Source organism: Gemmobacter nanjingensis, from assembly GCF_014652195.1.
Lineage (GTDB): Bacteria > Pseudomonadota > Alphaproteobacteria > Rhodobacterales > Rhodobacteraceae > Gemmobacter > Gemmobacter caeni.
The window spans coordinates 1-54,950 of sequence record NZ_BMYI01000002.1 but is presented as its reverse complement, the minus strand read 5'-3'; the positions used below and the strand labels follow the sequence as shown (position 1 = coordinate 54,950).

57 protein-coding genes (1 of these 57 running past the window's edge) are annotated in these 54,950 nt (G+C 64.8%); 33 read left to right on the top strand and 24 right to left on the bottom strand.

Annotated features, from left to right (window positions below; all coding sequences use genetic code 11):
- On the bottom strand, positions 1-890 hold the 5' portion of the coding sequence (gene proS, locus IE126_RS05290; RefSeq protein ID WP_189380385.1) for a proline--tRNA ligase. 448 nt of this gene lie to the left of the window's left edge; the window shows 890 of its 1,338 coding nt (coding positions 1-890); it begins with the start codon at positions 888-890; the stop codon falls past the left edge of the window.
- A gap of 163 nt (positions 891-1,053) precedes the next feature.
- On the opposite strand from proS, the gene IE126_RS05285 reads away from it, so the two are divergent.
- Positions 1,054-1,866 carry an NYN domain-containing protein gene (locus IE126_RS05285; RefSeq protein ID WP_054301145.1) on the top strand — a complete coding sequence of 271 codons (813 nt, stop codon included), beginning with the start codon at positions 1,054-1,056 and terminating at the stop codon, positions 1,864-1,866.
- Positions 1,867-1,869: 3 nt separating this feature from the next.
- Here IE126_RS05285 and IE126_RS05280 read toward each other — a convergent pair whose 3' ends face one another.
- Positions 1,870-2,166 carry an alkylphosphonate utilization protein gene (locus IE126_RS05280; RefSeq protein ID WP_054301144.1) on the bottom strand — a complete coding sequence of 99 codons (297 nt, stop codon included), beginning with the start codon at positions 2,164-2,166 and terminating at the stop codon, positions 1,870-1,872.
- Between the two features lie 142 nt (positions 2,167-2,308).
- Here IE126_RS05280 and IE126_RS05275 point away from each other — a divergent pair, with 142 nt between their 5' ends.
- The 9 genes from IE126_RS05275 to IE126_RS05235 all read left to right on the top strand — a co-directional run bounded on the left by IE126_RS05275 (position 2,309) and on the right by IE126_RS05235 (position 11,110).
- Complete coding sequence (locus IE126_RS05275; protein WP_189380384.1) at positions 2,309-3,391, top strand: AI-2E family transporter; 1,083 nt, start codon at positions 2,309-2,311, stop codon at positions 3,389-3,391.
- Entirely contained in the window at positions 3,388-4,053 is a 666-nt protein-coding gene (locus IE126_RS05270) for an AAA family ATPase (protein ID WP_189380383.1), read from the top strand. The genes IE126_RS05275 and IE126_RS05270 overlap by 4 nt, the downstream gene beginning before the upstream one ends.
- A 54-nt stretch (positions 4,054-4,107) precedes the next feature.
- Positions 4,108-6,294, top strand: a complete 2,187-nt coding sequence (locus tag IE126_RS05265; RefSeq protein WP_108127311.1) for an RNA degradosome polyphosphate kinase — start codon at positions 4,108-4,110, stop codon at positions 6,292-6,294.
- A gap of 72 nt (positions 6,295-6,366) precedes the next feature.
- Positions 6,367-7,914, top strand: coding sequence for a Ppx/GppA family phosphatase (locus tag IE126_RS05260; RefSeq protein WP_229825265.1), 1,548 nt, complete (start codon positions 6,367-6,369; stop codon positions 7,912-7,914).
- A gap of 2 nt (positions 7,915-7,916) precedes the next feature.
- Positions 7,917-8,528, top strand: a complete 612-nt coding sequence (locus IE126_RS05255) for a VOC family protein (RefSeq protein WP_189380382.1) — start codon at positions 7,917-7,919, stop codon at positions 8,526-8,528.
- The gene (locus tag IE126_RS05250) at positions 8,525-9,013 is read left to right on the top strand and encodes a GNAT family N-acetyltransferase (protein WP_189380381.1); all 489 of its coding nucleotides are present in this window, start codon (positions 8,525-8,527) and stop codon (positions 9,011-9,013) included. The genes IE126_RS05255 and IE126_RS05250 overlap by 4 nt, the downstream gene beginning before the upstream one ends.
- A 31-nt stretch (positions 9,014-9,044) precedes the next feature.
- Positions 9,045-9,740, top strand: a complete 696-nt coding sequence (locus tag IE126_RS05245; RefSeq protein WP_054301171.1) for a molecular chaperone DjiA — start codon at positions 9,045-9,047, stop codon at positions 9,738-9,740.
- Entirely contained in the window at positions 9,737-10,750 is a 1,014-nt protein-coding gene (locus tag IE126_RS05240; RefSeq protein WP_108127317.1) for an endonuclease/exonuclease/phosphatase family protein, read from the top strand. The genes IE126_RS05245 and IE126_RS05240 overlap by 4 nt, the downstream gene beginning before the upstream one ends.
- 30 nt (positions 10,751-10,780) lie before the next feature.
- The gene (locus IE126_RS05235) at positions 10,781-11,110 is read left to right on the top strand and encodes an AAA+ family ATPase (protein ID WP_108127319.1); all 330 of its coding nucleotides are present in this window, start codon (positions 10,781-10,783) and stop codon (positions 11,108-11,110) included.
- A 98-nt stretch (positions 11,111-11,208) separates the two neighbouring features.
- Here IE126_RS05235 and scpA read toward each other — a convergent pair whose 3' ends face one another.
- From scpA to IE126_RS05190, 9 genes are all read right to left on the bottom strand, one after another.
- A complete protein-coding gene (gene scpA, locus IE126_RS05230) occupies positions 11,209-13,338 on the bottom strand; it encodes a methylmalonyl-CoA mutase (protein ID WP_054304504.1) in 2,130 nt (709 codons plus the stop codon).
- A 99-nt stretch (positions 13,339-13,437) separates the two neighbouring features.
- Positions 13,438-14,661 (bottom strand): Y-family DNA polymerase, encoded by a 1,224-nt coding sequence (locus IE126_RS05225; protein ID WP_189380380.1) that lies wholly within the window; start codon positions 14,659-14,661, stop codon positions 13,438-13,440.
- A 98-nt stretch (positions 14,662-14,759) separates the two neighbouring features.
- The gene (locus IE126_RS05220; protein WP_054304506.1) at positions 14,760-16,763 is read right to left on the bottom strand and encodes an acetyl-CoA carboxylase biotin carboxylase subunit; all 2,004 of its coding nucleotides are present in this window, start codon (positions 16,761-16,763) and stop codon (positions 14,760-14,762) included.
- 125 nt (positions 16,764-16,888) lie between these two features.
- Positions 16,889-17,146 carry a hypothetical protein gene (locus tag IE126_RS05215; RefSeq protein WP_054304507.1) on the bottom strand — a complete coding sequence of 86 codons (258 nt, stop codon included), beginning with the start codon at positions 17,144-17,146 and terminating at the stop codon, positions 16,889-16,891.
- Between the two features lie 337 nt (positions 17,147-17,483).
- The gene (locus IE126_RS05210) at positions 17,484-17,879 is read right to left on the bottom strand and encodes a hypothetical protein (protein ID WP_054304508.1); all 396 of its coding nucleotides are present in this window, start codon (positions 17,877-17,879) and stop codon (positions 17,484-17,486) included.
- Between the two features lie 63 nt (positions 17,880-17,942).
- On the bottom strand, positions 17,943-18,083 hold the full coding sequence (locus IE126_RS05205) for a hypothetical protein (protein ID WP_170120522.1): 141 nt from the start codon (positions 18,081-18,083) through the stop codon (positions 17,943-17,945).
- A 211-nt stretch (positions 18,084-18,294) separates the two neighbouring features.
- Entirely contained in the window at positions 18,295-18,702 is a 408-nt protein-coding gene (locus IE126_RS05200) for a DUF6497 family protein (RefSeq protein WP_229825263.1), read from the bottom strand.
- Positions 18,689-19,459, bottom strand: a complete 771-nt coding sequence (locus IE126_RS05195) for a class I SAM-dependent methyltransferase (protein ID WP_189380379.1) — start codon at positions 19,457-19,459, stop codon at positions 18,689-18,691. The genes IE126_RS05200 and IE126_RS05195 overlap by 14 nt, the downstream gene beginning before the upstream one ends.
- 18 nt (positions 19,460-19,477) lie before the next feature.
- Positions 19,478-21,010: an acyl-CoA carboxylase subunit beta gene (locus IE126_RS05190; protein ID WP_054304510.1), complete on the bottom strand. Its 1,533-nt coding sequence runs from the start codon at positions 21,008-21,010 to the stop codon at positions 19,478-19,480.
- Between the two features lie 233 nt (positions 21,011-21,243).
- On the opposite strand from IE126_RS05190, the gene IE126_RS05185 reads away from it, so the two are divergent.
- From IE126_RS05185 to IE126_RS05175, 3 genes are all read left to right on the top strand, one after another.
- Positions 21,244-21,594, top strand: coding sequence for a DMT family protein (locus tag IE126_RS05185; RefSeq protein WP_108127325.1), 351 nt, complete (start codon positions 21,244-21,246; stop codon positions 21,592-21,594).
- Between the two features lie 71 nt (positions 21,595-21,665).
- On the top strand, positions 21,666-22,883 hold the full coding sequence (locus IE126_RS05180) for a multidrug effflux MFS transporter (protein WP_189380378.1): 1,218 nt from the start codon (positions 21,666-21,668) through the stop codon (positions 22,881-22,883).
- 67 nt (positions 22,884-22,950) lie between these two features.
- A complete protein-coding gene (locus tag IE126_RS05175) occupies positions 22,951-24,348 on the top strand; it encodes a helix-turn-helix domain-containing protein (protein ID WP_108127327.1) in 1,398 nt (465 codons plus the stop codon).
- Positions 24,349-24,402: 54 nt separating this feature from the next.
- On the opposite strand, the gene IE126_RS05170 is transcribed toward IE126_RS05175, so the two are convergent.
- From IE126_RS05170 to betI, 4 genes are all read right to left on the bottom strand, one after another.
- Positions 24,403-24,639: a YdcH family protein gene (locus IE126_RS05170; protein ID WP_054304514.1), complete on the bottom strand. Its 237-nt coding sequence runs from the start codon at positions 24,637-24,639 to the stop codon at positions 24,403-24,405.
- Positions 24,640-24,736: 97 nt separating this feature from the next.
- Entirely contained in the window at positions 24,737-26,389 is a 1,653-nt protein-coding gene (gene betA / locus IE126_RS05165) for a choline dehydrogenase (protein ID WP_189380377.1), read from the bottom strand.
- Between the two features lie 7 nt (positions 26,390-26,396).
- Entirely contained in the window at positions 26,397-27,851 is a 1,455-nt protein-coding gene (betB, locus tag IE126_RS05160; RefSeq protein WP_189380376.1) for a betaine-aldehyde dehydrogenase, read from the bottom strand.
- A gap of 15 nt (positions 27,852-27,866) precedes the next feature.
- Entirely contained in the window at positions 27,867-28,433 is a 567-nt protein-coding gene (gene betI, locus IE126_RS05155) for a choline-binding transcriptional repressor BetI (RefSeq protein WP_189380375.1), read from the bottom strand.
- 116 nt (positions 28,434-28,549) lie between these two features.
- Here betI and IE126_RS05150 point away from each other — a divergent pair, with 116 nt between their 5' ends.
- The 3 genes from IE126_RS05150 to choV all read left to right on the top strand — a co-directional run bounded on the left by IE126_RS05150 (position 28,550) and on the right by choV (position 31,424).
- A complete protein-coding gene (locus tag IE126_RS05150; RefSeq protein ID WP_189380374.1) occupies positions 28,550-29,485 on the top strand; it encodes a choline ABC transporter substrate-binding protein in 936 nt (311 codons plus the stop codon).
- Positions 29,486-29,565: 80 nt separating this feature from the next.
- Entirely contained in the window at positions 29,566-30,402 is an 837-nt protein-coding gene (choW, locus tag IE126_RS05145) for a choline ABC transporter permease subunit (protein ID WP_054304519.1), read from the top strand.
- Positions 30,399-31,424, top strand: a complete 1,026-nt coding sequence (gene choV, locus IE126_RS05140) for a choline ABC transporter ATP-binding protein (RefSeq protein ID WP_108127333.1) — start codon at positions 30,399-30,401, stop codon at positions 31,422-31,424. The genes choW and choV overlap by 4 nt, the downstream gene beginning before the upstream one ends.
- Before the next feature lie 49 nt (positions 31,425-31,473).
- Here the strand turns inward: choV and topA are convergent, their stop codons facing one another.
- Positions 31,474-34,194, bottom strand: a complete 2,721-nt coding sequence (gene topA / locus IE126_RS05135) for a type I DNA topoisomerase (RefSeq protein ID WP_189380373.1) — start codon at positions 34,192-34,194, stop codon at positions 31,474-31,476.
- Positions 34,195-34,355: 161 nt separating this feature from the next.
- On the opposite strand from topA, the gene IE126_RS05130 reads away from it, so the two are divergent.
- The gene (locus tag IE126_RS05130) at positions 34,356-34,784 is read left to right on the top strand and encodes a hypothetical protein (RefSeq protein ID WP_189380372.1); all 429 of its coding nucleotides are present in this window, start codon (positions 34,356-34,358) and stop codon (positions 34,782-34,784) included.
- A gap of 7 nt (positions 34,785-34,791) precedes the next feature.
- Here IE126_RS05130 and dprA read toward each other — a convergent pair whose 3' ends face one another.
- Entirely contained in the window at positions 34,792-35,943 is a 1,152-nt protein-coding gene (dprA, locus tag IE126_RS05125) for a DNA-processing protein DprA (protein WP_054304523.1), read from the bottom strand.
- Between the two features lie 106 nt (positions 35,944-36,049).
- Between dprA and IE126_RS05120 the strand changes: the two genes are divergently transcribed.
- Positions 36,050-37,072 carry a GlxA family transcriptional regulator gene (locus IE126_RS05120; protein WP_189380371.1) on the top strand — a complete coding sequence of 341 codons (1,023 nt, stop codon included), beginning with the start codon at positions 36,050-36,052 and terminating at the stop codon, positions 37,070-37,072.
- Positions 37,073-37,078: 6 nt separating this feature from the next.
- Here the strand turns inward: IE126_RS05120 and IE126_RS05115 are convergent, their stop codons facing one another.
- The gene (locus IE126_RS05115; RefSeq protein ID WP_189380370.1) at positions 37,079-38,056 is read right to left on the bottom strand and encodes a formylglycine-generating enzyme family protein; all 978 of its coding nucleotides are present in this window, start codon (positions 38,054-38,056) and stop codon (positions 37,079-37,081) included.
- Between the two features lie 147 nt (positions 38,057-38,203).
- On the opposite strand from IE126_RS05115, the gene IE126_RS05110 reads away from it, so the two are divergent.
- From IE126_RS05110 to IE126_RS05095, 4 genes are all read left to right on the top strand, one after another.
- Complete coding sequence (locus IE126_RS05110) at positions 38,204-39,481, top strand: 4-aminobutyrate--2-oxoglutarate transaminase (protein WP_054304526.1); 1,278 nt, start codon at positions 38,204-38,206, stop codon at positions 39,479-39,481.
- Positions 39,482-39,625: 144 nt separating this feature from the next.
- Positions 39,626-40,345, top strand: coding sequence for an energy-coupling factor ABC transporter ATP-binding protein (locus IE126_RS05105; protein ID WP_189380369.1), 720 nt, complete (start codon positions 39,626-39,628; stop codon positions 40,343-40,345).
- Positions 40,320-40,916, top strand: coding sequence for an energy-coupling factor transporter transmembrane component T (locus IE126_RS05100; protein ID WP_108127345.1), 597 nt, complete (start codon positions 40,320-40,322; stop codon positions 40,914-40,916). The genes IE126_RS05105 and IE126_RS05100 overlap by 26 nt, the downstream gene beginning before the upstream one ends.
- Positions 40,917-40,929: 13 nt before the next feature.
- Positions 40,930-41,472, top strand: coding sequence for a biotin transporter BioY (locus tag IE126_RS05095; protein ID WP_189380368.1), 543 nt, complete (start codon positions 40,930-40,932; stop codon positions 41,470-41,472).
- A gap of 146 nt (positions 41,473-41,618) precedes the next feature.
- On the opposite strand, the gene IE126_RS05090 is transcribed toward IE126_RS05095, so the two are convergent.
- From IE126_RS05090 to aroQ, 3 genes are read right to left on the bottom strand one after another with little or no spacing between them, the layout of a single operon-like run.
- Entirely contained in the window at positions 41,619-42,704 is a 1,086-nt protein-coding gene (locus IE126_RS05090; protein WP_189380367.1) for a thiolase family protein, read from the bottom strand.
- Positions 42,697-43,851, bottom strand: coding sequence for an AMP-binding protein (locus IE126_RS05085; protein ID WP_189380366.1), 1,155 nt, complete (start codon positions 43,849-43,851; stop codon positions 42,697-42,699). The genes IE126_RS05090 and IE126_RS05085 overlap by 8 nt, the downstream gene beginning before the upstream one ends.
- A gap of 5 nt (positions 43,852-43,856) precedes the next feature.
- Complete coding sequence (gene aroQ, locus IE126_RS05080) at positions 43,857-44,297, bottom strand: type II 3-dehydroquinate dehydratase (protein ID WP_054304532.1); 441 nt, start codon at positions 44,295-44,297, stop codon at positions 43,857-43,859.
- Positions 44,298-44,407: 110 nt separating this feature from the next.
- On the opposite strand from aroQ, the gene IE126_RS05075 reads away from it, so the two are divergent.
- From IE126_RS05075 to msrQ, 3 genes are read left to right on the top strand one after another with little or no spacing between them, the layout of a single operon-like run.
- Complete coding sequence (locus tag IE126_RS05075; RefSeq protein WP_189380365.1) at positions 44,408-45,292, top strand: asparaginase domain-containing protein; 885 nt, start codon at positions 44,408-44,410, stop codon at positions 45,290-45,292.
- 60 nt (positions 45,293-45,352) lie between these two features.
- On the top strand, positions 45,353-46,261 hold the full coding sequence (gene msrP, locus IE126_RS05070; RefSeq protein WP_189380364.1) for a protein-methionine-sulfoxide reductase catalytic subunit MsrP: 909 nt from the start codon (positions 45,353-45,355) through the stop codon (positions 46,259-46,261).
- Entirely contained in the window at positions 46,261-46,875 is a 615-nt protein-coding gene (msrQ, locus tag IE126_RS05065; protein ID WP_108127355.1) for a protein-methionine-sulfoxide reductase heme-binding subunit MsrQ, read from the top strand. Before msrP ends, msrQ begins: the two co-directional genes overlap by 1 nt.
- A 52-nt stretch (positions 46,876-46,927) precedes the next feature.
- Here the strand turns inward: msrQ and metF are convergent, their stop codons facing one another.
- Complete coding sequence (metF, locus tag IE126_RS05060; RefSeq protein WP_189380363.1) at positions 46,928-47,794, bottom strand: methylenetetrahydrofolate reductase [NAD(P)H]; 867 nt, start codon at positions 47,792-47,794, stop codon at positions 46,928-46,930.
- A gap of 91 nt (positions 47,795-47,885) precedes the next feature.
- Here metF and IE126_RS05055 point away from each other — a divergent pair, with 91 nt between their 5' ends.
- Positions 47,886-48,788, top strand: coding sequence for a LysR family transcriptional regulator (locus IE126_RS05055; RefSeq protein WP_054304536.1), 903 nt, complete (start codon positions 47,886-47,888; stop codon positions 48,786-48,788).
- Positions 48,789-48,861: 73 nt separating this feature from the next.
- Positions 48,862-49,803 carry a calcium-binding protein gene (locus IE126_RS05050; protein ID WP_054304537.1) on the top strand — a complete coding sequence of 314 codons (942 nt, stop codon included), beginning with the start codon at positions 48,862-48,864 and terminating at the stop codon, positions 49,801-49,803.
- Between the two features lie 3 nt (positions 49,804-49,806).
- Here IE126_RS05050 and ppk2 read toward each other — a convergent pair whose 3' ends face one another.
- Positions 49,807-50,724 carry a polyphosphate kinase 2 gene (gene ppk2 / locus IE126_RS05045; protein ID WP_054304538.1) on the bottom strand — a complete coding sequence of 306 codons (918 nt, stop codon included), beginning with the start codon at positions 50,722-50,724 and terminating at the stop codon, positions 49,807-49,809.
- A 200-nt stretch (positions 50,725-50,924) separates the two neighbouring features.
- Between ppk2 and IE126_RS05040 the strand changes: the two genes are divergently transcribed.
- Complete coding sequence (locus tag IE126_RS05040) at positions 50,925-51,713, top strand: inositol monophosphatase family protein (RefSeq protein ID WP_054304539.1); 789 nt, start codon at positions 50,925-50,927, stop codon at positions 51,711-51,713.
- Here IE126_RS05040 and IE126_RS05035 read toward each other — a convergent pair whose 3' ends face one another.
- The gene (locus IE126_RS05035) at positions 51,714-52,463 is read right to left on the bottom strand and encodes a rhomboid family intramembrane serine protease (protein WP_054304540.1); all 750 of its coding nucleotides are present in this window, start codon (positions 52,461-52,463) and stop codon (positions 51,714-51,716) included.
- Positions 52,464-52,747: 284 nt separating this feature from the next.
- On the opposite strand from IE126_RS05035, the gene IE126_RS05030 reads away from it, so the two are divergent.
- The 5 genes from IE126_RS05030 to IE126_RS05010 all read left to right on the top strand — a co-directional run bounded on the left by IE126_RS05030 (position 52,748) and on the right by IE126_RS05010 (position 54,874).
- Positions 52,748-53,170: a DUF4156 domain-containing protein gene (locus IE126_RS05030; RefSeq protein WP_189380362.1), complete on the top strand. Its 423-nt coding sequence runs from the start codon at positions 52,748-52,750 to the stop codon at positions 53,168-53,170.
- A 243-nt stretch (positions 53,171-53,413) separates the two neighbouring features.
- Positions 53,414-53,929, top strand: a complete 516-nt coding sequence (locus IE126_RS05025; protein WP_189380361.1) for a hypothetical protein — start codon at positions 53,414-53,416, stop codon at positions 53,927-53,929.
- Positions 53,926-54,183 (top strand): hypothetical protein, encoded by a 258-nt coding sequence (locus tag IE126_RS05020; RefSeq protein WP_189380360.1) that lies wholly within the window; start codon positions 53,926-53,928, stop codon positions 54,181-54,183. Before IE126_RS05025 ends, IE126_RS05020 begins: the two co-directional genes overlap by 4 nt.
- A gap of 2 nt (positions 54,184-54,185) precedes the next feature.
- A complete protein-coding gene (locus IE126_RS05015; protein ID WP_189380359.1) occupies positions 54,186-54,704 on the top strand; it encodes a hypothetical protein in 519 nt (172 codons plus the stop codon).
- 2 nt (positions 54,705-54,706) lie between these two features.
- Positions 54,707-54,874 (top strand): hypothetical protein, encoded by a 168-nt coding sequence (locus IE126_RS05010; protein ID WP_189380358.1) that lies wholly within the window; start codon positions 54,707-54,709, stop codon positions 54,872-54,874.
- The last annotated feature ends 76 nt before the right edge of the window (positions 54,875-54,950 follow it).

The following is a 54,950-nucleotide window of genomic DNA, read 5'->3' as shown; positions in this document are numbered from 1 at the left end:
GGTTCGGAATATTTGGTGCCGAAGTAGAAGATCTGCCCGACCTCGATACCGCGCCCGACCTTGCGATGCGCCTCGGGAACAGCGTTGAACGCTGCCTCGTCATGGGTTTCATCCGTGCGCGCGTAAAGCGAGGTGAATTCCTCGCAGATACCCAGAACCTCGGCCCGGTTATCAAAATCGACCTCGCGGTCGCCCAGCTTCAGCGCGGTCACGCGGTCGTCGTAGAACACTTCCGACTCGCCGGTGGAGGCCAGAACGAGGAATTCATGGGTATTGTCGCCGCCGATCGGGCCGGAGGCGGCGCGCATCGGAATCGCGGTCAGGCCCATGCGTTCATAGGTGCGCAGGTAGCTGACCATGTGGCGGTTGTAGGCGTGCAGCGCGTCCTCTTTGGTGAGGTCGAAGTTGTAGCCGTCCTTCATCAGGAACTCGCGGCCCCGCATCACACCGAAGCGCGGGCGCACCTCGTCACGGAACTTCCACTGGATGTGGTAAAGCGTCAGCGGCAGATCCTTGTAGCTGTTCACATGGCTGCGGAAGATGTCGGTGATCATCTCCTCGTTGGTCGGACCATAGAGCATGTCGCGTTCGTGGCGGTCCTTGATGCGAAGCATCTCGGCACCGTAATCGTCATAGCGGCCGCTTTCGCGCCACAGGTCGGCCGGTTGCAGCGTCGGCATCAGCAGCGGGATGTGCCCGGCGCGGATCTGTTCCTCATGCACGATCTGCTCGATGCGTTTCAGCACCTTGAAGCCCATCGGCAGCCAGGAATAAATCCCCGCCGCCTGTTGCTTGATCATGCCGGCACGCAGCATGTAGCGGTGTGAGACGATCTGCGCCTCGGCGGGGTTTTCCTTCAGGACGGGCAGGAAGTAGCGCGACAGACGCATGGGGTGGCCTCTTGGCAAAAGCTTTCGGCGGTTTTCCTAGCGGGTTCGCGGCCTGCGGGCAAGTTCCGCGCCGCAGAAGCCCCGGGGTCAGGCCCCTTGCCCGCAGGATGTGGGCGTGCGACCAAGGCATATTGCAACCCTGAATTGCCAAGGCCCGTTTCAGATGACCTATTTTGATACAGCCCTGCTGGCCCTGTTGCTGCTGACCCTGCTGGGGCTCGGCGCCGCACTCTGGCCAGGCCGCCGCGCCGCGCCCCGACCGGACCCCAGGGCCCGCGCCGCGTTGCGCCAGAAGGCCGAGACGCTGGCCCTGCGTGGCCGCATCCTTGCCATCACGCCCGAGACCAGCCTGCCCGACCTGACCCTGACCCCGCTGGGCGAGGTCTGGCTCAGCCGTCCGAAGGGGGTTTCCGCCGAAGGGGCGCTGGCCGTGAAGGCGGCGGCGCGCTTTCCGCTGGCGCGCGCGCTGACCGGGTTGCGGCAGCGCCCGAAAGGCGGGCGCGTCGAATGGTCTGCTACCGCCTGTGCCGCCAGCCCGCGCCATGGCACCGAACAGCCCCGCACGCCACGCCCGCAGGCAACAGTGCTGGTCGACGGCTCCAACGTTGTGATGTGGGAAAAGAACTCGGGCCTGACGGACAAGGCGCAGCTTGCCACGCTGCAATCCGTGATCGACCTGCTGCTGGCGGAAGGGCGCGCGGTCAAGGTCATCTTCGATGCCAATATCGCCTATACGCTGTTCGGGCGCGGCATGTCGGTGGAAGAACTGACCCGCCGCATCGCCCGCCCCGCCGCCGACATCGAGATGACCGCCAAGGGCCAGATCGCCGACGCATGGCTGATCGACAGCGCCTTCACCACCGGCGCCACCATCGTCAGCAACGATCTTTACCGCGACCATCCCCGCGCGCGGTTTCTGTCCATGCGGCGCGGGTTTTCGCACGGCGGCGTGGCAGAGCTGTTGCCGCCGCGCTGATCCTCAGCCGCGCTTGCGCACGAATTCGGTGCGCAGCACCAGACCCTTGATCGTGTCGTGGCGGCAGTCAATTTCCTCGGGGTTGTCAGTCAGCCGGATCGAGCGGATGACGGTGCCCTGTTTCAAGGTGGTGCCAGCGCCCTTGACCTTGAGGTCTTTCACCAGAACCACCTGATCGCCGTCGGCCAGCACATTGCCCGCCGCATCCTTCACCACGACCGCCGCTTCGGCCCGCACCTCGGAGGCCGGACGCCATTCACCGCTGGCTTCATCATAGACATATTCGTCGTCGTCACTCATTCCGCTCTCCTGCGCCGGACATGGGGCAGCCCTCGCATGAAATTGCCTGTCGTTACAAGGCCAAGGCAGGCTTTGCGCGGCCGCCCCTTGAAACCGGCGCCCCGATGCGCAATCTGGAGGAAAGGTAGTCTGGCGGGGTCCGATGTCGCTTCCGGTGCGCGAACAGGTGAAATACTGGGGCCTTGCCGCATTGCTGTTCGTAGCAGTGCTGTGGTTTCTGGGGGCGGTGATCCTGCCCTTCCTCGTGGGCGGGGCCATCGCCTATTTCATGGACCCTCTGGCCGACCGGCTGGAACGCGCGGGCCTCAGCCGGGCCGCCGCGACGGGTGTTATCTCCATAGCGGCCCTGCTGCTGACGGTGTTGCTGTTCCTTGCCGTGCTACCCGTGCTGTTCAACCAGCTGACCGCGCTGGTGAACGAGGCGCCGGTGATGTTCCGGCGGCTGCAAGCTTTCATGCTGGAACGCTTTCCCGATCTTCAGGACCAGACCTCGACCATGCGTCAGACGCTGGAGAATATCGGCAAGCTGATCCAGTCGAAGGGGGGCGAGCTGGCGCAGTCGCTGATCGGTTCGGCCATGGGGGTCATCAACGCGGTGGTCTTCATCGTCGTCGTGCCGGTGGTCGCCTTTTACATGCTGCTGGACTGGGACCGCATGGTGGCCCGCGTCGATGAGATCCTGCCGCGCGATCATGCCCCGACCGTGCGCCATCTCGCACGCGAGATCGACCGGGTTCTGGCCGCCTTCGTGCGCGGGCAAATCTCGGTCTGCCTGCTTCTCGGCACCTTCTACGCCGTGGCGCTGATGCTGGCGGGGCTGAATTACGGGATCGTCGTCGGTGCGATTGCCGGGGCCGTAACCTTCATCCCTTACGTCGGCGCCATCATCGGCGGCGCACTGGCCATGGGTCTGGCCCTGTTCCAGTTCTGGGGCGACTGGCTGCAGATCGGCATCGTCGCCGGGATCTTCGCGCTGGGGCAGTTTCTGGAAGGCAATGTCATCACGCCGAAACTGGTGGGCAATTCGGTCGGGCTGCATCCGGTGTGGCTTCTGTTCGCGCTGTCGGCCTTCGGCTCGGTCTTCGGCTTCGTCGGGATGCTGGTGGCGGTGCCGGTGGCGGCGGCACTGGGGGTTCTGGCGCGCTTTGCCATAGACCAGTACAAGCAGAGCCGCCTTTACCTCGGCCTTGGCCCCACAGCACGACGCGACGACAATACCCCGTGACCGCCCAGCTTGCCTTCGACCTGCCCGCGCGTGCCTCGCTGCGCCGCGAGGATTTCTTTGCCTCGCCCGCCAATGCCATGGCGCTGGCGACCCTGGAAGCCGGGGGCTGGCCGCTGGACAAGCTTTTGCTGATCGGCCCTCCCGGATCGGGCAAGACCCATCTGGCGCATATCTGGGCGGCACGGGCAGGCGCGACACTGCTGGAGGCGGCCGCGCTGGGACAGACCGATGTGGACGCCCGCGCCACCGGCCCCGTGGTGCTGGAGGATGCCGCAACAGTGGCAGGCGATGCGCGCGCCGAAACCGCGCTCTTTCACCTGCACAACCGGCTGGCCGAACGCCGCCTGCCCCTCCTGATGACCGCCGCAACCCCACCGCGCGACTGGGGCATCCGCCTGCCCGACCTGCTGAGCCGGATGCAGGGCACCGCCCTGACCCGGATCGAGCCGCCCGATGATGCGCTGCTGTCTGCAGTGCTGGTCAAGCAGTTCAGCGACCGCCAGATCGCCGTGCCGCCCGCGCTGATCCCCTGGCTCGTCGCGCGCATGGGGCGCAGTCTGGCCGAAGCGCGTAACCTTGTGGCCGATCTGGACGCACTGGCACTGGCGCGCGGCGTGCCGATCAGCCGCCCCCTTGCAGCCGAGGTGCTGGACAGCGCCTGAACCTGCACCGATATTGGGCGTAACCCCATGCCCGCCAAGACATAAAGCAAGCAGATGACACAGGCAGATTTTCTCAAGTCCCCTTTTGAAACCCCGGTCGAGCTTTGCGAGGCCGAAACCACTGGCCCGCGCCGTTTTTTCAATCGCGAACTCAGCTGGCTCGCCTTCAACTGGCGCGTGCTGGAGGAAGCGGCAAATCCGCTGGTGCCGCTGCTGGAACGGCTGCGCTTCCTGTCGATCTCGGCCACCAACCTTGATGAATTCTATACCGTCCGCGTGGCCGGTCTGCGCGCCATGGTGCGCAACGGCACCCCCACCCTGTCGGAAGACGGTCGCACCCCGACTGAACAGTTGCGGCTGATCAATGACGATGCGCGGCGTCTGATGAAGATGCAGCAGATCACCTACAAGAAACTGAAGCGCGAGATGGAAGCGGCGGGGATCGAGATTCTGACCCGCTCCAAACTGACGGCGCGCGATCACAAGCTGCTGGAGGATCATTTCCTCCACAAGGTATTTCCGGTGTTGTCGCCCTTGGCTATCGACCCGGCGCACCCCTTCCCCTTCATTCCGAACACCGGCTTCTGCCTTGCACTGCAACTGGAACGCGCGACCGACCGGCGGGCCTTGCAGGCGCTGCTGCCGATCCCGCAACAGGTGGCGCGTTTCGTTTCGCTGCCGGGGCGCGAGGGCGAAAGCCGATTCCTGCCGCTGGAGGAACTGCTGCTGCTGCATCTCGACATGCTGTTCCCCGGCTATGTCGACCGCGGCCATTGCGCCTTCCGCGTGCTGCGCGACAGTGATCTGGAGGTGGAGGACGAGGCCGAGGATCTGGTACGCAGCTTCGAGACCGCGCTGAAACGCCGTCGCCGGGGCGAGGTGATCCGCATGAAGATCAGCGCCGGTGCCCCGCCGGAACTGAAATCGCTGATCATGGATGAACTCCACGTCATTCCCGATGAGGTGGTGGAGGTGCGCGGCCTGCTGGGCGTGGCCGATCTGAAGGAACTGGTGCTGTCCTCGCGCCCCGATCTGCTGTGGCCCTCTTTCACGCCGCGCGTGCCGGAACGGGTGCAGGATCACGAGGGCGACATGTTTGCCGCGATCCGGCAGAAGGACATGCTGCTGCATCACCCTTACGAAACCTTCGACATGGTGATCCGTTTTCTGGAACAGGCGGCGCGGGATCCCAATGTTCTGGCGATCAAGCAGACGCTTTACCGCACCAGTTGGGACAGCCCGATCGTGTCGGCCCTGTGCGAGGCGGCGGAGGCCGGGAAATCGGTCACCGCGCTGGTCGAGTTGAAAGCCCGCTTCGACGAGGCGGCGAACATCCGGCAGTCGCGCCGTCTGGAGCGCGCGGGCGCGCATGTGGTCTACGGATTCATGCATCTGAAAACCCATGCGAAAATCAGCACCGTCGTGCGGCGTGAGGGAGAAAATCTGGTGACCTATACCCATTACGGCACCGGCAATTATCACCCGATCACCGCCCGGATCTATACCGACCTTTCGTTCTTCACCTGTGATGCGGCCTTGGGGCGTGATGCAACCAAGGTGTTCAATTACCTGTCGGGCTATGTGCAGCCGCAGGGGCTGGAAAACATCGCCATCGCCCCGATGACTCTGAAACCCCGCCTGCTGGAGATGATCCGCGCCGAGGCCGAACATGCCAGCGCAGGCCGACCGGCCGAAATCTGGATCAAGCTCAACAGCCTGATCGAACCCGAGGTCATCGACGCGCTTTATGCCGCAAGTCAGGCCGGGGTGCGGATCAGCCTCGTCGTGCGCGGCATCTGCGGCCTGCGCCCCGGCGTGAAGGGCCTGTCGGAAAACATCCGCGTCAAATCGGTGGTCGGCCGCTTCCTTGAACACAGCCGGATCGTCTGTTTCGGCAATGGCGGCAGCCTGCCCTCGAAACAGGCGCGGGTGTTCCTGTCCTCGGCCGACTGGATGGGCCGCAATCTCAGCCGCCGGGTCGAGACGCTGGTCGAGACCACGAACCCCACGGTGAAAAATCAGATCATGGGGCAGATCATGGCCGCCAATCTGGCAGATGAGGCGCAAAGCTGGGTGCTGCATGGCGATGGCCATTACAGCCGGCAACTGACGACGGCGGATGATAACCTGTTCAGTTGTCACAAATTCTTCATGGAAAACCCGTCTCTGTCCGGGCGGGGCACCGCCGGGGCCAAGGATGTGCCGCGGCTGGCCCGGCCCCGCGACGAAACGCCCGCCTGAGCGGCGTGGCAAGCCTTGACCTGACCGCCGCCTTGGCGGCAAGGTCTGGCGCAGACCGAGGAAGGGACGCCCATGGCAGCAGACGCCAAAACCGCCGACATGGCCGAAGACGGCCGACTGTTTGACCGCCCGCTGTTCAACGATCCATCGGCGCGGGCGGTCAGTCGGGTCGGGGTGGTCGATGTCGGATCGAACTCGGTCCGGATGGTGGTGTTTGACGGGGCCGCCCGCAGCCCCGCCTATTTCTACAATGAAAAGGTGATGGCGGGCCTGGGCAAGGCGCTGGCCGAAACCGGCAAGCTGAACCCCGAGGGCGCCAAGCGTGCCCTTGCCGCGCTGAAACGCTTTGCCCTTCTCGCCGAAGGCATGAAGATCGCCCCCCTGACCGTGGTGGCCACCGCCGCCATGCGCGAGGCCGAGGACGGTCCCGCCTTCCGCGAGTTGGTGGAGCGCGAGACTGGCCTGCATATCCATGTCATCGACGGGTCGGAAGAGGCGCGGCTGTCGGCGCAGGGCGTGCTTCTGGGCTGGCCCGGCGCCCAGGGGATCGTCTGCGACATCGGCGGCAACTCGATGGAACTGGCGCGGATCGGTGGCGGCACGGTCGGCAAACGCATGACCTCGCCCCTTGGCCCGTTCCGCCTGCAACAGGTCGAGGGCGGGCCGAAGAAGCGGCGCGAGCATATCCAGAAAGTCCTGCGCCGCATGCAGGGCGAGTTGGACAGCAAGAACGAACGGATCTATCTGGTCGGCGGATCATGGCGGGTCATCGCGCGGTTGGACATGGAACGCCGCAACTACCCGCTGACCGTGCTGCACGAATATCGCATGACCCCCGCCTCGGTCATCGACACGCTGGACTGGATCGCGGCGTCCGACCTCAATCTGCTGCGCGCCCATACCGGCACCAGCGCCGAACGGATGGAACTGCTGCCGCTGGCCTGCGAGGTTCTGCGCGAACTGGTCACGGTGTTCCGGCCCTCGGAGATCGACATTTCCTCTTACGGCATCCGTGAGGGGCTGCTGTATGAACAGATGCCCGCGCGCCTGCGCGCCCGCGACCCGCTGATCGAGGCCGCCCGCGCCGCCGAGGCGACTCAGGCCCGCATCCCCGGCTTCGGCAAGAAGCTTTACAATTTCATCCTGCCGATCTTCCGCGAAGCCAGCGACGAACGGCAGCGCCTGATCAAGGCCGCCTGTCTGCTGCATGACACCACATGGCGCGCGCATCCTGACTACCGGGCGGAAGCCTGTTTCGACAATGCCACCCGCGCCAACCTGGGCGGGCTGGATCATCCGGGCCGGGTGTTTCTGGGGCTCGCGCTGCTCCACCGCTACAAGAACAGCCGTACCGGCAGCCGGATGGAGCCGCTGTTCCGCCTGCTGACCGACGAGGAGATCATCGAGGCCGAGGTTCTGGGCAAAGCGATGCGCTTTGGCGCCATGTTCTCGACCGACCGCCCCGAAGAAGCCGGCAGCCTGCACTGGTCGCCGCGCAAGAAGGTGCTGGAACTGAAGCTGACTGAACGCGGTGTCGGCCTGATGGGCGAGGTGGCGCAGGCGCGCTTCAACGCGCTGGTGGTGGCGCTGAAAGCCAAACCCAAGATCACGCTGGCGTAAACATGCTGACCTTCGATCACATCGCCCTCGCGACAGAGACGCTGGAAGCGGGCGTGGCCCATGTCGAGGCTGCGCTGGGGGTGCCACTCGCCGGTGGGGGGCAGCATCCGCTGATGGCGACGCATAACCGGCTGCTCGGGCTGGGGGATCTGTATTTCGAGGTTATCGCCATCGACCCCGCTGCACCGGCGCCCGCCTTCCCGCGCTGGTTCGACCTCGACCGTTTCGCAGGCCGCCCGCGCCTGACCAACTGGATCTGCCGCACCGATGATCTGGAGGCCGCACTGGCCGCCTGCCCGCCGGGCACCGGCACGCCCGTCGCACTGGCGCGCGGCGATCTGCGCTGGCGCATGGCCGTGCCGGAAACCGGCATCCTGCCCTTCACCAATGCCTTTCCTGCGCTGATCGAATGGCAGGGCAGCCTGCATCCGGTGCAACGCCTGCCCGACAGCGGCCTTCGCTTGCGCCGGCTTGAAATCGCCAGCCCCGACGCACCGGCCCTGACTGCGGCATTGGCTCCGCTGATCAACGACCCGCGCGTTGTTATCGTGCCAGGCGAACCGGCGATGCGCGCCAGCTTCGACACCCCCTCTGGCCTGCGCGTGCTGGAATGATCCGCCCGACCTGCGCTGCCGATCTGGAGCCGATTCGCGCCTTCTGGAACCCGCTGATCCGCGACACAGCCGTTACCTTCTCGTCCGAGGAGAAGACCGAGACCGCGATGCGCGAGTATCACGCCACCCGCATCGCCGCCGGTCACGGCTTCTTTACCGCACTGGCCGAGGGCCGCCCCGTTGGCTTTGCCACCTACGGCCAGTTCCGGGGCGGCAACGGTTACGCCCGCAGCATGGAACATACCGTCATCCTGTCGGATACCGCACGCGGCCACGGTTTTGGTCGCGCCCTGATGCAGGAAGTAGAAGATCACGCCCGCGCCGCCGGTCATCATATCATGGTGGCAGGCGTTTCCAGCGGCAATCCGGCGGGGCGCGATTTCCATGCGGCACTCGGCTACCGCCTTGTCGGCACCGTGTCCGAGGCAGGCTGGAAATTCGGCCGCTACTGGGATCTGTGGCTCATGCAAAAAATCTTGACCTGACAGCTTGGGTTTTCACCGCTATCCTGCCGCCATGTCGATCTGGACCCGGATATACGAGGCAATAGCCGCACTGGCGCAGGGCGAGGGCCTTGGCACCGTCTTCGACCGCCTGCGCCACCCGCCCGAAGCCTGCCCCGAACGTACGGTGGCCTTCACCATCGCGGTGATCGCGCTTGGCGCCAAGATGGCCAAGGCCGATGGCGAGGTGACACGCAACGAGGTCGCGGCCTTCCGGCAGGTCTTTCACGTCCCGCCGGGGGAAGAGCCGCATGCCGCGCGGGTGTTCAACCTCGCCCGGCAGGATGTCGCCGGATATGACATTTACGCCCGCAAGATCGCCGCCATGTTCGAGGGTGATCGCAAGGTGCTGGTGGATCTGATGGAAGGGTTGTTCCACATCTCGGTCGCTGACGGCCACTATCACCCGCGCGAAGATGAATTTCTTGCCGATGTCGCCCGTATCTTCGGTCTGGGCGAGGCCTGTTTCCGCGCCATCCGCGCCCGCTATGTACCCGAGGCACCGCGCGACCCCTATGACGTACTGGGCCTGCCCGCCAATGCCACGCTGGACGAGGCGCGCAGCGCGTGGAAAACCGCCGTGCGCGACAGCCACCCCGACCGCCTGATGGCCCGTGGTGTTCCGGAAGAGGCGGTAAAGATGGCCGAACGCCGCCTGATTGCCGTCAACGCCGCATGGGAGGAAATCGCGGCGCGCGAGGCGGCATGAGCCATCCGCGCCGACCCTTCCGCCTGGCGACCTATAATGTCGAATGGTTCAATGCGCTGTTCGATGATACCGGCCGCCCGCTGGAAGACAGTGAACCCGCGCACCGCTATGGCGTGACGCGGGGCGACCAGCTGGCCGCGCTGGGGATCGTGTTCTCCGCACTGGATGCCGACGGCATCATGGTGATCGAGGCGCCCGATACCAACGGCCACCGCAGTTCCACCCGCGCGCTGGAACGCTTTGCCGCGCTCTACGGGCTGCGCGCCCGACGTGCCGTCACCGGCTTCAAATCCGAGACGGAACAGGAAATCAGCTTCCTCTTCGATCCCGACCGCCTGACCGCACGCCACGATCCGCAAGGCAACCCCACCTTCGATGGCACCTTTCGCCGTGATCTGGATGGCGACGGCGTGGCCGAACCGATCCGCCCCTCGAAGCCACCGCTGGAACTTGCCGTCACCGTCGGGCGGCACAGACTGCGGCTGATCGGCGTGCATGTGAAATCCAAGGCCCCGCATGGCGCCCGCCATCTGGACGAGGCGCGCCGCATCGCCATTGAAAACCGCCGCAAGCAATTGGCCGAATGTATCTGGCTGCGCGAAAGAGTCGACGAACATCTGGATCGCCACGACGATCTGATCGTGCTGGGCGATTTCAACGATGGCCCCGGTCTTGACGAATATGAAAAGCTCTTCGGCACCTCCGGCGTCGAGGTGGTGATGGGCGTGGGCTGCCCGCGCGACCGGCAAATGCGCGACCTGCATGCGCAGATGGCGGTGGAAAGCCGGCTGCATCCCACGACCGCGCGGTTCTACAGCACTGAACACGAACGCTATTTCGAGGCGCTGCTGGATTTCATCATGGTCTCGCCCGGCCTCACCGCACGCCAGCCCCACTGGCGAATCTGGCATCCGCTGAACGATCCGAAATGCTGGGCGGTGCCGGAATTGCGCGACGCGCTGCTGACCGCCTCCGATCATTTTCCGGTCACGCTCGACCTGCCTCTTTGAGCCTTGGCCGCACTGCCCTATATTCAGGGCATGACCCGTTGGCTCGCCCCCCTGTTCCTCGTCCTCGCGCTTGGCCCTGCCCAGGCCCAGGAGACGGAAGAAACCGACCCCGGCCTGATGAAGCGCGGGGCCGAGCTGTTTCTGCGTGGCCTGATGAACGAGATCGGACCCGAACTGAACCAGATGCAGGACAGCCTGCGCGACCTGCAACCCGAATTGCAGAAGCTGGTCGAGCTGATGGGCGATTTCCGCAATTACGAAATGCCGGAAAAGCTGCCGAACGGCGACATCCTCATCCGCCGCAAACCCGACCTGCCCAAGCCCCCGACCCTGCCCGAAGGCCCCGAAATCGAACTCTGAGCCTGAAACGGCCCCGATTTCATCTTGGCCCAAATATCCTCGGGGGGTGAATTGGCCGCAAGGCCAAGAGGGGGGCAGACAGCCCCCCTCCTCTCGTATCAGCCGCGCGCTTCGCCGATCAGCTTCAGGATATCGCGCGCCGCGTTGGGGATGTTGGTGCCAGGGCCAAAGATCGCCTTCACGCCGCTCTTGTACAGGAAATCATAGTCCTGCTGCGGAATGACGCCACCGCAGATCACGATGATGTCGCCCGCACCCTTGGCCTTCAGCGCCTCGACCAGCTTCGGTGCCAGCGTCTTGTGGCCCGCCGCCTGGCTGGAGATGCCGACGATATGCACGTCATTGTCCACGGCATCCTGCGCCGCCTCTTCCGGGGTCTGGAACAGCGGCCCCACATCAACGTCAAAGCCGATATCGGCAAAGGCGGTGGCAATGACCTTGGCGCCCCGGTCGTGACCGTCCTGCCCCATCTTCACCACCAGCATGCGCGGGCGGCGGCCCTCGGCCTCGGCGAAGGCGTCAACATCCTTCTGGATCTGGGCAAAGCCGTCGTCGCCCTCATAGGCGGCACCGTAGACCCCGGCGAGGGTTTTCACTTCCGCGCGGTGGCGGCCGAACACTTTTTCCATGGCGTCGCTGATCTCCCCTACCGATGCACGGGCGCGGGCGGCCTCGACCGCGGCTTCCAGAAGGTTGCCGCCCTCGGCGGCGCGGCGGCCAAGCTCGGCCAGCGCGGCCTGTGCCTTCGCCTCGTCCCGCGCAGCGCGGGTGGCTTTCAGCCGTGCGATCTGCGCCTCGCGCACCGCGATATTGTCGATGTCGAGAATGTCGATCGGCTCTTCCTTGTCCTTGCGGTACTTGTTGACGCCGACGATGACCTCTTCGCCCCGGTCGATCATGGCCTGACGCCGCGCCGCCGATTCCTCGATGCGCAGCTTGGGCATGCCCGAAGCCACGGCCTTGGTCATGCCGCCCATCGCCTCGACTTCCTCGATCAGCGCCCAGGCTTTTTCCGCCAGTTCCGCCGTCAGGCTTTCGACATAGTAAGATCCCGCCAGCGGATCGACGACATGGGTGATGCCGGTTTCCTCCTGCAGGATCAGCTGGGTATTCCGCGCGATGCGGGCAGAAAATTCGGTCGGCAGGGCAATCGCCTCGTCCAGCGCATTGGTATGGAGCGACTGTGTCCCCCCCAGCGCCGCCGCCATCGCCTCATAGGCGGTGCGGATGACGTTATTGTAGGGGTCTTGCTCCTGCAAGGACACGCCCGAGGTCTGACAATGGGTGCGCAGCATCAGGCTACCCGATTTCTTCGGCTCGAATTCCGCCATGATGCGGTGCCACAGCAGACGCGCGGCGCGCAGCTTCGCGGCCTCCATGAAGAAATTCATGCCGATGGCAAAGAAGAACGACAGCCGCCCGGCGAAATCATCGACATTCATGCCGCGCGCCAGCGCCGCGCGCACATATTCGCGCCCGTCGGCCAGCGTATAGGCCAGTTCCTGCACGAGGTTCGCGCCCGCCTCCTGCATGTGATAGCCGGAGATCGAGATGGAGTTGAACTTCGGCATCTCTTTCGACGTGTATTCGATGATGTCGGCGATGATCCGCATCGAGGGTTCGGGCGGATAGACATAGGTGTTCCGAACCATGAACTCTTTCAGGATATCGTTCTGGATCGTGCCCGACAGCAGGCTGCGGTCCACGCCCTGTTCCTCGCCCGTCACGATGAAATTGGCGAGGATCGGGATGACCGCGCCGTTCATCGTCATGGAAACGCTGATCTTTTCCAGCGGGATGCCATTGAACAGGATCTTCATGTCCTCGACCGAGTCGATGGCCACGCCCGCCTTGCCCACATCGCCCACCACGCGCGGGTGATCGCTGTCATAGCCGCGATGGGTGGCGAGGTCGAAGGCGACCGAGACGCCCTGCTGCCCGGCGGCCAGCGCCTTGCGGTAGAAGGCATTCGATTCCTCGGCGGTAGAGAAGCCCGCATATTGCCGGATCGTCCAGGGACGTCCCGCATACATCGTCGCCCGCACGCCGCGGGTGAAGGGGGCGCTGCCCGGCAGCGTGCCCATATGCGGCAGGTTTGCCGTGTCTTCCGCCGTGTAAAGCGGCTTGACGGTAATTCCTTCCAGCGTCTGCCAGTTCAGGCTGTCCGGGCTTTTGCCCTTGAGTTCCTTCTCGGCGACCTTGCGCCAGGTTTCGATCGGGTCAGTCATGGCTCTCGTCCTTGGCTTCTGCCGGATGGGCACCGGCACAGGGAGTTGCGGCGCGTGCGAACGCACCGATGCAAAATGGCTGCCGGTCAGGGCCAGCGCCTATTCCAGAAAATCCTCGGCGGTGGGGATGCGCCCGAAGGCGATCTTGGCGCCGGTATAGGGCACATGATGCGGCGGCAGCTGGCCATAGCGCACGGTATCCTGCCCGAAGCGCTGGTTCAGACGATCCACCACCGCGCAAAGCGCGCGCCGGTCCTGCGCCGGGGCGAACAGATCCGCCGAAACCCCGGCATCCGGCACCAGACCGCCCAGCGTGACCGAAACCGACAGCGGCCGGTGTGGTGGCAGCGCCGTCCAGTAGCGGCCCAGCACCTCCAGCAGGAAAAATGTATCCTGCGTCGCGCGGATGTCGCCGCCATGGCCGATATAGCCCGCCTCGGCGCATTTCACGCTCAGATGCAGGCTGCGGGCATGGAAACCTTCGCGCCTCAGCCGCGCCGCAGCCTTCACCAGCAGGCGCCGCGCCACCAGACGCGCGCCCTCGGGCGTCTTGTTGCCCGCGGTCAGCACCTGGCCATGGCCGATCATGCCGCGATGGGTTTCCGGCCAGACCACGGTTTCGCCGCGCAATTCGCGCAGAAACCGTTCGCCCGCCACATTGCCCCAGATCGCCCGTGCGCGCTTCGGGTCCAGATTGTAAAGTGCGGGCACATCCGTGATCCCTGCCGCCTCCAGCCGCGCCTTCATCCGCCAGGACACACCCGGCAGATCGTCCAGCGCCAGATGCGCCAGCCGGTCGGGCAGCACATGCGGCAACAGCCAGTGCAACCCGCCCGGCTTTTCCAACCCGGCGGCCAGTTTCGCCAGCAATCGCGTCGGCGCCAACCCGACAGAGCAGCGCAGCGCCGGGCTGACCCGATCCAGCACCGCCTGTTGCAGATCGCGCCCGATCTGCATGGCCCGCGACAGTTCCTGCTGCGAGCCTGTCAGAAGGCACGAACATTCGTCGATCGACCAGACCCGATGGATCGGCAGCACCGTTTCCACCGCTTGCAGGATGGCATGGTGATACCGCACGCAGACATCGTGCTTCACCGGGCGAAAGACGATGCCGGGGCAAAGCCTGCGCGCCTCGTCCTGCCGTGTGCCCATGCCGACGCCCCGGCGCTTGGCGTCGATGCTGGCCGCGATACAGGCCGCGCCCGGCGCATCCGTCGTCAGAACACCCACCGGGCGCCCCATCAGCGCCGGCTCCTCGGCCTGCGCGACCGAGGCGTAGAAACTGTTCATGTCGAAGAACAGGGTAGAAACGCGCAGCGTCATGGCAGGACGACCCGGACAGGAGTTGAGGCCCCACTATAGAACAAAATGGGAACTCAATTCCAGCCCGAAGCCGGTATGCCATGACGCCGCGCGCCACCTTATTCGAACTCCATGATCACATCATCGACCTTGAGGCTGGCCCCGGCGGCGGCATTGATCTTCTTCACCACGCCCCGGCGTTCGGCCTTGAGGATGTTTTCCATCTTCATCGCCTCGACCGTGGCCAGCGCCTGCCCTTCCTGCACTTCCTGGCCTTCCTCGACGCTGATCTTCACCACCAGACCCGGCATCGGGCACAGCAGGAATTTCGAGGTATCCGGCGGCAGTTTTTCCGGCATCAGCAGGGCCAGATCGTGCTGGCGCGGGCTGCGCACATGGACTTTCAGATCGGCACCGCGCACCCGGATGCGGAAGCCCATCGGGATCTTGCCGACCTTCAGCACCAGCGGCGCGCCCTCGACCGTCAGGCGGGCCAGCGGCTGCCCCGGCGTCCAGTCGCTTTCGACGCGCATGGCATGGCCATCCTCGAAGGTCACGGTCGAACCGGCCTTGTCAGCCGCGATCTGCACCGGGAAGGCCGTGCCTTGCAGGCTGACCACCCAGTCGTCGCCGACGCGGCGTTCGTGGTTGTCCATCGTGCCGGAAATCTTGGTGCGGCGAATCTCGGCCACGCGGTTCATCGCCGCCGTCGCCGCCACGACACGGCGCAGCATGGCCTCATCCAGCGTCACCCCGTTGAAACCTTCGGGATATTCCTCGGCGATGAAAGCGGTGGTGATATTGCCGCTGGTGAAGCGCGGGTGATCCATCACCGCCGAGCAGAACGGCAGGTTATGGCCGATGCCTTCCACCTCGAACGTGTCCAGTGCCAGCCGCATTTCCTCGATGGCGGCCTCGCGCGTCGGCCCCCAGGAACAGAGCTTGGCGATCATCGGGTCGTAATACATGCTGATCTCGCCGCCTTCAAAGACGCCGGTATCATTGCGCACGATGCCGCCGCGCGCGGTTTCACCCTCAACCGGCGGACGGTAGCGGGTCAGCCGCCCGATGGAGGGCAGGAAGTTGCGATAGGGATCTTCGGCATAGAGGCGGCTTTCCATCGCCCAGCCGTTGATCTTCAGATCTTCCTGCCTGAACGGCAGCGGCTCGCCATTCGCGACGCGGATCATCTGTTCCACCAGATCGACCCCGGTGATCAGTTCCGTCACCGGATGTTCCACCTGAAGGCGGGTGTTCATCTCGAGGAAATAGAAGTTGCGGTTGCCGTCCACGATGAACTCGACGGTGCCCGCGCTGGTATAGCCCACGGCCTTCGCCAGCGCGACCGCCTGTTCGCCCATGGCCTTGCGGGTGGCCTCATCAAGGAAAGGCGACGGCGCTTCCTCAATCACCTTCTGGTTCCGCCGCTGGATCGAGCATTCGCGTTCGTGCAGGTAGACCGCATTGCCATGCTTGTCGGCCAGCACCTGAATTTCGATGTGGCGCGGCTGGGTCACGAATTTCTCGATGAAGATACGGTCGTCGCCAAAGCTGTTGGCCGCCTCATTCTTCGAGGACTCGAAGCCTTCGCGCGCTTCCTGATCATTCCACGCGATGCGCATGCCCTTGCCACCGCCGCCCGCGCTGGCCTTGATCATCACCGGATAGCCGATCTCGCTGGAAATCTTCACCGCCTCGTCGGGATCGGCGATCAGGCCCATGTACCCCGGAACGGTGTTCACGCCCGCCTCCATGGCGATCTTCTTCGAGGTGATCTTGTCGCCCATCGCCTCGATGGCCGGGCTCGGCGGGCCGACGAAGATCACGCCCTCGGCTTCCAGCGCCGCGGCGAAATCCATGCGTTCGGACAGGAAGCCATAGCCCGGATGCACCGCCTCGGCCCCGGTCTGGCGAATGGCGTCCATGATCTTGTCGATCACGATGTAAGACTGGTTGGCGGGCGGCGGGCCGATATGCACCGCCTCGTCGGCCATCTTGACATGCAGTGCGTTGCGGTCGGCGTCCGAATAGACGGCAACCGTCTTAATACCCATCTTGCGGGCGGTCTTGATCACGCGGCAGGCGATCTCGCCCCGGTTGGCGATCAGGATCTTCTTGAACATTCGGCTTCCTTCCCTCAACGGCACGCGGGCCAGCGTGCGCGGCAGCTCAAAAACGAAGGGCCAGCCGGGGGATACCCCGACTGGCCCTGGTGACAGGTTCAGACGCCGCGAAAGCGGCAGTCAGATCAGTAGCAGGCCGGCAGCCCGGCAACGCCGCAGGATGCGCCACCGGCCAGCGCGCCAAGCGCAGCCCCGGCAACCATGTTTTCATCGGTCGCATCGGCAATGGCGGCACCGACGACTGCGCCTGCGACGGCGCGGCCGCCCTGGGTTTGCAGCGGGTTGGACGGCTGGCCGTAGTAGCCATTCGACGGCTGCGACTGCACGCAGCCGGCGACGACAAGAACCAGCGCGCCGCTGGCGAGAAGGGAAGTGATACGCATTTTGCTCGGCCTCCATGAGCGGTCTCGTTATGGAGTAAGTCTAGCGCAACCGTGAACGGCGACCAGTCGGGAAATGCGCGAACGGCCGCGCCGCAGGCAAAGCCTTGCCGATGTCCTGCGACAAAAAGAGACCGCCCGCCCCACGCGGGAACGGACGGCCGAGATGGGGAAGGGTCACACTCCTGGCGCAAGGCCCGGATGCCGACATGGCCGGGGACAGCCACATCGGCAGGCAGAAGATGCGGCAGCCCATGGCCACAGGCAAAGGCAAAAGCGCCCTCCACCTCCGCTTGCGCGGAGATTTGCCGGAAAACCATGGGGTTGCGCGAAATCATGCTCAATCGTCCTCTTCGTCCCAGTCGTCGAGATCATAGGGCTCAGCCTCGGGGGCAAAGATCTCGGGGAACGAGGCCTGGGCACGCTGCACGTCGATCCGCAGCAAGGCGTCATAGGAGGAGGGATCGAAGGGGTCTTCGGCAGGAACCACCTCGCGCCCGAACAGCCAGCTCAGGCGGCCGGCGTCCAGATTGCCACGTTCAAAGGGTTCTTCGCCGAAATAGGCCCAGAGGGCCGCCATGAAGGCGCTGTCCGCCGCCCGGTCAAGGTTCTTCCGGTCCTTGAACCGCTCGCGCCGGATGATTTTGGTCGCGCCTTCCTTCATGTTGGCGCGGCGGATGGTGAACTGGAAGTCCGTCCCGGTCATACGACCGGGGAAACCACGATGTTTCAGCATGTTGCGCCTCCCAGACCGGAGGCGCCGAAGGGGGCGGACCGCAGCCCGCCCCGCGCCGGGGTCTTACTTGTACTTGCCGGTGTAGACCGGCTCGGTGGTGAGCTGAGGCTCAGCCGAATAGACGACTTCTTCTTGCTTGCCAGCGCAGGCCGCGACGAAGGCGACAGTGCAAAGCGCGAAGGCGATACGGGCAGTGCTCGACATTCTCTTCTCCATTCTTGCGGGACGACCGCGACAGAGAAATCCGCAGCGGCCCCCCGATACAGGGTTGGAAACGCTGATGCGCGTTTCCCCGCAATCATAACCCTTTCCCGCAAGACAGGACATCCGCGCCCGGCGAAAGCGGGCTGCTGTGTCCGGGCTACATCATTCCGGGCAGTGGATGAAGAACATACCGCAAGATGTTGTGGATACATCAGAACATCTCCCATATGCAGGCCCCGTCGCGAATGGCGAAGGCTTCGAAGAATTGCGTGGCTTCCGGCGCACTTTCCCCGAAAGGCACCGCCGTATCCGACAGCGAGATGATGACCTGTTGCGGCACAGGCCCAAAATCGCTGATCCGCGGCAGGGCAAAACTTTCGCACAGCGCGTGGATATCAGCGGTCGCCGTGTCGACATCGACACTGCCACCCAGGCGCGCGATCTGCGGCGCCAGAAAGCGGAACCGCAGGGTCAGGCCGTCGGGCCCGGTCTCGTTCCAGATCACGTCCAGCAGCGTGACCGGCTGGCCGGAAGGCACGGCAACGGGGTTGGCATCCCCGACCAGCACCACCTCGCCCGGTTCCTGCATGGGGTCGGGGGTCTGGTCAGGCAGCGTCATGCCCCACCCCCTTGCGCATCATCACCCGCAGGTACTTCGGCTGCTCCGACAGCACCTCGACCGCGCCGCGCGACCGAAGCTTTGCAAGCTGCGTCTCGGCGCGACCGGCGCGCAGGTCGAACAGCGCCGCACCATCCGGGGCAAGCGCCTTGTCCAGGAAGGGCAGATAGGGGTCCAGCGGATAATGGAAGCCACAGGACAGGAAGGAGGCCGCACAATCGACCGGCCCCGCCTCTTCCGGCGCGCGGTCGCGCGGGTTCAGCAGCTCGATCCGCCCTGCCGCGATACCGTTTGCAAGCAGCATCGCCCGTGCGGTCGCAAGACTGGAATAGGCGGCCCCGTCCTTTGCAAAGCCGAAGTGCCGCCGCTCGTTGCTTTCCAGGTCGATCAGCAGCAGGTCACAGCCGGTCTCGCGCGCCAGAAACAGATCGAACAGCGCATAGCCGCAACCGATATCGGCGAAGCGCTTCGGCGCCAGCTTTTGCAAAACCGGCGCAAGCAAAGTGTACTCTGCAAATATGACGCCCGCCGCCCGATAGGCGATCTCGATGCCCAGCTTCTCTACCGCCTCGGCAATGGGCGCCTCGTCCCCGGCGTTCCATGCCTTGATCACCTGGCCGGGCTGAGGCCAGTCAAACAGCACCTCAGACCGTTGCAGGATCAGGTTGAGCAGATCCTGCGGTCCGAATGCCGTCAGGTCCAGCGACCGGATTTCCGGTCGCTGAGCCTCGGCCCCTATGTCGATATCAAGCTGCATGGCACCCCCTGCTTGCGATTACAGGGGGATATTATCGTGCTTCTTCCACGGGTTTGCCAGCTTCTTGCCCCGCAGCGAGGCGAAGGCGCGGGCCACGCGGCGACGGGTCGAATGCGGCATGATCACCTCGTCGATGAAACCACGCTCGGCCGCGACGAAGGGATTGGCGAAACGGTCCTCGTAATCCCTGGTCCGCGCCGCGATCTTCTCCTTGTCGCCCAGCTCGCTGCGATAGAGGATCTCGGTCGCGCCCTTGGCGCCCATCACCGCGATTTCCGCCGTGGGCCAGGCATAGTTGAAATCGCCGCGCAGGTGTTTCGAGGCCATCACGTCATACGCGCCGCCATAGGCCTTGCGGGTGATCACCGTGACCTTTGGCACCGTCGCCTCGCCATAGGCGAACAGCAGTTTCGCACCATGCTTGATGACGCCACCATATTCCTGGCCCGTTCCCGGCAGGAAGCCCGGCACGTCGACCAGGGTCAGGATCGGAATTTCAAAGGCGTCACAGAAGCGCACGAAACGCGCGGCCTTGCGACTGGAATCGATATCCAGACAGCCTGCCAGCACCATGGGCTGATTGGCGACCACACCCACGGTCTGCCCTTCGATCCGCACGAAACCGGTGATGATATTCGCCGCATAATCCTTCTGGATCTCGTAAAAATCGCCCTCGTCCGCGATTTTCTGGATCAGCTCTTTCATATCATAAGGCTGGTTCGGATTGTCAGGGATCAGCGTATCAAGGCTGTTTTCCACCCGCGACGGATCATCGAAGAACGGGCGCACCGGCGCCTTTTCCCGGTTGTTGAGCGGCAGGAAATCGACCAGACGCCGCACCTCGGCCAGCGCCTCGACATCATTTTCGAACGCGCCATCAACCACGCCCGATTTCCGGGCATGGGTCGAGGCTCCGCCCAGTTCCTCGGCTGTCACCACCTCGTTGGTGACCGTTTTCACCACATCGGGGCCAGTCACGAACATGTAGGACGTGTCCTTCACCATGAAGATGAAGTCGGTCATCGCAGGGCTGTAGACCGCGCCACCGGCGCAGGGGCCCATGATGACGCTGATCTGCGGCACCACACCCGAGGCCATGATATTGCGCTGGAACACCTCGGCATAACCCGCCAGCGAGGCCACGCCCTCCTGGATGCGCGCACCGCCGGAATCGTTCAGACCAATGACAGGGGCGCCGTTCTGCACCGCCATATCCATGATCTTGCAGATCTTCTGCGCATGGGTTTCCGAAAGCGATCCGCCGAAAACCGTGAAATCCTGGCTGAAGACATAGACCTGACGGCCATTGACCGTACCCCAGCCCGTCACCACGCCATCGCCCGCCGGACGGTCGGCCTCCATGCCGAAATCGGTGCAGCGGTGGCGGACGAACATGTCGAATTCCTCGAACGAGCCTTCGTCCAGCAGCAGTTCAATCCGTTCGCGCGCAGTCAGCTTGCCCTTGGCATGCTGCGCCTCGACCCGGCGCACCCCACCCCCGGCACGCGCAGCGTCACGGCGGGTTTCAAGCTCTTGCAGGATGTCTTTCATGGCGGTCCTCTCCCCGGGAATCGGCTGCAACATAATCTTGCGTGACAGCCGCGTGAAACGAAATTGCGAAAATTTGCAAATTATTGGCAAGGCCATTTGTGCAAATTGCAAATTCCGTTCAGATCCCGCACACCCCCTTCGCAGCAAGTTGAGAACTCAGGCCGGCGTTAGCGATACCAACTCTGGCCCGGCCGCATTAGGATCGCGCGCAGATCAACCCGTCCGGAGCCATCATGCCCGCCCTGCCCGTTCCGCTTGTTACCATCGGATTGCTTGTCGCCTCCAATGTTTTCATGACCTTCGCCTGGTATGGCCACCTGAAATTCAAAGAGGCGGCGATCCCCATGGTGATCCTCACCTCCTGGGGAATCGCCCTGTTCGAATACATGCTGATGGTGCCAGCGAACCGCATCGGCTACGGCTATTTCTCCGCAGCCGAGCTGAAGACGATCCAGGAGGTCATTACCCTTGTGATCTTCGGCATCTTTTCGACGCTGTTCCTGAAAGAGCCACTGAGCTGGAACCACTTTGTCGGCTTTTCGCTGATTGCGGGCGGCGCCTTCTTCATCTTCCACCGCTGGTAACCGGCCTGCCGCACAGCGGCCTGTGCATTCTTGCGATGGACAGAGCCGCCGCGCGCGCGTAGCCCTTGCATATGCAACTACCGCCCTCACGCTTTCTCGATCCGACGACCCCGCCGAAGATCGTCACGCTGACCCTGCTGGCCGGGGTCTCTGCGCTGACCATGAACATCTTCCTGCCCTCGCTTCCGGGCATGGCAGAGTGGTTTGGCACGTCTTACGGGTTGATGCAGCTTTCCGTCGCGCTGTATCTGGCGCTTTCTGCCGTGCTGCAAATCGCCATCGGCCCGATTTCAGACCGTTATGGCCGCCGCCGCGTCGTGCTGGGGGCGCTTCTGCTGTTCCTTCTGGCCACGGTCGGCACCTTGCTTGCCCCTAATGCGACGGCCTTCCTGATCTTCCGCATGGCGCAGGCGGTTGTCGCCGCCGGCATGGTGCTGTCGCGGGCCATCGTGCGCGACATGGTCAGCGATGCCGAGGCAGCCTCGATGATCGGCTATGTGACGATGGGGATGAGCCTCGTGCCGATGATCGGCCCGGTGATTGGCGGTGTGCTGGATGAATATTTCGGCTGGCACGCCAATTTCGGCCTGCTGCTGGCGGCAGGCATCGCGGTTACCGTGCTGTGCTGGCGCGATCTGGGCGAAACCTCCACCCCTTCAGGGATGAGCTTTACCGAGCAGGCCCGGCAATATCCGCTCCTTCTGCGGTCGCAGAGGTTCTGGGGTTACTGCCTGTCCGCGGCTTTCGCCTCAGGCTGTTTCTTCGCCTATCTCGGCGGCGCCCCCTTCGTCGGCACCGAGGTTTTCGGCCTCTCCGCCTCGCGCGTGGGCATGTTGTTCGCCCTCACCGCGCTGGGATATGCGGGGGGCAACTTCTTTGCGGGCCGGTATTCGGTGCGCATCGGGATGAACCGCATGGTTCTGCTGGGAACGGTGGTAACCACGCTGTCCTCCGCCGTGCTGGCGCTCCTGTCGCTGCTGGATCTGACCACTGCCTTCCTTTTCTTCGGGCTGACCCTGTTCATGGGGCTTGGGAACGGCATCTGCCTGCCGAATGCCAATGCCGGCATCCTTTCAGTGCGCCCCGAGCTGGCAGGCACCGCGTCGGGGCTGGGCGGGGCCTTCATCATCGGCGGGGGCGCGGGGCTCGCGGCACTGGCCGGTATCCTGCTGCAACCCGGCTCCAGTGAACTGCCCCTGGTACTGCTGATCCTTGCCTCCTCCGTTGCATCGGTGCTGTCGATTCTCTGGGTCATGCAACGTGCCCGCGCCCTTGGTCTTTCGGGCTGACCGCTTGACGACAGGCTTTGCAAAGGCGAGTGTTTGCAATTAGCAGACCCGCCGCAACGGAGGCCTGATGTCGACCCAGAAGCTTTATGCCGGGGTAAAGCTGCGCGAACTGCGCGGCAGGCTCGGTGTCACCCAAAAGGTCTTTGCAGACAAACTGGGCGTATCCCTGCCCTATCTGAACCAGATGGAAAACAACCACCGGCCGGTTTCAGCTGCGGTCGTCTTGTCGCTGGTGCAGGAATTCGGCTTCGACGTCACCGAACTGACCACAGGTGATGCAGAGCGGATCGTGTCGGACATGCGCGAGGCACTGGCCGACCCGGTTTTCCAGAGCGGCGCGCCGCCGCTGGCCGATCTGCGGCTGGCCGCGTCCAACGCCCCGGCGCTGGCGCGGGCCTTTCTGGACCTGCATCGCGCCTATCGTCAGACCCACGAACGCCTCGCCTCGCTGGACGAGGCTCTGGGTCGTGAGGATGCGGCACTGCGCCCGTCACCATGGGAGGAAGTCCGTGATTTCTTTCACTATTGCGACAACTACCTCGATGCCATCGACCGCGCGGCAGAACATTACGCCATGCCTTCGGGGAGCCGGAAAGACCCGCTTTTCATCGCAACCGACACGCTGACCAAAGCGGGGGTGGAGCTGCATTTTTCCGACAGCACGGCGCTTCGGGTTTACGATCCGAACGGGCGGCGGCTGGAGATTTCGGGCCGTGCCTCCGGGCCGACCCAGCGGTTTCAGCTGCTTTACCAGGTGGCGCTGACCACCCAGAACGATCTGCTGGAAGCAACGCTGGATCTGGCCCGCTTTGCCACGCCGGAGGCGCGGGATATCGCCAAGATCGGTCTTGCCAACTACTTTGCCGGGGCCGCGCTGCTGCCCTACCGTGCCTTCCAGGCGGCCGCCATGGAAACCCGCCATGATCTTGAGCGCCTGTCAGACCTGTTCGGCGCCTCCATCGAACAGGTGGCGCATCGCCTGTCCACCCTGCAAAGGCCGGGTGCGAAAGGCATACCTTTCTTCTTTGTCCGGGTCGATCAGGCGGGCACGATCACCAAACGCCATTCGGCCACACGTCTGCAATTCGCCCGTTTCGGCGGGGCCTGCCCGCTGTGGAACGTGCATCGCGCCTTTGAAACACCCGGTCGGTTTCTGCGTCAGCTGGCGGAAACACCGGATGGCGTGCGCTATTTCTGCCTCTCGCGCGATGTCAGCAAGGCGGGGGGCAGTTTTCAGGCGCCGGTGCGCCGCTACGCGATTGGCCTTGGATGCGAGGTGCAACACGCTGATGCTCTGGTCTATGCCGACGGGCTGGACCTCCGGGGCCGGTTCGAGCCGATCGGCATTTCCTGCCGGATCTGCGAGCGGCGCGATTGTCACCAGCGCTCCGTCCCGCCGCTGGAACGCCGGTTGAAGGTCGACCCCGACAAACGCGGAATCCTGCCCTACCAGATTGCTGAGTGATTATTGCAAAGCAAAGGCCCGGAATTTGCATATTCCGGGCCTTTTTTCCGGTCGTTACGCCGCGAGGCGCTGCCAGATCTGGTCTTTCAGCGCGGCACGCTTGCGGCGCAACTCGGCCTCATGTTCTTCCGACAGCGCCTCGACGCGGGTTTCCGCACGATGCACGGCGCGGTTGACCTCGTGATATTCGTCCACCAGCCGGGCGAAATGCGCATCGGTCTCCTTCAGAGCCGAAATCTTGCCCGCTTCAGCCGGAAACTCTTCGGCCAGTTCGTGGGGGGTGTTCGACATGCGTCTGTCTCTCCTTCAACGTTACACCCACATCCTAGCCGCCGCTGAGGGGCACCACCTTGACCCGGATCAAATCGCGCAACTGGCAGGCATCTTTTCAGCGCTGCACCTGCTGCCAGTCCGGGTTGATCCAGGGCGCAAGGTTCGACGGCGGCAACATTGCGCGGCCCAGAATATGATCCGCCGCCTTCTCGCCCGTCATGATCGACGGGCCGTTGAGATTGCCGTTGGTCACCCGCGGGAAGATCGAACTGTCGGCAACGCGCAGGCCGTCCACCCCGATCACCCGGCATTCCGGGTCCACCACGGCGCCGGGATCGCTGGCGGCCCCCATCCGCGCAGTCCCACAGGGATGATACGCACTTTCAACATGTTCGCGGATGAAAGCGTTCAGTTCATCGTCCGATTGCACGCCCGCACCAGGCTGGATTTCCGATTTCAGATAGGGGGCGAAGGCCTGCTGACCGATGATCTCGCGCGTGAGCCGGATGCAGCGGCGGAAATCATCCCAATCCGACTCCTGGCTCATGTAGTTGAAACGGATGCGCGGCGCGACACGCGGATCGGAGGACCGCAGCGTGACATCCCCGCGCGAGGCAGAACGCATCGGGCCGACGTGGGTCTGGAAGCCATGGCCCTCGGCCGCGGCCTTGCCGTCGTAGCGCACCGCGATGGGCAGGAAGTGATACTGGATATCCGGGTAATCGACCCCGGCCTTCGAGCGGATGAAAGCGCAGCTTTCGAACTGGTTCGAGGCACCAAGTCCCCGTCCGGTCAGCAACCATTGCGCCCCGATCAGCGCCTTGCCCCAGAGGTTCCAGTATTTGTACAGGGTCACCGGCTGGCTGGCTGCAAACTGCAAATATAGCTCAAGGTGATCTTGCAAATTCGCGCCGACACCCGGCCGGTCTGCCCAGACATGGATGCCATGCTCGCGCAAATGGGCCGCGGGGCCGACACCGGACAGCAGCAGCAGTTTCGGCGTATTGATCGACGAAGCCGCGAGGATGACCTCACGCGCCGCCGGTATCACCACGATCCCGCCCTTCTGTTCCACCTCGACCCCGGTGGCACGGCCATTTTCGATCACCACGCGGCGGGCGAAGCCCTTTTCGACCCTTACCCGCCCGGTTTTCAGCGCAGGTTTCAGATAGGCGTTGGCGGCCGACCAGCGCCGCCCGCGCCAGATCGTCGCCTCCATGGCGCCGAAACCTTCCTGCTGGCGGCCATTGTAGTCTTCGGTCACCGGATAACCTGCCTGTCGGCCGGCCTCGATGAAGGCGTTGAACAGGGGATTCGCACGCGGGCCTCGGGTGATGTGCAAAGGGCCATCGCTGCCGCGATAATCCGCCTCGCCAGTATCGCCGTGCCAGCTTTCCATGCGTTTGAAATAGGGCAGCACATCGGCATAGGACCAGCCCGCAGCACCCTGCTCCGCCCAGTGATCGAAGTCGCGCGCATGGCCGCGCACATAGACCATGCCGTTGATCGAGGACGAGCCGCCGATCACCTTGCCGCGCGGGGTGGCCAGCACCCGCCCCCCCAAATGCGGTTCGGGTTCGGTCTGGAACCCCCAGTCATAGAGGCCCATGTTCATCGGATAGCTGAGCGCGGCGGGCATCTGGATGAAGGGCCCGGCGTCGGTGCCGCCGAATTCGATCAGGGTGACACTGCGCCCGGCCTCGGCCAGACGATAGGCCATGGCGCAACCGGCGGAGCCCGCACCGACGATGACGTAATCGCTGCTCATCTTCGCCTCAATACGGAGCGTCGACGGGGCCCATGCCCACATAGACGGATTTCACCTGCGTGTAATGCTCGACCGCCGCCCGCGAATTTTCGCGCCCCACACCCGAAGATTTCACCCCACCAAAGGGGCCTTCCACGGGGGTCAGGTTATAGGCATTGATCCAGCAGGTTCCGGCCTGAAGCTGCGCGACCACGCGATGACCGCGCGCCAGATCGGCGGTGAACACCCCGGCGGCGAGGCCAAATTCCGTGTCATTGGCACGGGTTATGACCTCTTCTTCATTATCGAAATCAAGAATGGCCATGACCGGGCCGAACACCTCTTCCCGCGCCAGCGTCATATCGTCGGTCACATCGGCAAAGGCAGTGGGCTGAACGTAGAAGCCGGTATTCAGCGCGGCACGGTCGCCACCGCAGATCAGCCGGGCGCCTTCAGCCTGTGCAATTTGCATATAGCCCAGAACTTTTTGCAACTGCGCCTCCGACACCAGCGGGCCAAGCTGGGTTTCGGGGTCCAGCGGATCACCAAGGCGGATCGCAGCGGTTCGCTCGGCCAGGCGGCTCAGGAAACGCTCCTTGATGCCCTTCTGCACGAAGACGCGGGTGCCGTTGGAACAGATCTGCCCGGTGGAATAGAAGTTCCCCAGCATGGCCGCGCCAATGGCGCTTTCGACATCGGCATCGTCAAAGACGATCAGCGGCGACTTGCCGCCCAGCTCCATCGTCACATGACGGATACCTTCAGCGGCAGCGGCATAAACCTTGCGCCCGGTCGGCACCGACCCCGTGAGCGAAACCTTCGCCACGCGCGGATCGGTGACCAGCGCACCGCCCACGGTTCCCCGCCCCTGCACCACATTGAACAGCCCGGCAGGCAGTCCGGCCTCCACCAGAATTTCGGCCAGTTTCAGCGCACCAAGCGGCGTCACCTCGGACGGTTTGAAGATCATCGCATTGCCAAGGCTCAGCGCGGGGGCGGCCTTCCAGCAGGCGATCTGGCTCGGGTAATTCCAGGCACCGATCCCGACGCAGACGCCCAGCGGCTCGCGGATCGTATAGACGAAATCGCCCCCCAGCGGCATGGTTTCGCCGGTCACCGTCGGCGCCAGCCCCGCAAAATATTCCAGCGCATCGGCGCCCGAAGGCCAGTCGGCCACCTTGGTTTCCTGCACCGGCTTGCCGGTATCCAGCGTCTCCAGCACGGAGAGTTCGTCATTGCGGGCGCGGATCAGATCCACGGCGCGGCGCAAGATGCGGGCGCGTTCCACCGGACGGGTGGCCCCCCAGGCCTTCTGCGCCGCCGCTGCCCCGGCAAGCGTCGCCTCGATCACCGCAGGCGTCGCCTCGTGCAGCACGGCGATCACCTCGCCCGTCGCCGGATAGATCACCTCAATCGCCGCTCCGGCAGTATCCTCGACATAGTCACCATTGACGAAATGGCTGGCCTTCGGCTGTGCCCGCATGGTCATCCCCTTCATTTATTTGCGTTTCCCAAGTTCCGAGGCCATGAATTCCATCACCGTGGCCACGGCCGAGGCCGAATCCGGCGGCCCCTCTTTCAAAGCCTCGCGCAGGTAGACGCCGTCGATCAGCGCCCCCAGCGCATCGGCCGCGCGATCCGCCCGCAGACCGACCAGCGGACGCAGACAACTGAGCAGATTCGACCGCAGCCGCCGCTGATAGACCGACAGCAGCCGCCGCGCCTCGGGCACGGTCTGCGCCAGAACATAGAAGTTCAGCCAGGCCCCCACCGCCTCGCGCCGGAAGTTACCGGGGCTGAAACTCGCACGCAGAATCGCCTGCAACCGCGCCTCCGGCCCGTCCACCGCCGCCAGCGCGCCGCGCACCTCGGCCCCGTAAAGCGACAGGATGTGTCGCATCGCGGCAAGGAAGATATCTTCCTTGGACCCGAAGTAATGATGCGCCAGCGCAGAGGACATGCCTGCCCGCTTGGCGATCTGGCTGACCGTCACATCCAGCGACCCGGCACGGCCCAGTTCCACGATGGTCGCTTTGACCAGCGCGGCCTTTCGGATAGGTTCCATCCCAAGCTTCGGCACGGCATTTCCCCAAAAAAGACTTGCCAAACCGAGCTAGCGTGTTTTTTATTGATCCGTCAATCAACAAAAAACACGGCCAACGCCAGACCCAGGGAGTCGACATGACCAAAGTGAAATCCGCCCTTCTGGCCACCACGGTGGCCTTTGCCTTTGCAGGCACCGCCCATGCCGAAGGCTGCGACAAGGTGATCTTCTCGGATGTCGGCTGGACCGACATCACCGCGACCACCGCCGCCACCAGTGTCGTGCTGGAGGCTTTGGGTTATGAAACCGAAACCAAGCTGCTGTCGGTGCCGGTGACCTACACCGGCCTTGCCGGTGGCGATGTGGATGTGTTCCTCGGCAACTGGATGCCGACGATGGAGGCCGACATCGCCCCCTACCGCGAGGCGGGCACCGTGGAGACCGTGCGCACCAACCTTGAGGGCGCCAAATACACGCTGGCCACCAACGAGGCCGGTGCCGCGCTGGGGATCAAGGATTTCGCCGATATCGTCGCGCAGAAAGATGCGCTGGAAGGCAAGATCTACGGGATCGAGCCGGGCAATGACGGCAACCGCCTGATCCTCGACATGATCGAGAAGGATGCCTTCGGCCTGAAGGGCTTCGAAGTCATCGAAAGCTCGGAGCAAGGGATGCTGGCCGAAGTCGCCCGCACCACGGGCGAGCAGAAGCCGATCATCTTCCTCGGCTGGGAACCCCACCCGATGAATGCCAATTTCAAGATGACCTATCTGACCGGCGGCGATGATTTCTTCGGCCCGAATCTTGGCGGCGCCACCGTGGCGACCAACGTCCGCAAGGGCTATGTCGCGGAATGCCCGAATACCGGCAAGCTGCTGCAAAACCTCGTCTTCTCGCTGCCGATGGAGAACGAGATCATGGGTGCGATCCTGGATGATGGTGCCGATCCGAAGACCGCCGCCTCGGCCTGGCTGAAGGCCAATCCCGATACGCTGGGCCCCTGGCTGGACGGCGTGACCACAAAGGACGGCGGCGACGCCATGGCCGCGGTGAAATCGGCGCTGGGTCTTTAAGGCTTCCCTGAACCGCCCTCCCCTGTCCCACCGGCGGGGGAGGGTTTTCGCATGCGCCCCGCAGGAAGGAAACGCGCCGGATGCTCGACTGGCTGACCGACAACAAGCTGCCGCTGGGCAAGCTGTCGAAAATTGCCTTCGAATGGATGAAAGTGAACCTGAAGCCCCTGTTCGACGTGATGGGGACGGTGATGGATCGGCTGATCGACGCGATCCTCTGGGTTCTGCAAAGCCCGCCGCCGCTGGTGGTGATCGCGGCGTTTCTTGCGCTGACATGGTATCTGCAAAGATCGTGGAAGGTGGTGCTGTTCGTGGCGCTGGCTTTCGCCTTCATCCTCAATCAAGGCTACTGGAAACCCACGACCGAAAGCCTGACACTGGTGCTGTCATCCTGTGTGGTCTGCATGGGGCTGGGGGTGCCCATCGGTATCTGGGCCGCGCACAGGCCCAAGGTCTATGCCGCACTGACCCCGGTGCTGGACCTGATGCAGACGCTGCCGACCTTCGTTTACCTGATCCCCGCCATCGTGTTCTTCGGCATCGGCATGGTGCCCGGCCTGATCGCCACGGTGATCTTCGTGCTGCCCGCGCCGATCCGCATGACGCAGCTGGGAATTTCCTCGACCCCCATGCCGCTGCTGGAGGCCGCAACCGCCTTTGGCGCCACCAAACGGCAGGTGCTGTGGAAGGTAGAACTGCCTTATGCCCTGCCGCAGATCATGGTCGGGCTGAACCAGACCATCATGCTGTCGCTGTCGATGGTGGTGATCGCCGCGCTGGTGGGGGCGAACGGGCTGGGCGTGCCGGTGGTGCGGGCGCTGAACTCGGTCAATACCGCGCTCGGGTTTGAAAGCGGCCTCGTCATCGTCGTCGTGGCCATCATGCTGGACCGCATGCTGAGGGTGACGCGCAAATGACCGCAGTTGAATTCGACCGGGTGTCCATCGTCTTCGGCGATGATCCGCAAAGCGCGCTGCCGCTGATGGACCAGGGCAAGAGCCGGGCCGAGGTGCAGCAGGCCACCGGGCAGGTGCTTGGCGTGCATGACTGTTCGCTGAGCGTGGCCGAAGGCGAGATCCTCGTGCTGATGGGCCTGTCCGGCTCGGGCAAATCCACGCTGCTGCGCGGGGTGAATGCCCTGAACCCGGTGGTGCGTGGCGAGGTGCGGGTCTCGGATGGCGACCGCATGGTCAGTGTCACCAGGGCCGATGCCGATACGCTGCGCCGCCTGCGCCTGTCGCGCATCGCCATGGTGTTCCAGCAGTTCGGCCTCTTGCCATGGCGGTCGGTGCGGGAAAACGTGGGGCTGGGGCTGGAGCTTGCGGGCATCCCGGTCGAGGCCCGCCGTCAGCCGGTGGACGAACAGCTTGAACTGGTGAACCTGACGCAATGGGCCGACCGCAAGGTGGGCGAGTTGTCAGGCGGGATGCAGCAGCGCGTTGGTCTGGCCCGCGCCTTTGTCACCCGTGCGCCGATCCTGTTGATGGACGAGCCCTTCTCGGCGCTGGACCCGCTGATCCGCACCAAGTTGCAGGACGAATTGCTGGATCTGCAACAGCGGCTGAAGCGCACCATCGTCTTTGTCAGTCACGATCTGGATGAGGCGTTCAAGATCGGCAACCGCATCGCCCTGATGGAGGGCGGCCGCATCGTGCAATGCGGCACCGCGCGCGAGATCATCGCCAATCCGGTCAGCGAATATGTCGCTGATTTCGTGGCGCATATGAACCCTCTGAGCGTGCTGACCGCGCGCGATGTGATGCGGGCGGGGCCTGCCTCTGCCAGTCATGCGGTGGAGGCGGAGACCCCGGTGAAAGCGGTGATGGAGATGATCCGTGACGGCGCCACCGCGATTGCTGTGACCGAGGGAGGGAGCACCATCGGCAGCATCGCCGCCGCCGATGTGATGGCGCGGCTGGTCAATCCGCGCGGCGCCTGAGCCGGAGCGTGAGGCAAAAGGGGGGCGTTCAGCCCCCCCTTTTTCTGTTTCAGCTTTCTGCGTCGGCAGCCTTCTTGCCTGCGGCCTTCTTCGGCCTGGCTTCGGCTTTGGCCTTCGTTGCCTTGGGTTTTGCCTCTGCCTTCGGCTTTGCCGCCGCTTTGGGCTTGGCCGCCTTCTTGGCCCCGCCCTTCTTGCCCGCCTTTTCCGCGATCAGCGCCAGCGCCTCGTCAAAAGTAATGGCCTCCGGCTCCATGCCCTTGGGCAGGGTCGCATTGACCTTCTCCCATTTCACATAAGGACCGTAGCGCCCCGGCATCACAGCGATGACGCCGCCGTCCGGGTGCTCGCCCAACTCCTTCAGCGGCTGGGCCGGCGCGCTCGCCCCCCGCCCGCGGGAGGCTTTGAGCGCCAGCACTTCGACCGCACGGTTCATGCCGATGGTAAAGACCTCGTCCACCTCGGGCAGGTTGGCATAGGTGCTGTTATGCTTCACATAGGGGCCGAAGCGGCCGATCCCGGCCTCGACCAGCGCGCCATCCTCGGGGTGCGGGCCGATGGGACGCGGCAGGTTCAGAAGCATCAGTGCGCGTTCCAGATCAATGCTTTCCGGCGACCAGCCCTTGGGCAGGCTGGCGCGCGGCGGCTTGGGATTGGCCTCGTCCGCATCGCCCTTCTGCACATAGGGGCCAAAGCGCCCGGCGCGCAGGGTGATCGGCTGGCCGTCCTCGTCCTGCCCCAGCACCTTGCCGTCCGGGGTGATCGCACCCGAATCGTCGCCCACCGAAATCGGCCGCGTATAGCGGCATTCCGGGTAATTGCCGCAGCCGATGAAGGCCCCGCCAGACCGCGCCGTCTTCAGATGCAGCCGTCCCGAACCGCAGACCGGGCAGGATCGCGGATCGCCGCCATCGGCCCGCGCCGGGTAAAGATGCGGCGCGAGGAAATCATCGAGCCGCTCCAGCACCTCGCCGATGCGCAGATCAGCGGTTTCCGCCACGGCGGCCGAGAAATCGCGCCAGAACCGCGCCAGCACTTCCTTGTAGTCGCGCTCGCCCGCCGACACATCGTCCAGCTCGCCCTCAAGCTCGGCGGTGAAATCATACTCAACATAGCGGCGGAAGAAGTTGGTCAGGAAGGCCGTAACCAGCCGCCCCTTGTCTTCGGGGATCAGGCGGTTCTTGTCCTTCCGCACATATTCGCGGTCCTGGATGGTCGAGATGATCGAAGCATAGGTCGAGGGCCGGCCGATGCCGAGTTCCTCCATCCGCTTGACCAGTGTCGCCTCGGTGTAGCGCGCCGGCGGCTGGGTGAAGTGCTGCATGCCCTTCACCGCCTCTGTCTTGCCCAGCATCATGTTTTGCGCCCGACGGATGTCGCCGCCGACCGGCGCCGGTTCGCCTTCGGCAAAAACCGCCTTGGCGAAATCGGCGCGATAGGCACCGGCAGCGGGTTTCACCGTCTCGCCCTGCATGATCTGCGGCAGGCGGCCCTCGTCATCGCCATCCTCGTCACGGCCTTCGTCATAGACCTTGAGGAAACCGTCGAACATCACCACCTGCCCGTTGGCGCGCAGCGTGACCTGGCCGTCGGGGCTGGTCACATCCACCGCTGTCCGCTCCAGCCGTGCTGCCGCCATCTGGCTGGCGATCGTACGCTTCCAGATCAGGTCATAAAGTTTGCGCTGGTCCGCCTCGGTCAAACGCAGCTTTTCGGGCGCCGCCGACATATCGGTCGGGCGGATACATTCGTGGGCTTCCTGCGCGTTCTTGGCCTTGTTTTTATACATGCGCGGGCTGTCCGGCACATATTCGGCGCCGAAGCGATCCTTGATCTCGGCCCGCGCCGCCATCACCGCCTCGGGTGCCATGTCGATGCCGTCCGTCCGCATATAGGTGATATGCCCGGCTTCATAGAGCCGCTGCGCCGCTGACATCGTGGCCTTGGCGCCCATGCCGAACTTGCGGCTGGCCTCCTGTTGCAGGGTCGAGGTCATGAAGGGCGGAAAGGGGTTGCGGCTGGCGGGTTTCGATTCCACCGCCGCCACGCGCAACTCGCGCGATTGCACCGCCTGCACCGCCAGTTCGGCCGCTTCGGCGGTCGGGATGTCGAACTTGTCGAGCTTCCTGCCGCCCAGCACGGTCAGCTTCGCCTCGAAGCTCTGGCCGCGCGGCGTGTCGAGCATGGCAACCACGCTCCAGTATTCGCGGGCGCGGAAGGCCTCGATCTCCATTTCCCGTTCGACAATCAGCCGCAGACAGACCGACTGCACCCGCCCCGCCGATTTCGCACCCGGCAGCTTGCGCCACAACACCGGCGAGAGCGTGAAGCCCACCAGATAATCAAGCGCGCGTCGGGCCAGATAGGCATCGACCAGCGCGGCATCCACCTCGCGCGGGTTCTTCATCGCTTCGGTCACGGCGGCCTTGGTGATGGCGTTGAAGGTGACGCGGCTGACCTTCTTGCCCTTCTTCAGGCTGGAGGCCAGCGCCTCTTTCAGGTGCCACGAAATCGCCTCGCCCTCGCGGTCAGGGTCGGTGGCGAGGATCAGTTCGTCATCGGTTTTCAGCGCCTCGGCGATGGCCCGGACATGCTTCTTGCTGTCCGAGGCGACCTCCCATTTCATGTCGAAATCATGCTCGGGATCGACCGAACCATCCTTCGGCGGCAGGTCACGGACATGGCCATAGGAGGCCAGCACCGTATAGTCGGAGCCAAGATATTTGTTGATTGTCTTGGCCTTGGCCGGTGACTCGACGACGACGACTGCCATGAAAACCTCTTGCGCCCTGCCCATCGGGGGCGCCGAAACATGTGTATGACCGGGCACCCATGTCAAGGCAGGGCCGTGTCGTCAAGCCCGCAATCGGGTTTGACGGAAGCGTGAAGACCGCGCAATCTGCGCCGGATTTCCCTTTGATCCGGTTGATTTCGATGCGCCTTGCCCTGGTTCTGAGCCTCTGCCTCGCCCTGCCCCATCCCGCCGCCGCCTGGACCGAACCCGCCCGCGGCACCGCCAACCGACGCGCCATGATGGATGCGATGCGCCCCCTGGCCGAGATGAACCTCGGTGCGCCGGTGGAGTTCGTTGTCCACACGCTGCGCGTCGACGGCCGCGCGGGATTCGCCATGGTCAGTGCCCAGCGGCCGGGCGGCGGCGAGATCGACATGGCACAGACCCCGATGATACGGCAGCAGGGGCTGGACCCGGAATTCATGGATGGTGCCAACATGCAGGCGCTTCTGTGGAAATCCGGCCAAAGCTGGACCGTGGCCCATTGGGCCATCGGGGCCACAGATGCCTGGTGGGCCGATCCGGCGCTGTGCCCGCAATGGGCCGCGGTCACGCCCGAGGTCTGCTGATCCCGCCTCACGCCCGGCAGATCAGACCGCCGGGCTGGCGCAGTACCCGCCCCTCCAGTTCCAGCGTCAGAAGCTGCGGTGCGACCTCATGCGCGGGCACCGCCAGATCGCGGATCAGCTGATCCTCGGCCACCGGGCTGGGCGACAGCCGGTCAAGGATCTTGCGATGCAGCGCCGCAATCTCGGCCAGCGGTCGGCGGGCGGGCACCGGGCCGGGAAGCACCCCGTCAGGCAATGCGGCATGGGCGCGCGCGGCGGGCGCGGGCACCTGGCCAAGTGCTTCGATCACATCCTCAGCCGAGCGCACCAAGGTTGCCCCTTCCCGGATCAGCTGGTTGCAACCCGCCGCGCGGGCGTCGAAGGGATGGCCCGGCACCGCCAGCACCTCGCGCCCCTGATCCGCCGCCTCTTTCGCAGTGATCAGTGAGCCGGAGCGCGCCGCCGCCTCCACCACCACCACCGCGCGGGCAAGGCCCGAGACGATGCGGTTGCGCAGCGGGAAATGCCGTGCCTGCGGTTCCGTGCCCATGGGCTGTTCCGACAGCAGAGCCCCTTCTGCCGCGATCCGGGCCGCAAGACCGCCGTTTTCCACCGGATAGATCACGTCAACCCCACCCGCCATCACCGCCACGGTGCCAGTGCCCAGCGCAGCGGAATGCGCCTCGCCATCAATGCCGCGCGCAAGGCCCGATACGACGACAAACCCCGCCTCGCCCAGTGCCCCGGCCAGCCGCCGCGCCATGCGGATACCCAGGCTGGAGGCATTGCGGGCCCCCACCAGCGCCACCATGGGCCGGGCCAGCAGCGCCGCATCGCCGCGCAGCCACAGAACCGGCGGCGCATCCGGCAGGCCCGCCAGATGTTCGGGGTATGCCGCCTCGCCCCGACAAACCATACGCGCCCCGGCAGCCCGTGCCGCACGCATCTCATGCAAAGCCACCTCCACCGGGCAGGCCGCGTAATCATTCACCCCCGCCGCGCGCGCCACATCGGGCAGCGCCGCAAGCGCCGCCTGCGCGGTACCGTGTTCCGCCAGCAGCCGGTGAAACGTCACCGGCCCGACCCTGCGGGAGCGAATGAGGCGCAGCCAGGACAGCCGTTCCTGTTCCGTGAAGGGGTGGGTGGGGTGTGGGGTGTCACAGTCCGGTCCGGGCGCCATGATTCCGCTCCTCATTCGCAGGGCCAGACTGGCCCGGAAAGGGTTAACCAGCGGTAAACACCAACTGCCGCTTGCGACAATTCACAGGCCGCGCTACGGCAATCGGATGAGCACCGATCTGACCGAGGATTCGCAGCGATACGTGGCGCGCGGCGTGGCACATGTCACGCTGCCGAAAGTCATCGAGCCGGTGCATGTCACCTTCGTTCTGGCCCCGCGCTTCACCATGCTGGCCTTCACCTCGGCCATCGAGCCATTGCGGGTGGCGAATCAGCTCACCGGGCAGATCCTGTTCCGCTGGCAGACCTTCTCGGAAGACGGTCAGCCGGTGCGCTGCTCCAACGGCGTGCCGGTGATGCCCGACGGGCCGCTGAGCGCCGCGCAGCCGCAGGGCCATGTGCTGATCTGCGGTGGCGTGCAGCCCGAGGTCACGATGGGCGCGACGCTGGGTGACTGGGTGCGCAACCAGTGGCGGCGTGGCCGCACGGTGGGCGGGCTGTGCACCGGCGCCTATGCTCTGGCGCGGGCGGGTATCCTGAAGGGGCGACGTTTCACTCTGCATTGGGAAAACCTGAGCGGCTTTTCCGAAACCTTCCCCGATCTGACCCCGGCGCGGCAGGTGTTCTGTCTTGACGACCGGATCGTGACCTGCGCGGGCGGCGTTGCTGCCGCCGACCTGATGCTGAAACTGATCCATGACCATTACGGTGCCGAACTGAGCCAGGAGGTCATGAACATGTGCCTGCTGACCCAGCGGCGCGACGAGGCGGACGAGCAGGTCACCTCGCTGGCGGCGCGGCTGGGCACGCGGAACGAAAAGCTCATCAAGGCCGTGGCCTTCCTTGAGGCGCGGATCGAGGAGGAATTTGATCTGGACGCCTGTGCCGATCACCTTGGCGTATCGCGGCGCCAGATCGAACGTCTGTTCAATCGTTATCTCGGCGTCACCCCGGTGCGCTACATGAATGACCTGCGGCTGCAACACGGCCGCGCCCTTCTGGCCGAAACCGACCTTAGCGTAACCGAAGTGGCCGTCGCCTGCGGCTACGCCTCCAGCAGCCATTTCTCGAAAAGTTTCCGCAAGAAATACGGCGTCTCGCCCTATCGCTTCTCACATTTCCGGGCCTGACGCCGGTCAGAACTGCCGGATGAGGCGGAAGCCGGCCATATACCTGCGATATGATTCGATGGCACCGCCACGCGCCGCAGGACGGGCGTAATCCATGCCATCCGTGAAGGCGCCGCCGCGTTCGACCCGATTGCATTCTTGCTGTGACAGCGCATTTGCCAAATAGGCACTGTCTCTGGCAAGGCCGAGGTGCCCGCCCTCAGTCCAGCAGGAGAGTGTCCTTTCACTGACATTGCCTGACATGTGGCGCAGGCCCCAGCCGTTTGCAGCATCCAGTGCATCCACTTCGACCGGCGTGTCCCGCCAGGCGAACATCGGAACAGCATTGCCGCGCATCCTGTCCTCGCCCTCGCCATTGAAATTCGCCTGATCCGAGGTCAGCTCGTCCCCCTGGGCAAAGCGGGTTTCGGTGCCCGCACGGGCGGCATATTCCCATTCCGCTTCAGTCGGCAGACGATAAACCTTCGCCCCGACCAGCGTATTCAGCCACCGCACATACTCCTGCATGTCGAGGTAAGAGATATTGATGACCGGATGCTTCGGGCCAAGCGGGATGTCGCGGCTGAGTGTCGGAGTCACATGTTTCGGCACGCGGGTGCAGGCACCGGCGTCCACGCATGCCATCCATTCGGCATGGGTGACCTCGTTACGGCCCATGGCGAAGGGAATGTCCATCTCGACCCGATGGCGCGGATGTTCGCCGGGGATGAAGGGTTCCTTGCCGGGGGGAAGCAGGCGGAAGGTCGCATTCGGGCGGAACATGTCAATCGGGTTACGAGAATCGCCGGGCTTTGCCCCCATCATAAAACTGCCGGACGGCATGACGATCATTTCGGGACAGGCATCACATTCGCGGAACATGTCCAGCGGCGCGAGGCTTCGACCATCGGTCAGAAGATAGCTTTGCTGCCCCTGCCCCGCAGCCGGCAGGCAAGACACCCAGAGACCCAGCGTGATGCACCACAATCCAGACCTGAAACCCATCGCCCCAACCCGTCATTCCGAAATCCGTTCGGGGCAGTATCCTTGTGCCTCCCCGGATCACAAGACCTGCCGAATCCCATTGCCTGCGGCTGGGATATTTGATCAAATGCGGCGCAACTCCCCTTAGGGCAGATGAGGACCAGAAAGATGAAGAATACCGAAGTGGCCAGCCGCCGGGACGAGGCGATTTCGCGCGGTGTGGGGATGCAGACGCAGATCTATGCTGACCGGGCGCTGAACGCCGAGGTCTGGGATGTTGAGGGCAATCGCTATATCGACTTCGCTGCGGGCATCGCGGTGGTGAATACCGGCCATTGCCACCCGAAGGTCATGGCGGCAGTGGCCGAACAGATGGGCCGCTTCACCCATACCTGCCATCAGGTCATGCCCTACGAGAACTACATCCGCCTCGCCGAGCGCCTGAATGAAAAGGTGCCGGGCGATTTCCGCAAGAAGACGATCTTCGTCACCACCGGCGCCGAAGCCTGCGAGAATGCGGTGAAGATCGCCCGCATCGCCACCGGCCGCGATGCGGTCATCGCCTTCGGCGGCGGCTTCCACGGCCGCACCTTCATGGGCATGGCGCTGACCGGCAAGGTGGAACCCTACAAGAAGGGCTTCGGCTCGATGATGCCGGGCGTATTCCATGTGCCCTTCCCGATGGATGTGCACGGGATTTCGGCCAGGGATGCGATGGCGGGGATCGAGAAGCTGTTCAAGGCCGATCTGGACCCGGCGCGCGTCGCCGCGATCATCTTTGAACCCGTGCAGGGCGAAGGCGGCTTCTACCCGGCGCCGACCGAGCTGGTGAAGGCGATCCGCGCGCTGTGCGACAAGCATGGCATCGTGATGATTGCCGACGAGGTGCAGACCGGCTTTGCCCGCACCGGCCACCTGTTCGCCATGGAGGCGCATGGCGTCGCGGCCGATCTGACCACCATGGCCAAGGGTCTGGCGGGTGGCCTGCCGCTGGCGGCAGTGACCGGCAAGGCAGAGCTGATGGATGCGGCCAATCCCGGCGGTCTGGGCGGCACCTATGCGGGCAACCCGCTGGGCATCGCCGCCTCGCATGCCGTGCTGGATGTGATCGAGGAGGAAGACCTTTGCGCCCGCGCCAACGAGCTGGGCTCGCGGCTGAAACAGAAGCTCGAATCGCTGCGCGCGACCACACCCGAGATCGTCGACATCCGCGGCCCCGGCTTCATGGTGGCGGTGGAGTTTGCCAATCCCTCGACCAAGGAACCCGATGCGGGCTTCACCGGCCGGGTGCGGGCCGAGGCGCAAAAGCGCGGGCTGATCCTGCTGACCTGCGGTGTTTACGGCAACGTCGTGCGGTTCCTTGCCCCGATCACCATTCCCGACGCGCATTTCGCCGAGGCGATGGAGATTCTGGAAGCCTCGGTCGCGGCGGCGCAACAGGGCTGAGCGGGGCTGGGGGCTCTGCCCCCGCGCCTTCGGCGCTCCCCCGGGATATTTATGGACAGAAAATGAAGGGGGGCCTCATGCCCTCCTTTTGCTCTGCCCTCCTTTTTCGTTGTGCGCGGCCGGGGTGACCGCTATGCGGGCGGCATGGACGGGATAGAGTTTTCCGGGGTGCAATATGCGGTGCAGGGCAAGCCGGTCCTGCACGGCATCACGCTTTCGCTGCATGAGAGGCGCATCGGCATCGTCGGGCGCAACGGATCGGGCAAAACCACATTGCTGCGGCTGATGGCAGGGCTGTTGGCGCCGACGGGCGGCACGATCCGGGTGGCAGGCGTGGACCCGGCGGTGGATCGCAAGGCCATGTTGCGGGCCATCGGCATCCTGTTCCAGAACCCTGATCACCAGATCATCTTCCCCACGGTAGAGGAAGAACTGGCCTTCGGTCTGCGTCAGCTGGGGCTGCGGGCCGGGGAGGCCACGGCGCGGGTGCGGACCTGCCTCGCGGCAGAGGGCCGCGCGCATTGGGCGGCGGCGCCCGTCACAGCGCTGAGCCAAGGGCAGAAGCAATGGCTGTGTCTGATGGCGGTTTTGCTGATGGAGCCGGCGACACTGTTGCTGGACGAACCCTTCGCGGCACTGGATTTACCCACGCAGGCGCGGCTGTCGCGGAGGCTGGCATCCCTGCCGCAGCGGCTGGTGACCATCAGCCATGATCCGCAGGCGGTGGCGGGTTGCGACCGGGTGATCTGGCTTGAGGCCGGCCGCGTGGTGGGCGACGGCGCCGCTGCCGGGGTTCTGGAGGAATTCCGGGCCGAGATGGCGCGGCGGGGGGATAGCGATGCTGACACTGACCTCGGCGCATGAGACAGCAGCGCATCGCTGGCCTGCCGGGCCAAAGCTGGCCGCTGCCGCGCTGGGATCGGCGCTGATCTTTCCGGTGCAGGCACTGCCGGTAATCGGTGGCGCGCTGCTGGCGCTGGCGGCGCTGCATCTGGTGCTGGGGTGGGGCTTCACCCGCGAGGCAGCGGGGCGGCTGTGGATGCTCTGGCCGTTTCTGCTGGTGCTGACGCTCTGGCATCTGTGGACGGGCGAAATTCGCGCAGGCGCGGTCATTGCGGGCCGCATGGTCTTTGCCGTGGCGCTGGCCAATCTGGTGACGATGACCACCCGGCTGGATGCGATGCTGGCGGCGGTCGAGCGGGTTCTGACCCCCTTCGCGCGCTTCGGGCTGAACCCCCGCGTGCTGGCGCTGGCGGTCGCGCTGGTCATCCGCTTCACGCCGGTTCTGCTGGACAAGGCCGGGCAATTGCGGCAGGCATGGCGCGCGCGCAGTCCGAAACGCGCCGGGGTGGCCATCGTGCTGCCGCTGGTGCTGACCGCGCTGGATGACGCTGATCATGTGGCCGAGGCCCTGCGCGCGCGGGGCGGGCTTTGAGGAGATCCCCCCGATGGAACGCAACCTGACCCATATCGCGCTTTTCGCTGCTCTTATCGCTGTTCTGGGCCTCGTGCCCAAGATCGACCTCGCCTCGGGCGTGCCGATCACCGCGCAATCGCTGGGCATCATGCTCTGCGGCACGGTGCTGGGCGCGAAACGCGGCACGCTGGCGGTGCTGCTGTTCCTTGGCCTCACCGCGCTGGGTCTGCCGCTTCTGGCGGGCGGGCGTGGCGGGCTTGGTGTCTTTGTCTCGCCCACTGCCGGTTATCTGGTGGGCTTCCCGCTGGCAGCCTTTGTCGCCGGTCTGGTGGTCGAGAAATGGCGCGCGCCTGTGGGCATCGCCGCCTTCGGCGGCGCCTTCCTGGGGGGTCTGGTTGTACTGCATGCCTGTGGCATTGCCGGTATGGCTGCGGTTCTGGGCAAGACCCTGCCCGAGGCCGCCGGTCTGGCCCTGCCCTTCTTTGCCGGTGACCTGCTGAAGGCGGTCATCGCCGGGGCGATCACGCAAGGCCTCGCACGGGTGCGCCCGCAGGCCCTGCTGTCACGCGGCTGAACCATCTGCCAAGGGGGCGGCCTGCCCCCTTTGCTGCGGCCATTCACCCCCGGGAATATTTCCGCAAGGTAGAAGCCCATCCGGCTCTTTATCTTGGTCCAAATATCCCGGGGAAGGCCGCAGGCCGGGGCGGAGCCCCCTCAGACTCAGACCTGCAGAACCAGCGCCGAGCCGATACCCCCGGCCGCCGCGATGGCGGCAAGGCCGGGGCCATGTTGCAGCCCGTGAAACAGCCGGGCAACCAGAATGGCCCCCGAGGCCCCGATGGGGTGCCCTCGCGCCAGCGCCCCACCGCCCGGATTGACGCGTTTCTCTGGCAGGGCACAGGCGTCCATGCAGGCAAGGGCCTGCACGGCATAGGCTTCCATTAGCTCAATCCACTCCAGTCCATCGGGGGCAAGGCCGGTGCGGTCCAGCACCCGGCGGATGGCGGCGACCGGGGCCAGGCCCGGCTCTTCCGGTGCGGCACCCAGCGTCGCACAGGCGCGGATGCGCAGGCTGCGACGTGCCTTTGCCGCGATATCCGGCGCTACGACCAGCGCGAAAGCTGCGCCGTCGGCCTCCACCGCCGTGGTTGCGGCATTGACGCTGCCCGCCAGACGTGGTGCGCGGGCCGCCAGCGCCGGGGTCAGCGTGCGGGTGAAACCATCCCTGTCCTGCCCCGCGACCGGCACGATTTCCGGCTGCGCGCTGGCGCGGGCAAGGGCATGGCTGCGCACCGCCCAGGCCTGCTGGCGCGCGGCAGAAATCCCCAGCCGGTCGGCCAGTGCGGCGGCGGCATCGGTCATGTCCGGATCACGGTCGGGCCATGGGGTGAAGGGCGGGCGGTCATAAGGTTGCGGCGTCTGACCGGGCGCCTGTGCCAGCCGCAGGGGGCGGCGCGAATAGCTTTCCACCCCGCCCGCCAGCACCACCCTTGCCTGCCCGGACGCCACCAGCGCCGCCGCAATGCCAATGGCATCCAGCCCGCCCGCACACTGGCGGTCGACGCTCAGCCCCGCGACACGCTCTGGCAAACCCGCGGCCAGCGCCGCCAGCCGCGCCGGATTGCCGCCCGCCCCCAGCGCGTTCGACAGGATCAGCTCGTCCACCTGATCCAGCGCGATGCCTGCATCCTTCAGAACGGCGGCAATCACGGGCGCGGCCAGTTCGTGCAGGGCAAGACCGGCGAAGGCGCCGCCACGCGGCATCACCGGGCTGCGGCGGGCGGCGATCAGGCGGGGTTCAGTCATCGGGCAGATCCCACGCCAGCGCTGCGAGGTCAGTCTTGCCCGAGGGCAACTCGGGCCAACTGTCGCGCCAGATCACGCGGCGCGGCGCGGCCAGCGGGCCGAAAGCGGCGCGCAAGGCCTGAAGGATTGCAGGCTCTGCCGCCCGGTCTCCGACCACAACCGCCACCAGAACCTGCCCGCGCAAACCATCGGCCACCGGCAGAACAGCGGCGCGCGTCACGCCGGGCAGGCCCAGCAGCGCCAGTTCGATTTCCTCGGGGAACACGCTCTGATCGGCAATCTTCACCCGCCGCCCGGCCCTGCCACGCAGAAACAGCGCGCCATCGCGCAACTCGGCAAATTCATCCAGATGCAGCCAGCCGTCACGCCATTCGGCCCCGGCCCCGCCTCCGGCATAGCCCTCGGCCAGATAGGGCGATCTGACGGACAAGCCATCGGTGTCACAGCGCAATTCAACACCGGGATAGGGTCGTCCCACGCTGTCGGGCGGGGTCGTTTCATCCGCCATGGCGATGAAGCTCGCCTCCGCCGCGCCGTAAAACTCGGTTACCCGCGCCGGACCCAAAGCGGCCAACACCGCCCGCAGCCCCGGATCGAGCTTCGATCCGCCGACGACGATATGGCGCAGATCGGGCAGCGCGCCGCCCGCCTCGGTCAGCAGGCGCAGTTGCGCAGGCGTCGCGTAAAGCAGCGACACGCGCCGCGCTGCCAGCGCCGCGCGCTGCCGGTCGGGGCGCAGACCGTCCAGCAGATGCAGCTCCGCCCCAAGATGCAGCGCCTCCACCGCGCCATAAAGCGCCAGCGAATGCACCAGCCGCCCCAATACGGCGACCCGCGTGCCCGGCCCGATGCCGAACAGCCGGGCATTCACCGCGAAACTGGCGATCCAGGATGCCTGCGTGCGGCGGATGCGTTTCGGCGTGCCCGAGGTGCCGCCGGTCAGGGTTTCAAACACCGGCACCCTGCCCGGTTCGGGCGGCGGAGCCTCCGTCGCCCCGATACGAAACGCCGGATGCCCGATGGCAGACTGCAAGGCGGCCAGCGCCGGACGATCCGGCAGAACCGCAGCCCCCGGCACCGCCCCCTCGCAAACCGTGCCGCGCGCATCGACCGCCCGCGCCACCGGATGCCAGAGAAAGCTCTCCACCCCGCCTAGCCCGCGCGCAGCAGCGACACCACGCGGCGCAGCGCCAGAAGGTAGCCTTCCGTCCCGCAGCCCGCGATCACCCCATCTGCCCGCAGCGAGACATAGGAGTGATGGCGAAAGCTCTCGCGCTTGTGGACATTCGAGATATGCACCTCGATCACCGGCCCCTCGAAGGCGTTCAACGCATCCAGAATGGCGACCGAAGTATGGGTATAGGCGGCCGGGTTGATGACGATGGCCGAGGCGGCATCGCGCGCCGTATGGATCATCTCGACAATCGCGCCCTCGTGGTTCGACTGCGCGAAATGCAGTTCCACCCCAAGATCGGCAGCCAGCGCGGCGCAGCGCGCCTCGACATCAGTCAGCGTTTCATGGCCGTAAACCTCGGGCTGTCGCTTGCCCAGCAGGTTGAGGTTCGGCCCGTTGAGGATATGGATCGGTTTCATGTCTGCCCGTTGCACTGGATCGCCGCCACGATAGCAATGCCCGCCCCCCCTGGCCAGATGGCTTGCCCCGCGCAGGCAGGCATGGCAAGCGATGGAAAACGGGAGGGCGGATGAAGCTGCTACTGATCCATACCGGCGGCACCATCGGCATGGCGCCGGGGCCGGACGGGCTGCACCCCGCACCGGGGCTGGTCGAGGCGGCGCTGGCCGCTCGGCTGCCCGGAGGCACCGATCTGGTGGCCGAGGTCTTTGCCCCCCTGCGCGACAGCGCCGATGTCAGCCCGGCAGAATGGAACCGCATCCTGACGCTGATGGCGGATCATCCGGGCCGGGCGGTTCTGCTGACCCATGGCACCGATACACTGGCCTATACCGGCGCGGCGCTGGATCAGGCGCTGGCCGGGTCGGGGCGGCGGCTGGTGATCTGCGGTGCCATGGTGCCGCTGGGCATGGGCGGCGATGCCGAGGCCAATCTGGACCTTGCGGTGGCCGCACTGGCCGAACAAGGCGCCGGGGTGTTTCTCGCGCTTGGCGGCGCGCTGCTGCCCGCAGGCGGTCTTGCCAAGATCGACAGCCACGCGCCGGATGCCTTCACCGCCCTGCCCCAGCCAGCGCCCGTTCCGCGTGCGCCACATCCGGCGCCGTTTGACGAAAACAAGCGCCTTGCCATCCTCAGCCTGTCGCCCGGCCTGCCCGCCGCGATGCTGGAGGCGGCGCTGGAGGCACTGGATGCCGCTGTGCTGCGGGTCTTTGGTGCCGGAACCATGATGTCCGACCCCGCAATTGTGGCAGCACTGGCCCGTGCCACGGCGCGCGGCTGCCGTATCCGCGCGGTCAGCCAGTGCCTGCGCGGCGGGCTGGAACCGGGGGCCTATGCCGCCGGAGCCGCGCTCTGGTCCGCCGGGGTGGAAAACGGCGGTCTGGAAACGGCCGAGGCCGCCCTGGCGCGGCTGTGGCTGGATCTTTCGGACCGCGCCCCGCGCACGATCGCGTGAAGGGTGTAACTTTCGCCCTCTCCTGACCGTAGAATAGAAAAAGCGACAGGAGGCACCGCGATGGCGCAACGCTACAATTCCGGGCTCGGCTGGGCCGATGTCACCCCGAAGGCTGGCTGGCTGAACCGCAGGCAGCTGATGATGACCATGGGCGCGGCGCTGGCGGCCAGCCCCGCACTGGCCGCGACCGGCCCCTATTCCACCGACGAGGCGCCAAACAGCCTTGAGGACATCACGGGCTACAACAATTTCTATGAATTCGGCTTCGACAAGACCGACCCGGCCACCCATGCGGGCAAGCTGACCACCTCCCCCTGGGCGGTGGAGGTTGACGGGCTGGTGGATCGCCCCGGCAGCTACGACCTTGGCGATCTGCTGAAGGGCATGCCGGTCGAGGAACGCATCTACCGCTTCCGCTGTGTCGAGGCGTGGTCGATGATCATTCCGTGGAACGGCGTGCAGCTTTCGCATGTGCTGGATCGTGTCGGCGTGCAACCCGGCGCGAAATTCGTGCAGTTCACCTCGCTGGCCCGGCCCGAGGAAATGCCGGGGGTCAAGGCCGGTCTGCTGGACTGGCCCTACCGCGAGGGGCTGCGTATGGACGAGGCGATGCACCCGCTGACCCTGCTGGCGACCGGGATCTATGGCGAGCCGATGCCGAACCAGAACGGCGCGCCGATCCGGCTGGTGGTGCCGTGGAAATACGGGTTCAAATCCGCGAAATCGCTGGTGAAGATCACACTGACCGACCGCATGCCCTATACAACCTGGAACGCGCTTCAGCCCAAGGAATACGGCTTTTATGCCAATGTGAACCCGGAGGTGGATCACCCGCGCTGGTCGCAGGCGTCCGAGCGCCGCATCGGTGCGGGCCTGTTCGCGTCTAGGGTCGATACGCAAAAGTTCAATGGTTACGGGGATCTGGTGGCCGATCTTTACAAGGGGCAGGATCTGGCGAGGGATTACTGATGCTGCGCGATACGATCCACCGCGCCTTGCGGCCGGTGCGCCCCTGGATGGTCTACACCCTGGGGGCGCTGCCCGCGTTGCTGCTGGTCGTTGATGTATTCACCGGAAATCTGGGCGTCGATCCGGTCAAGACCATCGAACACCGCGTCGGCGAGGTTGCGCTGCAACTGATCGTGGCAGGGCTGTGCATCACACCGCTGCGCCGATTTGCCGGGCTGAACCTCATCCGCTTCCGGCGCCAGATTGGCGTGCTGGCCTTCGTGTACGCGGCACTGCATCTGCTGGTCTGGATCACGCTGGACCTGCAATTCCGCTGGTCGGAAATAGGCGCAGATCTGGTGAAGCGGCCCTATATCATCGTCGGCTTTGCGGCTTTCCTGATGCTGCTGCCACTGGCCGTCACCTCGAACAATGCCGCGATCCGCCGGATGGGCGCCGCCGCCTGGCAGCGTCTGCACTGGCTGACCTACCCCGCCGCCATGTTGGCGGGGCTGCATTTCATCATGCTGGTCAAGGCCTGGCCCGCCGAGCCGCTGATCTATATGGGCGCCATCCTCGCCCTGCTGGGTTTGCGCCTGATCCCGCGCGCCGCCCCGCGCCGGGTGCCTGCATAAAAAAACGCCCGGGCCGCAAGGGACCGGGCGCAGGTTTGCCGGAAAGGGCCTGTCAGGCCACCTTTTCCAGCGCCACCTCGGGAGAGATCCCCAGCGCGTGACAGACATCACGCGTGAGATGCGGACGGTTCAGGGTGTAGAAGTGCAGGTCTTCCACCCCTTCCGAAATCAGTTCGTCGCACAGTTCGGTGCACAGCGCGACCGACAGCAACTCCTCGCGGCCATCGCGTTTTGCGGTGGCATAGGCATCATCGAGCCACTGCGGCACCTGTGCCCCGCAGCGCGACGCGAATTTCTTGACGCCCGCGAAATTCTCGATCGGCAGGATGCCGGGGATGATCGGGGCGGTGATGCCCTCCTTTGCGCAAAGATCGCGGAAGCGCAGGAAGGTTTCGGCCTCGAAGAAGAACTGGGTGATGGCCGAGGTTGCACCGGCATCCAGCTTGCGTTTCAGCCAGCGCACATCGGCCAGCGTATCGGCGGCATCGGGGTGCGGTTCGGGGTAGGCGCCGACGCGCAGGGTGAATTTGCCGGTGGCGGCCAGCGCCTCGATCAGTTCCACGCTGTTGGCAAAGCCTTCAGGATGCGGGGTGAAGCGGGTCGCGCCCTTCGGCGCATCGCCGCGCAGCGCCACGATTTCACGCACACCGGCGTCAGCATAGGCCGTCGCGATTTCCAGCGTCTCGGCCTTGGTCGCCTCCACACAAGTCAGATGCGCCGCGACGTTCAGGCCATAGTTGCGCCCGATGGTGGTGACCGCCTCATGCGTCAGCTTGCGGGTGGTGCCGCCCGCGCCGTAGGTGACCGAGGCAAATGTCGGACGCAGCGGCGCCAGCATCTGCACGGTTTCCCACAGTTTGAACGACGCATCCAGCGTCTGGGGCGGGAAGAACTCGAACGAGATGCGCGGGGTCGTCATGATCTGCTCCGTGTTTGCGGTGTGTCCCTTGTGCCGGAAAGCGGCCTGTGAGACAAATTCATAATTCTCAAGATCAACATGAGGCCGCTTCATGTATTTCGAGCTGCGCCACCTGCGCACCATCCGCGCCATCCATGATTGCGGCGGGCTGGCCCGCGCCGCCGACATGCTGAACATGACTCAATCGGCCCTGAGCCATCAGGTGAAGGGGCTGGAGGAGCAGGCGGGGGTCGAACTGTTCGTGCGCCGTTCAAAACCTCTGAAGCTTTCCGCCGCCGGGCAGCGCATGCTGCGGCTGGCCGACAAGGTGCTGCCCGAGGTTGAGGCGCTGGAGGACGAGTTTCGTGCCCTGCGCGCGGGCAAGACCGGGCGGCTGCATATCACGCTGGAATGTCACGCCTGTTTCGACTGGCTGTTCCCGGTGCTGGAGAAATTCCGCCACGCCTGGCCCGATGTGGATGTGGACATCCGCGCGGGCCTGGCCTTCGATGCCTTCCCCGCGCTCGACCGCGAGGAAGTCGATCTGGTCATCACCTCGAACCCGACCGACCTGCCGGGCGTGGTGTTCAACCCGCTGTTCGACTATCACCCCACGCTGGTTGCATCCTCCGCCAATCCGCTGGCGGGCAAGGCCGCGATCAGTGCCGAGGATCTGCGCGATCAGATGCTGATCACCTACCCCGTCAGCCGCGACAAGCTGGATGTGTTCACCGAATTGCTGACCCCCGCCAAGGTAGAGCCGCGCGGGCACCGGCAGGCCGAACTGACGGCGGTGATCCTGATGCTGGTCGGCTCGAATCGCGGGGTTTCCGTGCTGCCCGACTGGGTGCTGCGCGGGGTGCGTGACAATCCCGATTATGCGCTGCGCCCGCTGGCGGGGAACCCGTCGAAACGGCTGTACGCTGCCACGCGCACCGAGGATGCGACCCAGCCCTACATGGCGCATTTCCTGCGTCTGGGGCGCACCGAGGCGGTGAAGCTGCAACGCGGCTGAACCCTGTTCCTTCGGGAACAGCCGCGCCCGGCGTGCCATGGCAGGGTGAGCGTATCAGAGAAGGAGATCCCCCATGGCCCGCACGATCCGTTTCACCAATGGCGACGACAGCTTCCGTCAGGGCTTTGCCCCCGAAAACACCCGGCTGACGCTGGTGATGGGCGGCGGCAAGGACAGCGTGCTTCTGGACCGCGACGATGATCTGGGCGGGCTGAACCGCGTGCTCGCCGGCGCAGGCGACGATTCTGTGATCAGCCGGATCGAACAGGGCAATGTGATCTCGCTCGGCGCGGGGAACGATATTTATGTCAGCACCGGCTTCGGCAGCTTCGCCACCGACCGCGGCGACCGTGTTTCGGGCGGCGCGGGCAGGGACACATTCGCCGTCTCGACCTTCCAGAGCACCTATCTGGGTGGCACCGGCAACGACATTTTCCACTCCGTCGGCTGGCAGAACACTTTCGTCGGCGGCAAGGGTCGTGACACCATCAGCTATGAGCCGCGCGCGGATGATTTCACCCAGGGCGGCAGCGGTGTGACTGTCGATCTGGGTGCAGGCCGTACCCAGACCGGCGCCAACCGTTTTGAAACCCTGCGCGGCATCGAGAACGCCATCGGCTCGGGCGCGGATGATGCGCTGTTCGGCACCAATGGCCGTAACGTGCTGACCGGCGGACTGGGCTTTGACCAGCTGACCGGACGCGGCGGTGCCGATACTTTTGTCTGGCGCAGCGCCGCCGAGGCGGCGATGGCCTCGGATGCCATCGACCTCGTGACGGATTTCAGCACCGCACAGCGTGACCGGATCGACCTGCGCGGCATCGACGCCGATGCCACCACCCGCGCCAATGACGCGTTCGACTTCATCGGCGCGCAGGGCTTCAGCGGCACGGCGGGCGAGCTGCGCTTTGCCGGTCAGATCCTTGAAGGCGACACCAACGGCGACGGTCTCGCCGATTTCCGTATCGGCCTGCTGAATGTCGACACGCTCGGCGCCAGCGACATCCTGCTGTAAGCGTCAGTATTTCGACGGCACATACAACTCGGGCGGCAGCACCGCCCGTTCATAGGACGGATTGAACACGCGATCCGGCAAGTGGATTTCCTCGTGCGGGACAGGGCCATAGGGCACCATGCTCAGGAAATGGTCGATACAGTTCAGCCGAGCGCGCTTCTTGTCATTGCCCTCCACGATATACCATGGTGCTTCCGCGATATTGGTGCGGGCGAACATCTGTTCCTTGGCCTTGGTATAACGCTCCCACCGCACCCGCGATTGCAGGTCCATCGGGCTGAGCTTCCATTGTTTCATCGGATCATGGATGCGCATGAGAAAGCGAAACTGCTGTTCCTCGTCGGTGATCGAGAACCAGTATTTCACCAGCCGGATACCCGAACGCACCAGCATCCGTTCAAACTCCGGCACGTCACGGAAGAACTCTTCTACCTGATCCTCGGTGGCGAACCCCATCACCCGCTCAACCCCGGCGCGGTTATACCAGCTTCGGTCGAACAGCACGATTTCCCCCGCCGCTGGCAGATGCGGCACATAGCGCTGGAAATACCACTGGCTGCGCTCGCGTTCGGTGGGCGCGGGCAGCGCCACGGTGCGCACCACGCGCGGGTTCAGCCGCTGGGTGATGCGCTTGATGACGCCCCCCTTCCCGGCCGAGTCGCGCCCCTCGAACAGCACCACGACCTTTTCACCGGAATGCACCACCCAGTCCTGCAACTTGATCAGTTCCGACTGCAGCCGGATCAGCGCATGCATGTAGGTGACACGGTCCAACGCATTCGGGTGCTTCTCCTTGTAGATACGGGCGATTTCCTCGGAAATTGCCACATCTTCCAGCTCCAGCTCGTATTCCTCGTCCAGCGTATCAGCCAGCTCTGCCGCCAGCCAGTCACGCCCCGGAAGATCCTCTTCGCCGTTCATCACCGCCCCCTGTCCTGCGCACGGTCGTTTCGCGCCGAGACAAACCATGTCCACATGACGGTTTCGTGACAGATTGATAACATCTGTCCCCGGCGGTGCCGGATGCAAGACAATGCCCCGCCCCCTTCACAAAGCGTGCATTCCGGTCTAGAAGCCCCGGCTTGAACATCCGACATGACCGAACGAACCGAGGAAAGCCGATGCAAGGCAGCGCCAACCTGAACGTGATGATCAAGGCGGCCCGCAAGGCCGGCCGCAGCCTTGTGAAAGACTTCCGCGAGGTGGAAAACCTTCAGGTCTCGGCCAAGGGTCCGGGCGACTTCGTGTCGAAGGCCGACCGCGAGGCGGAACGCATCATCAAGGAAGAGCTGATGGGTGCCCGCCCGACCTATGGCTGGCTGGGCGAGGAAACCGGCGAGGAAGCCGGGCAAGACCCGACCCGCCGCTGGATCGTCGATCCGCTGGACGGCACCACCAACTTCCTGCACGGCATCCCGCACTGGGCGGTTTCCATCGCGCTGGAACACAAGGGCGAGATCACCTCGGCCGTCGTGTTCGACGCCGCGAAGGATGAGCTTTACTGGGCCGAAAAAGGCGCCGGGTCGTGGATGAACGACAAGCGTCTGCGCGTCTCGGGCCGTCGCCATATGCATGAGGCGCTGTTTTCCACCGGCGTGCCTTTCGGTGCAAAGCTCGGCCTGCCCGCCGTGTTTCAGGATCTCGCCCGACTGATGCCCGCCACCGCCGGGGTGCGGCGGCTCGGCTCCGCCTCGCTCGACCTCGCCTGGGTTGCGGCGGGGCGTTACGACGGCTTCTGGGAACGTGGCAACAAGATCTGGGACATTGCGGCCGGTATCCTGCTGGTGAAAGAGGCCGGTGGCCTGATGTCGGGCATCCGCGAGGGGCAGGACATCCTCGAAAGCGGCTCTGTCATCTGCGCCAACGAGGCCCTGTTCGAGCCCTTCCGCAAGATCATCCGCGGCGAGTGATCAGCGGCCGCGCCGGGGGACCACCGGCACCCGGCTGCGCGACAGCCGGTAAGTGGCGGGCGGATGGGCCGGGTGTCCCTCGGTCCGCCGCCAGAAGCCGGGGCCACCGCGCCGCAGCCACACCAGAAGCGTCAGCACGAAGCCTGCCACGAAACCGCCCGCATGCGCCCAATACGCAACGCCGCCCATATCGGTTGGTGTGCTGATGCCCGATACCAGTTGCAGCGCGAACCAGATCCCCAGCACCGCCCAGGCCGGAATGGCGAAGATGCGGAAGAAGATCACGAAGATCACCAGCACATCGACCCGCGCGCGCGGAAACAGCAACAGATAGCCCCCCATCACGCCCGCAATCGCCCCCGAGGCGCCAACCATGGGAACGGGCGAAGACGGTTCAGCCGCCACCTGCGCGAAAGCCGCAGCGAGGCCGCAGGCCAGATAGAAGCCCAGAAAACCCGCATGGCCGAACTGGTCTTCCAGATTGTCGCCGAAGATCCAAAGAAACAGCATGTTCCCCAGCAGATGGGCCCAGCCGCCGTGCAGGAACATCGCGGTCAGCAGCCCGCCGTAATGGCCCCCGTGTATCAGATCGGCTGGCACCAGCCCGTAGCGGTAGAAAAACCCGTCCAGCGCCGCGCCATCGGGCAGCACCAGCCAGTAGCTGACGAAAATCGCCACATTGGCCGCGATCAGCGCCCAGGTGATGTACGGGGTACGCCCCGAAGGGTTATGGTCACGGATCGGAAACATCCGCTCACGCTTCCCGATCCCGCGCCGCGCGTCAAGTGACCGGCGTAAACGAGGCGCGTTGCCGCTCCGGGCAACGCCTCCCGCGCCTGAAACAGAGACGGGCAAAAAGGCTGAGAGAGGATCAAGATGGTCGGGGCGAGAAGATTCGAATCTCGCACTTCTCGCCCATAGGTTCGCGAACATGATATATTTCAATTACTTACAGCTAAACCAATCGGTTCATTTTTGAATTTTGTGCAAAGCCTGTGCAAACTTTGTGCAAAGTGACTGGGCACTGATTCGGCATGTCAAGGCGCAATATCAGCTTGAAGCCGAATCTTCGGCTGACGCCGATTGATACCCTGCCGCCCTTGCCGAACTACCAACGCCACGTCAATCTCGCGCTGCAATCAACACGTGAGTCATTCATGCGCCCACTCATTCTTTCCGCGTTTCCCATCCTTCTGGCCGGATGCGTTACCGACCTCACCGCAGAGGCCCAGAGGGTTCGGCAACTATCACTTGCCACCGCCGAGCGATGCACCTTCCTAGGCCCTGTGGCGGGTTCGGAGTACTTCGCATGGACGACGGGCGGTGACGCTCAAAGCGCGCTGAACAAAGTCAGAAACGAGGTAGCGAAACGGGGCGGCAACGCATTTGTGCTGACCCAGACCGTTTCAAACGATGATGGGACGATCTCGCACGCCGACGCTTACCGCTGCCCGTGACACTGCGCGACAGGCTGAATAGCTCAAGGCCCGCGTCAGCGGGCCTTTTTCACATCCGCCCGACCGTTCCGCCGCCCCTCTTCCACACCCCACATATTCATGATACACCCCACTTGACAATCTGAATTCACTTCAAAAACGAAATTTCACTTTCATTGACATCTGATTCGTTTTGTGGCAGTATTCAAGCATACCGAAAGTGCCGGGGGCACAGACGGACATGCAACAATCCTGAGCAGTATCATGCCTCTATCCATCACCCTCCGCCGTGCTGCGGAAGCCATGGGCGTACACCCGCCCACCGTCGCGCGACGTCTCACGGGCCTGCCGTTCACTAAGCTGCCGCCGCGTGGTCGCGGTGGGCGTGAACATGCTTTCGCCGTCGCGGACGTGATTCCGCGCCTGTACCGTGCCGAACAGATCGGCGCGATGATACGCGCTGCAACTGACGATCATTCAATCTACGTGGGGTCAGGCCCCGAGGTCATGGACTCGGCGCTGCGCCTAGATGGCTGCCTGTCCGAGTCCGCGCGCGGGCGGTACGCGAAGGCGCGCTCGCAGTTTCTCGCCGGGCTGTCTGCCTCGCGCGGCGGGGCGGGCTATCTGCCGATGATCGAGACCTTGAATCGCAAGCTGCTGCTGCATTCGGAGGTTATGCGCTGGGTCATTCTTGGTCTGCCGCCCCTGATTGACTGGACAGCATTCGCCCCGGCCTTCGCGCTGGTGAATGCGGGCAGCGAGGACGCGGTGGCAGCATGACCCGAATCCAGTGGCTGCGCAACGTGCTGTATTCGCACAAAAATTCCTGCCGAATCCTCGACCGGACCGAGTCCGACGAGGCCCTGAAAGACGCTCTGAATGACGAGGGAAAGGTCTTTGGCGCGATACTGCGCGGCACCCGGCTGTCCGCCTCCGAACTGACCCGGCTTGCTGATCAGGCCGACCTAAAGCCCGGCTTTGTCGGTGCGACAATCAACGATGTGGATTCCGTCCGCATGATCGCGAGATACTGAAAATGACTGATAACACTAGCTTTTTCAACATGGTGAACGCTTCCACCACGCTCTCGGAGCGCTGGGTCAAGGTCGCTGGCGAGGTTGTGACCGCCGCCCGCGAGATGTTCGGAGTCCAGCTCGACCACGAGGACGTTGCATCGCTGACCGCAGTGCGGACATGCGTCCTCGGGGCGCACGATCTGGACGACTACATGACCGAGCTTTCGGCGTTGCAGAAGGTCAAGGACCGCGTACCACCGAAGGCCAAGACGAAGATTGAACCGGCGCAGAAGACCGAGGCGGGCGTGTCGCAGCACCGTTTCGGCAGCGGGGACGCGGCGCACGCGCTGGCCGAAGAGCGTGAGGCGATGCGCCGGTTTGCCGAAGCGCGCGCCGCTGGGCTGCCACCGCCCGAGGATGCGGCGAAGCACGATCCGGCGAACATGAGCGACGTCGAGAAGATCAGGTTCTTGATGGCGGTCCCCGACCGCGCGCGGCGCATGGCGCTTGCCCGCGACTGGAACCTGACTGGGCTTTGACCATGACGCTCGAACAGCTTCAAGACGCGGTCCTTTCCGACCCCGGCGCGGCGCGCTTGCTGGAAGCGACTGCCGCCCTTCCGTTCCACGATGATGCGACCGCCGCCATTCGCAGCCGTGTGGCGAGGGCGTGGGAAGACCCCGAGCTGTTGATTTCCACTGAGAAGTGACCCGTGTAGGCGCATAATTTCCACTGAGATTTGACCCATGTGACCCTCCCCCAAGCGAAGAGCGAGGGGGTCAAAG

Excerpts from the sequence above, each read along its gene's own strand:
- IE126_RS05020 (WP_189380360.1), top strand. The coding sequence starts at position 53,926 with ATGACCCGAATCCAGTGGCTGCGCAACGTGCTGTATTCGCACAAAAAT.
- IE126_RS05170 (WP_054304514.1), bottom strand. The coding sequence starts at position 24,639 with ATGTCGAACACCCCCCACGAACTGGCCGAAGAGTTTCCGGCTGAAGCG.
- IE126_RS05240 (WP_108127317.1), top strand. The coding sequence starts at position 9,737 with ATGAGCCATCCGCGCCGACCCTTCCGCCTGGCGACCTATAATGTCGAA.
- IE126_RS05220 (WP_054304506.1), bottom strand. The coding sequence starts at position 16,763 with ATGTTCAAGAAGATCCTGATCGCCAACCGGGGCGAGATCGCCTGCCGC.
- choV (WP_108127333.1), top strand. The coding sequence starts at position 30,399 with ATGACCGCAGTTGAATTCGACCGGGTGTCCATCGTCTTCGGCGATGAT.
- scpA (WP_054304504.1), bottom strand. The coding sequence starts at position 13,338 with ATGACTGACCCGATCGAAACCTGGCGCAAGGTCGCCGAGAAGGAACTC.
- IE126_RS05035 (WP_054304540.1), bottom strand. The coding sequence starts at position 52,463 with ATGTTTCCGATCCGTGACCATAACCCTTCGGGGCGTACCCCGTACATC.
- IE126_RS05025 (WP_189380361.1), top strand. The coding sequence starts at position 53,414 with ATGCCTCTATCCATCACCCTCCGCCGTGCTGCGGAAGCCATGGGCGTA.
- IE126_RS05265 (WP_108127311.1), top strand. The coding sequence starts at position 4,108 with ATGACACAGGCAGATTTTCTCAAGTCCCCTTTTGAAACCCCGGTCGAG.
- ppk2 (WP_054304538.1), bottom strand. The coding sequence starts at position 50,724 with ATGAACGGCGAAGAGGATCTTCCGGGGCGTGACTGGCTGGCGGCAGAG.
- IE126_RS05185 (WP_108127325.1), top strand. The coding sequence starts at position 21,244 with ATGCCCGCCCTGCCCGTTCCGCTTGTTACCATCGGATTGCTTGTCGCC.
- betI (WP_189380375.1), bottom strand. The coding sequence starts at position 28,433 with ATGGAACCTATCCGAAAGGCCGCGCTGGTCAAAGCGACCATCGTGGAA.
- IE126_RS05175 (WP_108127327.1), top strand. The coding sequence starts at position 22,951 with ATGTCGACCCAGAAGCTTTATGCCGGGGTAAAGCTGCGCGAACTGCGC.
- IE126_RS05115 (WP_189380370.1), bottom strand. The coding sequence starts at position 38,056 with ATGGGTTTCAGGTCTGGATTGTGGTGCATCACGCTGGGTCTCTGGGTG.
- IE126_RS05095 (WP_189380368.1), top strand. The coding sequence starts at position 40,930 with ATGGAACGCAACCTGACCCATATCGCGCTTTTCGCTGCTCTTATCGCT.
- IE126_RS05030 (WP_189380362.1), top strand. The coding sequence starts at position 52,748 with ATGTCAAGGCGCAATATCAGCTTGAAGCCGAATCTTCGGCTGACGCCG.
- IE126_RS05040 (WP_054304539.1), top strand. The coding sequence starts at position 50,925 with ATGCAAGGCAGCGCCAACCTGAACGTGATGATCAAGGCGGCCCGCAAG.
- metF (WP_189380363.1), bottom strand. The coding sequence starts at position 47,794 with ATGACGACCCCGCGCATCTCGTTCGAGTTCTTCCCGCCCCAGACGCTG.
- IE126_RS05195 (WP_189380379.1), bottom strand. The coding sequence starts at position 19,459 with ATGCAGCTTGATATCGACATAGGGGCCGAGGCTCAGCGACCGGAAATC.
- betA (WP_189380377.1), bottom strand. The coding sequence starts at position 26,389 with ATGAGCAGCGATTACGTCATCGTCGGTGCGGGCTCCGCCGGTTGCGCC.
- topA (WP_189380373.1), bottom strand. The coding sequence starts at position 34,194 with ATGGCAGTCGTCGTCGTCGAGTCACCGGCCAAGGCCAAGACAATCAAC.
- IE126_RS05190 (WP_054304510.1), bottom strand. The coding sequence starts at position 21,010 with ATGAAAGACATCCTGCAAGAGCTTGAAACCCGCCGTGACGCTGCGCGT.
- IE126_RS05250 (WP_189380381.1), top strand. The coding sequence starts at position 8,525 with ATGATCCGCCCGACCTGCGCTGCCGATCTGGAGCCGATTCGCGCCTTC.
- IE126_RS05100 (WP_108127345.1), top strand. The coding sequence starts at position 40,320 with ATGCTGACACTGACCTCGGCGCATGAGACAGCAGCGCATCGCTGGCCT.
- IE126_RS05010 (WP_189380358.1), top strand. The coding sequence starts at position 54,707 with ATGACGCTCGAACAGCTTCAAGACGCGGTCCTTTCCGACCCCGGCGCG.
- IE126_RS05150 (WP_189380374.1), top strand. The coding sequence starts at position 28,550 with ATGACCAAAGTGAAATCCGCCCTTCTGGCCACCACGGTGGCCTTTGCC.
- IE126_RS05225 (WP_189380380.1), bottom strand. The coding sequence starts at position 14,661 with ATGACGCTGCGCGTTTCTACCCTGTTCTTCGACATGAACAGTTTCTAC.
- IE126_RS05245 (WP_054301171.1), top strand. The coding sequence starts at position 9,045 with ATGTCGATCTGGACCCGGATATACGAGGCAATAGCCGCACTGGCGCAG.
- IE126_RS05180 (WP_189380378.1), top strand. The coding sequence starts at position 21,666 with ATGCAACTACCGCCCTCACGCTTTCTCGATCCGACGACCCCGCCGAAG.
- IE126_RS05235 (WP_108127319.1), top strand. The coding sequence starts at position 10,781 with ATGACCCGTTGGCTCGCCCCCCTGTTCCTCGTCCTCGCGCTTGGCCCT.
- IE126_RS05105 (WP_189380369.1), top strand. The coding sequence starts at position 39,626 with ATGGACGGGATAGAGTTTTCCGGGGTGCAATATGCGGTGCAGGGCAAG.
- IE126_RS05110 (WP_054304526.1), top strand. The coding sequence starts at position 38,204 with ATGAAGAATACCGAAGTGGCCAGCCGCCGGGACGAGGCGATTTCGCGC.
- IE126_RS05200 (WP_229825263.1), bottom strand. The coding sequence starts at position 18,702 with ATGACGCTGCCTGACCAGACCCCCGACCCCATGCAGGAACCGGGCGAG.
- betB (WP_189380376.1), bottom strand. The coding sequence starts at position 27,851 with ATGCGGGCACAGCCGAAGGCCAGCCATTTCGTCAATGGTGACTATGTC.
- msrP (WP_189380364.1), top strand. The coding sequence starts at position 45,353 with ATGGCGCAACGCTACAATTCCGGGCTCGGCTGGGCCGATGTCACCCCG.
- IE126_RS05130 (WP_189380372.1), top strand. The coding sequence starts at position 34,356 with ATGCGCCTTGCCCTGGTTCTGAGCCTCTGCCTCGCCCTGCCCCATCCC.
- IE126_RS05075 (WP_189380365.1), top strand. The coding sequence starts at position 44,408 with ATGAAGCTGCTACTGATCCATACCGGCGGCACCATCGGCATGGCGCCG.
- IE126_RS05285 (WP_054301145.1), top strand. The coding sequence starts at position 1,054 with ATGACCTATTTTGATACAGCCCTGCTGGCCCTGTTGCTGCTGACCCTG.
- dprA (WP_054304523.1), bottom strand. The coding sequence starts at position 35,943 with ATGGCGCCCGGACCGGACTGTGACACCCCACACCCCACCCACCCCTTC.
- IE126_RS05015 (WP_189380359.1), top strand. The coding sequence starts at position 54,186 with ATGACTGATAACACTAGCTTTTTCAACATGGTGAACGCTTCCACCACG.
- IE126_RS05255 (WP_189380382.1), top strand. The coding sequence starts at position 7,917 with ATGCTGACCTTCGATCACATCGCCCTCGCGACAGAGACGCTGGAAGCG.
- aroQ (WP_054304532.1), bottom strand. The coding sequence starts at position 44,297 with ATGAAACCGATCCATATCCTCAACGGGCCGAACCTCAACCTGCTGGGC.
- IE126_RS05260 (WP_229825265.1), top strand. The coding sequence starts at position 6,367 with ATGGCAGCAGACGCCAAAACCGCCGACATGGCCGAAGACGGCCGACTG.
- IE126_RS05275 (WP_189380384.1), top strand. The coding sequence starts at position 2,309 with ATGTCGCTTCCGGTGCGCGAACAGGTGAAATACTGGGGCCTTGCCGCA.
- IE126_RS05055 (WP_054304536.1), top strand. The coding sequence starts at position 47,886 with ATGTATTTCGAGCTGCGCCACCTGCGCACCATCCGCGCCATCCATGAT.
- IE126_RS05090 (WP_189380367.1), bottom strand. The coding sequence starts at position 42,704 with ATGACTGAACCCCGCCTGATCGCCGCCCGCCGCAGCCCGGTGATGCCG.
- IE126_RS05120 (WP_189380371.1), top strand. The coding sequence starts at position 36,050 with ATGAGCACCGATCTGACCGAGGATTCGCAGCGATACGTGGCGCGCGGC.
- IE126_RS05210 (WP_054304508.1), bottom strand. The coding sequence starts at position 17,879 with ATGCTGAAACATCGTGGTTTCCCCGGTCGTATGACCGGGACGGACTTC.
- IE126_RS05280 (WP_054301144.1), bottom strand. The coding sequence starts at position 2,166 with ATGAGTGACGACGACGAATATGTCTATGATGAAGCCAGCGGTGAATGG.
- choW (WP_054304519.1), top strand. The coding sequence starts at position 29,566 with ATGCTCGACTGGCTGACCGACAACAAGCTGCCGCTGGGCAAGCTGTCG.
- msrQ (WP_108127355.1), top strand. The coding sequence starts at position 46,261 with ATGCTGCGCGATACGATCCACCGCGCCTTGCGGCCGGTGCGCCCCTGG.
- IE126_RS05050 (WP_054304537.1), top strand. The coding sequence starts at position 48,862 with ATGGCCCGCACGATCCGTTTCACCAATGGCGACGACAGCTTCCGTCAG.
- IE126_RS05205 (WP_170120522.1), bottom strand. The coding sequence starts at position 18,083 with ATGTCGAGCACTGCCCGTATCGCCTTCGCGCTTTGCACTGTCGCCTTC.
- IE126_RS05215 (WP_054304507.1), bottom strand. The coding sequence starts at position 17,146 with ATGCGTATCACTTCCCTTCTCGCCAGCGGCGCGCTGGTTCTTGTCGTC.